The organism is Tateyamaria omphalii (genome assembly GCF_019802125.1).
Lineage (GTDB): Bacteria > Pseudomonadota > Alphaproteobacteria > Rhodobacterales > Rhodobacteraceae > Tateyamaria > Tateyamaria omphalii_B.
The window spans coordinates 115,344-173,014 of sequence record NZ_JAHVHT010000005.1; the positions used below are offsets into that span (position 1 = coordinate 115,344).

Annotated in this window: 50 protein-coding genes (2 of these 50 cut by a window edge); 26 read left to right on the forward strand and 24 right to left on the reverse strand. The window is 60.4% G+C overall.

What is annotated here, in order from left to right; genetic code table 11:
* Positions 1–323 carry the 5' portion of a PIG-L family deacetylase gene (locus KUV51_RS18440; RefSeq protein WP_315898847.1) on the reverse strand. Its footprint begins 1,975 nt before the window's first position, so the window shows 323 of its 2,298 coding nt (coding positions 1–323); it begins with the start codon at positions 321–323; its stop codon lies beyond the left edge, outside the window.
* Positions 320–1,510: an ROK family transcriptional regulator gene (locus KUV51_RS18445; RefSeq protein ID WP_222522917.1), complete on the reverse strand. Its 1,191-nt coding sequence runs from the start codon at positions 1,508–1,510 to the stop codon at positions 320–322. Before KUV51_RS18445 ends, KUV51_RS18440 begins: the two co-directional genes overlap by 4 nt.
* Positions 1,511–1,631: 121 nt before the next feature.
* On the opposite strand from KUV51_RS18445, the gene KUV51_RS18450 reads away from it, so the two are divergent.
* The 7 genes from KUV51_RS18450 (at position 1,632) to KUV51_RS18480 (ending at position 9,196) form a co-directional block, all read left to right on the forward strand.
* Positions 1,632–2,885 (forward strand): extracellular solute-binding protein, encoded by a 1,254-nt coding sequence (locus tag KUV51_RS18450; protein WP_222522918.1) that lies wholly within the window; start codon positions 1,632–1,634, stop codon positions 2,883–2,885.
* Positions 2,886–2,958: 73 nt separating this feature from the next.
* Positions 2,959–3,852, forward strand: coding sequence for a carbohydrate ABC transporter permease (locus KUV51_RS18455; protein WP_261385927.1), 894 nt, complete (start codon positions 2,959–2,961; stop codon positions 3,850–3,852).
* Between the two features lie 2 nt (positions 3,853–3,854).
* The gene (locus KUV51_RS18460) at positions 3,855–4,727 is read left to right on the forward strand and encodes a carbohydrate ABC transporter permease (RefSeq protein ID WP_222522920.1); all 873 of its coding nucleotides are present in this window, start codon (positions 3,855–3,857) and stop codon (positions 4,725–4,727) included.
* A 34-nt stretch (positions 4,728–4,761) separates the two neighbouring features.
* Positions 4,762–6,246 (forward strand): argininosuccinate lyase, encoded by a 1,485-nt coding sequence (argH, locus tag KUV51_RS18465; RefSeq protein WP_222522921.1) that lies wholly within the window; start codon positions 4,762–4,764, stop codon positions 6,244–6,246.
* Between the two features lie 3 nt (positions 6,247–6,249).
* Positions 6,250–7,308 (forward strand): ABC transporter ATP-binding protein, encoded by a 1,059-nt coding sequence (locus KUV51_RS18470; RefSeq protein WP_222522922.1) that lies wholly within the window; start codon positions 6,250–6,252, stop codon positions 7,306–7,308.
* A 29-nt stretch (positions 7,309–7,337) separates the two neighbouring features.
* Complete coding sequence (locus tag KUV51_RS18475; protein ID WP_315898850.1) at positions 7,338–8,195, forward strand: carbohydrate kinase family protein; 858 nt, start codon at positions 7,338–7,340, stop codon at positions 8,193–8,195.
* A 5-nt stretch (positions 8,196–8,200) separates the two neighbouring features.
* A complete protein-coding gene (locus tag KUV51_RS18480) occupies positions 8,201–9,196 on the forward strand; it encodes an SIS domain-containing protein (RefSeq protein ID WP_222522924.1) in 996 nt (331 codons plus the stop codon).
* 17 nt (positions 9,197–9,213) lie between these two features.
* On the opposite strand, the gene KUV51_RS18485 is transcribed toward KUV51_RS18480, so the two are convergent.
* The 6 genes from KUV51_RS18485 to KUV51_RS18510 form a co-directional block, all read right to left on the reverse strand.
* Positions 9,214–10,506, reverse strand: a complete 1,293-nt coding sequence (locus tag KUV51_RS18485; RefSeq protein ID WP_222522925.1) for an arylsulfotransferase family protein — start codon at positions 10,504–10,506, stop codon at positions 9,214–9,216.
* Positions 10,503–11,993: a sulfotransferase gene (locus KUV51_RS18490; RefSeq protein ID WP_222522926.1), complete on the reverse strand. Its 1,491-nt coding sequence runs from the start codon at positions 11,991–11,993 to the stop codon at positions 10,503–10,505. The genes KUV51_RS18485 and KUV51_RS18490 overlap by 4 nt, the downstream gene beginning before the upstream one ends.
* Positions 11,990–12,247 carry a hypothetical protein gene (locus KUV51_RS18495; protein WP_261385928.1) on the reverse strand — a complete coding sequence of 86 codons (258 nt, stop codon included), beginning with the start codon at positions 12,245–12,247 and terminating at the stop codon, positions 11,990–11,992. Before KUV51_RS18495 ends, KUV51_RS18490 begins: the two co-directional genes overlap by 4 nt.
* A gap of 283 nt (positions 12,248–12,530) precedes the next feature.
* On the reverse strand, positions 12,531–13,658 hold the full coding sequence (locus KUV51_RS18500) for a DUF4185 domain-containing protein (protein ID WP_222522927.1): 1,128 nt from the start codon (positions 13,656–13,658) through the stop codon (positions 12,531–12,533).
* A gap of 277 nt (positions 13,659–13,935) precedes the next feature.
* Positions 13,936–15,474 (reverse strand): protein O-mannosyl-transferase family, encoded by a 1,539-nt coding sequence (locus KUV51_RS18505; RefSeq protein ID WP_222522928.1) that lies wholly within the window; start codon positions 15,472–15,474, stop codon positions 13,936–13,938.
* 76 nt (positions 15,475–15,550) lie between these two features.
* A complete protein-coding gene (locus tag KUV51_RS18510) occupies positions 15,551–17,356 on the reverse strand; it encodes an AsmA family protein (RefSeq protein WP_222522929.1) in 1,806 nt (601 codons plus the stop codon).
* 418 nt (positions 17,357–17,774) lie between these two features.
* On the opposite strand from KUV51_RS18510, the gene KUV51_RS18515 reads away from it, so the two are divergent.
* From KUV51_RS18515 to KUV51_RS18535, 5 genes are read left to right on the forward strand one after another with little or no spacing between them, the layout of a single operon-like run.
* A complete protein-coding gene (locus KUV51_RS18515; protein WP_222522930.1) occupies positions 17,775–19,319 on the forward strand; it encodes a UbiA family prenyltransferase in 1,545 nt (514 codons plus the stop codon).
* Positions 19,320–19,329: 10 nt separating this feature from the next.
* The gene (locus KUV51_RS18520) at positions 19,330–19,749 is read left to right on the forward strand and encodes a GtrA family protein (protein ID WP_222522931.1); all 420 of its coding nucleotides are present in this window, start codon (positions 19,330–19,332) and stop codon (positions 19,747–19,749) included.
* On the forward strand, positions 19,746–21,071 hold the full coding sequence (locus tag KUV51_RS18525; protein WP_222522932.1) for an FAD-dependent oxidoreductase: 1,326 nt from the start codon (positions 19,746–19,748) through the stop codon (positions 21,069–21,071). The genes KUV51_RS18520 and KUV51_RS18525 overlap by 4 nt, the downstream gene beginning before the upstream one ends.
* The gene (locus KUV51_RS18530) at positions 21,068–21,829 is read left to right on the forward strand and encodes an SDR family oxidoreductase (RefSeq protein WP_222522933.1); all 762 of its coding nucleotides are present in this window, start codon (positions 21,068–21,070) and stop codon (positions 21,827–21,829) included. The genes KUV51_RS18525 and KUV51_RS18530 overlap by 4 nt, the downstream gene beginning before the upstream one ends.
* Before the next feature lie 10 nt (positions 21,830–21,839).
* Positions 21,840–23,423, forward strand: coding sequence for a hypothetical protein (locus tag KUV51_RS18535; protein WP_222522934.1), 1,584 nt, complete (start codon positions 21,840–21,842; stop codon positions 23,421–23,423).
* A 12-nt stretch (positions 23,424–23,435) separates the two neighbouring features.
* On the opposite strand, the gene KUV51_RS18540 is transcribed toward KUV51_RS18535, so the two are convergent.
* Complete coding sequence (locus KUV51_RS18540) at positions 23,436–25,067, reverse strand: glucan biosynthesis protein (protein ID WP_261385929.1); 1,632 nt, start codon at positions 25,065–25,067, stop codon at positions 23,436–23,438.
* 620 nt (positions 25,068–25,687) lie between these two features.
* Between KUV51_RS18540 and KUV51_RS18545 the strand changes: the two genes are divergently transcribed.
* Positions 25,688–25,900 (forward strand): hypothetical protein, encoded by a 213-nt coding sequence (locus tag KUV51_RS18545; RefSeq protein ID WP_222522935.1) that lies wholly within the window; start codon positions 25,688–25,690, stop codon positions 25,898–25,900.
* A 181-nt stretch (positions 25,901–26,081) separates the two neighbouring features.
* Here KUV51_RS18545 and KUV51_RS18550 read toward each other — a convergent pair whose 3' ends face one another.
* Positions 26,082–26,891 carry a helix-turn-helix domain-containing protein gene (locus tag KUV51_RS18550; RefSeq protein WP_222522936.1) on the reverse strand — a complete coding sequence of 270 codons (810 nt, stop codon included), beginning with the start codon at positions 26,889–26,891 and terminating at the stop codon, positions 26,082–26,084.
* A 281-nt stretch (positions 26,892–27,172) separates the two neighbouring features.
* On the opposite strand from KUV51_RS18550, the gene KUV51_RS18555 reads away from it, so the two are divergent.
* From KUV51_RS18555 to KUV51_RS18605, 11 genes are all read left to right on the forward strand, one after another.
* A complete protein-coding gene (locus KUV51_RS18555) occupies positions 27,173–28,303 on the forward strand; it encodes an aldo/keto reductase (RefSeq protein WP_222522937.1) in 1,131 nt (376 codons plus the stop codon).
* 129 nt (positions 28,304–28,432) lie between these two features.
* Complete coding sequence (locus tag KUV51_RS18560; RefSeq protein ID WP_222522938.1) at positions 28,433–28,966, forward strand: alpha/beta hydrolase; 534 nt, start codon at positions 28,433–28,435, stop codon at positions 28,964–28,966.
* A gap of 46 nt (positions 28,967–29,012) precedes the next feature.
* On the forward strand, positions 29,013–29,336 hold the full coding sequence (locus KUV51_RS18565) for a hypothetical protein (RefSeq protein ID WP_222522939.1): 324 nt from the start codon (positions 29,013–29,015) through the stop codon (positions 29,334–29,336).
* A gap of 307 nt (positions 29,337–29,643) precedes the next feature.
* Positions 29,644–30,588 carry a Bug family tripartite tricarboxylate transporter substrate binding protein gene (locus tag KUV51_RS18570; RefSeq protein WP_222522940.1) on the forward strand — a complete coding sequence of 315 codons (945 nt, stop codon included), beginning with the start codon at positions 29,644–29,646 and terminating at the stop codon, positions 30,586–30,588.
* 71 nt (positions 30,589–30,659) lie between these two features.
* Positions 30,660–31,100 (forward strand): tripartite tricarboxylate transporter TctB family protein, encoded by a 441-nt coding sequence (locus tag KUV51_RS18575; protein WP_222522941.1) that lies wholly within the window; start codon positions 30,660–30,662, stop codon positions 31,098–31,100.
* A 12-nt stretch (positions 31,101–31,112) separates the two neighbouring features.
* Positions 31,113–32,612 (forward strand): tripartite tricarboxylate transporter permease, encoded by a 1,500-nt coding sequence (locus tag KUV51_RS18580; protein ID WP_222522942.1) that lies wholly within the window; start codon positions 31,113–31,115, stop codon positions 32,610–32,612.
* A 3-nt stretch (positions 32,613–32,615) separates the two neighbouring features.
* Positions 32,616–33,791, forward strand: a complete 1,176-nt coding sequence (locus KUV51_RS18585) for an L-rhamnonate dehydratase (RefSeq protein WP_222522943.1) — start codon at positions 32,616–32,618, stop codon at positions 33,789–33,791.
* The gene (locus tag KUV51_RS18590) at positions 33,788–34,696 is read left to right on the forward strand and encodes a dihydrodipicolinate synthase family protein (protein ID WP_222522944.1); all 909 of its coding nucleotides are present in this window, start codon (positions 33,788–33,790) and stop codon (positions 34,694–34,696) included. Before KUV51_RS18585 ends, KUV51_RS18590 begins: the two co-directional genes overlap by 4 nt.
* Position 34,697: 1 nt before the next feature.
* Positions 34,698–35,411, forward strand: a complete 714-nt coding sequence (locus tag KUV51_RS18595) for a GntR family transcriptional regulator (RefSeq protein ID WP_222522945.1) — start codon at positions 34,698–34,700, stop codon at positions 35,409–35,411.
* Positions 35,411–36,415, forward strand: coding sequence for a 4-hydroxythreonine-4-phosphate dehydrogenase PdxA (locus tag KUV51_RS18600; RefSeq protein ID WP_222522946.1), 1,005 nt, complete (start codon positions 35,411–35,413; stop codon positions 36,413–36,415). Before KUV51_RS18595 ends, KUV51_RS18600 begins: the two co-directional genes overlap by 1 nt.
* 76 nt (positions 36,416–36,491) lie before the next feature.
* Positions 36,492–38,009 carry an aldehyde dehydrogenase (NADP(+)) gene (locus KUV51_RS18605; protein ID WP_222522947.1) on the forward strand — a complete coding sequence of 506 codons (1,518 nt, stop codon included), beginning with the start codon at positions 36,492–36,494 and terminating at the stop codon, positions 38,007–38,009.
* A 158-nt stretch (positions 38,010–38,167) separates the two neighbouring features.
* Here KUV51_RS18605 and KUV51_RS18610 read toward each other — a convergent pair whose 3' ends face one another.
* The 7 genes from KUV51_RS18610 to KUV51_RS18640 all read right to left on the reverse strand — a co-directional run bounded on the left by KUV51_RS18610 (position 38,168) and on the right by KUV51_RS18640 (position 47,709).
* The gene (locus KUV51_RS18610) at positions 38,168–38,803 is read right to left on the reverse strand and encodes a response regulator transcription factor (protein WP_222522948.1); all 636 of its coding nucleotides are present in this window, start codon (positions 38,801–38,803) and stop codon (positions 38,168–38,170) included.
* On the reverse strand, positions 38,796–41,111 hold the full coding sequence (locus tag KUV51_RS18615) for a cache domain-containing protein (protein WP_222522949.1): 2,316 nt from the start codon (positions 41,109–41,111) through the stop codon (positions 38,796–38,798). Before KUV51_RS18615 ends, KUV51_RS18610 begins: the two co-directional genes overlap by 8 nt.
* Before the next feature lie 441 nt (positions 41,112–41,552).
* A complete protein-coding gene (locus tag KUV51_RS18620; RefSeq protein ID WP_222522950.1) occupies positions 41,553–43,181 on the reverse strand; it encodes an ABC transporter ATP-binding protein in 1,629 nt (542 codons plus the stop codon).
* Positions 43,178–44,044 carry an ABC transporter permease gene (locus tag KUV51_RS18625; RefSeq protein WP_222522951.1) on the reverse strand — a complete coding sequence of 289 codons (867 nt, stop codon included), beginning with the start codon at positions 44,042–44,044 and terminating at the stop codon, positions 43,178–43,180. The genes KUV51_RS18620 and KUV51_RS18625 overlap by 4 nt, the downstream gene beginning before the upstream one ends.
* Entirely contained in the window at positions 44,041–45,015 is a 975-nt protein-coding gene (locus tag KUV51_RS18630; RefSeq protein WP_222522952.1) for an ABC transporter permease, read from the reverse strand. The genes KUV51_RS18625 and KUV51_RS18630 overlap by 4 nt, the downstream gene beginning before the upstream one ends.
* A gap of 64 nt (positions 45,016–45,079) precedes the next feature.
* Complete coding sequence (locus KUV51_RS18635) at positions 45,080–46,660, reverse strand: ABC transporter substrate-binding protein (RefSeq protein ID WP_222522953.1); 1,581 nt, start codon at positions 46,658–46,660, stop codon at positions 45,080–45,082.
* A gap of 116 nt (positions 46,661–46,776) precedes the next feature.
* Positions 46,777–47,709, reverse strand: a complete 933-nt coding sequence (locus KUV51_RS18640; RefSeq protein ID WP_222522954.1) for a LysR family transcriptional regulator — start codon at positions 47,707–47,709, stop codon at positions 46,777–46,779.
* Positions 47,710–47,817: 108 nt separating this feature from the next.
* On the opposite strand from KUV51_RS18640, the gene KUV51_RS18645 reads away from it, so the two are divergent.
* Both KUV51_RS18645 and KUV51_RS18650 read left to right on the forward strand, forming a co-directional pair.
* A complete protein-coding gene (locus KUV51_RS18645) occupies positions 47,818–49,455 on the forward strand; it encodes an amidohydrolase (RefSeq protein WP_315898848.1) in 1,638 nt (545 codons plus the stop codon).
* Entirely contained in the window at positions 49,448–50,329 is an 882-nt protein-coding gene (locus tag KUV51_RS18650) for a CobW family GTP-binding protein (RefSeq protein WP_222522955.1), read from the forward strand. The genes KUV51_RS18645 and KUV51_RS18650 overlap by 8 nt, the downstream gene beginning before the upstream one ends.
* A gap of 7 nt (positions 50,330–50,336) precedes the next feature.
* Here KUV51_RS18650 and KUV51_RS18655 read toward each other — a convergent pair whose 3' ends face one another.
* The 7 genes in view from KUV51_RS18655 to KUV51_RS18685 are tightly spaced (at most 2 nt apart) and all read right to left on the reverse strand, a layout consistent with a single transcriptional unit that may run on beyond the window.
* Positions 50,337–52,181, reverse strand: coding sequence for a V-type ATP synthase subunit A (locus tag KUV51_RS18655; protein ID WP_222522956.1), 1,845 nt, complete (start codon positions 52,179–52,181; stop codon positions 50,337–50,339).
* Complete coding sequence (locus tag KUV51_RS18660) at positions 52,178–52,870, reverse strand: hypothetical protein (RefSeq protein WP_222522957.1); 693 nt, start codon at positions 52,868–52,870, stop codon at positions 52,178–52,180. Before KUV51_RS18660 ends, KUV51_RS18655 begins: the two co-directional genes overlap by 4 nt.
* A gap of 2 nt (positions 52,871–52,872) precedes the next feature.
* The gene (locus tag KUV51_RS18665) at positions 52,873–53,550 is read right to left on the reverse strand and encodes a hypothetical protein (RefSeq protein ID WP_222522958.1); all 678 of its coding nucleotides are present in this window, start codon (positions 53,548–53,550) and stop codon (positions 52,873–52,875) included.
* A complete protein-coding gene (locus tag KUV51_RS18670; RefSeq protein WP_039689826.1) occupies positions 53,550–53,993 on the reverse strand; it encodes an ATP synthase subunit C in 444 nt (147 codons plus the stop codon). Before KUV51_RS18670 ends, KUV51_RS18665 begins: the two co-directional genes overlap by 1 nt.
* Positions 53,990–55,783 (reverse strand): V-type ATP synthase subunit I, encoded by a 1,794-nt coding sequence (locus KUV51_RS18675; RefSeq protein WP_222522959.1) that lies wholly within the window; start codon positions 55,781–55,783, stop codon positions 53,990–53,992. The genes KUV51_RS18670 and KUV51_RS18675 overlap by 4 nt, the downstream gene beginning before the upstream one ends.
* A complete protein-coding gene (locus tag KUV51_RS18680; protein ID WP_222522960.1) occupies positions 55,780–56,376 on the reverse strand; it encodes a V-type ATP synthase subunit D in 597 nt (198 codons plus the stop codon). Before KUV51_RS18680 ends, KUV51_RS18675 begins: the two co-directional genes overlap by 4 nt.
* Positions 56,354–57,671, reverse strand: partial view of a V-type ATP synthase subunit B gene (locus KUV51_RS18685; RefSeq protein ID WP_222522961.1) — the 3' portion only. Its footprint extends 44 nt past the window's final position; 1,318 of the gene's 1,362 nt are visible here — the last part of the coding sequence; the start codon falls outside the window, past its right edge; it ends in the stop codon at positions 56,354–56,356. Before KUV51_RS18685 ends, KUV51_RS18680 begins: the two co-directional genes overlap by 23 nt.

Here is a 57,671-nt window from a genome sequence, read left to right on the forward strand (position 1 = left end):
GTTCGGCTTAGCCAATAGAGCCGCAAGTTCAGCACATCTGCCGCACCCTCCATCTCGGCAGTGCGCAAAACACCCAGAGCAGCGCCAGCTTCCGTGCCAATGTCGTTCTGACCGCCATCGCCACGGGTCGCGCAGGCATAGCTGATATCGATCCCGTCCCGCAGACCCAATGCGGCCAACATATCCGAGATTTCATCATCCGGATGGGCACCGGAATTCATGAAGGACACGACTGTCTGAAGTCGGCTCAGCGCGTGGTGCAGTGCAACGATCCGAGGCTTCAGCCTATGGCGCAGAATGCGGGTGTTGTCAGGCAAGGTCACGCGGGTGGCCTTTCCCACATAGCGGTGGATTGTGGCGTAAACGCACGGTTGAGGATCAGCGCTGCCGCGCCGAAGGTCGCCGTCATACGCCCGCTGGTGCCGCATTGCAGACGGGGATGAATGGCGTCCGGTCGGTTGGACACAGACAGTTCCGGCAAAGGCGTGTTGTTTGCAAGATGGTCCAGGATTGATGCAGGCATGGCGCCACCCAAGATAACCGTCTGTGGATCAAACAGGTTTTCGATCACCCCCACGGCTTGCCCGAGAGCGTCGCAAGCTGTCTCGAGCCAGCGCATAAGGGCTGGGTCCTTTGCCTTGCAAAGACGATCAAGCGCCTCGATATCGAGCGGCCCGTTTGCCGCCAACGCGGATTGGATTGAGACACGGCTCACAACCTGTTCGAGCGGTTTCCGTTCCGCATCGGCCATCACCGGCAGATGTCCGATTTCACCCGCGTTCCCGAATGCGCCATCCACGAGTTGGCAACGATGCACCAAACCGAGGCCAAGGCCTGCCCCAAAGTAAAGAAAGGCGTAGTCCGTCAAACCTTGTGCCACGCTAAACCGTTCAGCCATAGCTGCGGCATTTGCGTCATTCGAAACGATCACAGGCCTGCCAATCTCCTGACTGAATAGCCCGGCCACATCCACCGTCTGCCAACCGGGCAAGTCGGATGCCTGACCGGAAAGGCCAGTTGTACCGAACGGGCCGGGCATCACGATCCCTGCACCCAACAGCCGTTCGTTGGTAAACCCGCATTCCTTCAACATCCAATCGCGCAACTTCAGAACCGCCACCGTAACTCGCGACGGCGAGAGATCGTCCAGAACCTGTCGCCGTGTCGCTCGTGGCTTGCCACTAAGGTCAACGAGGGATGTCAGCAAAACATCAGGGCGGATTTCCACCCCAAGCGCAACGCCACCTTCCGGGTTCACACCATATTGAACTGCGGGCAGGCCGCGGCCCGCACTTTGAGCACCACGCTCGATCAGGAGCCCCTCGACCTCCAACTCGGCGATGATGTTACTGACGGCCTGCGTTGAAAGACCAAGCGACCGCGCTACAGCTGCGCGCCCCATCTGGCCGGCGCTGTTGATCAGACCCAGAACAGCCTTTCGATTACGCACCCGTGAGCGGTCAGGATTCGTGCCGGGGCGAACGTCGAACAAGAGATCGGATCTGCTCATGGTTTGGCTTTAACTCAAGCAGCCCGATAACTCAACTAACTTGAATATTAAACTTGCTTGGCTTAATCCTAAGAGGAATCGGCGGCGAACAATCGGCGCCTTCCAATAGGAGAGGTTGTTCATGACACGTTATTTGAAGGGCATGGCTCTGGCCGGGATGAGCAGCGCCATGGCGCTCGTGGGCTCAGCTGCATCGGCGGTCGAGATTGAGTACTGGCAATACTTCTTTGACGCCCGCGTGACGGCAATGGAGCAATTGATCGAGAATTTCGAGGCCGCAAATCCGGATATCACGGTCAAGATGACCCATTTCCCATATGCCGACTACAGGACCAAGGTTGCCGCCGCGATCCCGGCTGGTGAAGGTCCGGATGTCGTGCAGTTGTTCTACGGTTGGCTCAATGACTATGTTGCCGCCGACCTGATCCAACCTCTTCCGGCAGAAACATTCCCGGCATCGCAAATCGACGAAGACTTCTTTCCCATGGTGCAAGCGATGAAAGATGGGGATCAGTACTGGGCGTTGCCAACCGCGGTACGATCCCTTGCGCTGTTCTACAATGAACGCTTGTTGGACGAGGCGGGCGTGGAGCCGCCTACAACCTTTGATGAAATGATGACTGCCGCCAAGGCGATGACGAAACGTGATGGTGCAGGCAACATCACACAAGTCGGCATGACCGCCGGTATGACGGCACAAGATCACCATTGGTGGCGCGAAGGATTGATCCGCCAATTTGGTGGAGAGCCGTATCTGGATGACTACCAGACGGTCAATTACAACAGTGATGCTGGCCTGCAGGCATTGGAATTCTATGCAAGCCTCTTCAGCGGCGACGATGCGGTATCTGCCATCGGGTTCATGGATGAACCGCAGGCTGCTTTCAAAGCCGGCCGCGCCGGTTTCCACATAGATGGCTCATTCCGCATCGGATCGCTCGACAAGACGCGCGGCCTGAAATGGGGTGTTACCGAACTTCCCGCAACGGCAGAGGGTGCACGATCGAACTATTCCTCTTACTGGGTGAACGCGATCACAACCAAGGCAGAAGGTGAGAAATACGATGCCGCGGTGAAGTTCATGGAGTATGTCACCTCTGACGAAGCAATGCAGATCTGGCTTGATGTCGTGGGCGAATTGCCTGCCAAACCATCAGTAGGTCTGACCGAAGCAAACGCCAACAACGAAACCTATGGACCGTTCATTCGTGGTCTGGCCTACGCAAACACCACGAAATTTGCGAACGAAAGTGGTCAGCGGCAGTTGATGGTCGAAATGGTTGAACGCATGACGCTGGAGGGAATGAGCGCCGCCGACAGCCTAGCCATCGCGGCGGAGGCTGAACAAAAGATCCTCGACGACTACTACAAGTGATCGTCGTCTCCCCGGCAGGCCGCCTGTTTCCTGATCCAAGGGGCGGCCTGCTACCTTTTCCATGGGGATTGTGATGCAGTTCTACTCCAACCTCTCGATCAAGCAGAAACAGATCGTCTGGGCCTGGGGCTTTTTGGCGCTACCGGTTCTGTTTTACGGGATCATCCGGTTCTATCCGACCGGGACGGCTTTTGTGATCTCCTTTCAAGAGTGGAACCTGCTCGGCGACCGCACGTGGATCGGCTGGGAAAACTACATCGAATTGTGGAACGACCCGGTGTTCTGGAAGGTGTTCGTGAACACGTTCGAATACCTGCTGATCGGCACACCGCTGTCGCTGGTTGTCAGTTTCATCATCGCCTACCACCTCGACAAGCTGCGCTTCATGCATGGCTTTCTTCGGATGCTCTACTTCCTGCCGTTCATGACATCGGCGGTGGCCATGGCGTGGGTCTGGCGATGGTTCTATCAGGACGTTCCAATCGGGCTGTTCAATAACCTGCTTGCCGCAATCGGCATCCCGCAGATCGCGTTTCTGAACTCCACGACCAATGCACTGCCCGCGGTGTTGGCACCGGCAGTCTGGGCCGGGCTTGGCTTTCAGGTCATCATCTTCATGGCCGGTCTGCGCGCCATCCCGCAAAGCTACTACGAAGCGGCCAAGATCGATGGGGTGGGATGGTGGACGGTCCTGACCCAGATCACGATCCCTCTGTTGCGCCCCACTATCGTGTTCATCGTGGTGTTTTCCTCCATCGGGTTCCTGCGCATCTTCGACCATGTATTCAACATGACCACGAACAACCCGGGCGGGCCGCTCAACTCGACCAAGCCGCTGGTTCTGATGATCTATGACATCGCATTCAACGGCTTCAACATGGGCTATGCAGCAGCGCAGACAGTTGTTCTGTTCCTGATCCTCCTGCTGGTGTCACTCGCGCAGCTTTGGCTTTTGCGGAGCGATTGAGCATGACTGCAACCGACATCCGCGCTTCCTCTGCCACGCTCGACCGCTCGGCCATCGTGAAGCCGCGCAATATGGGGCAGATTGTCCGCTGGCTGTTGCTGTTTTTGGGCGGGATCCTGATGGTCATGCCCATCGCCTACATGATCTCGACCTCACTGAAGTGGCCGCACGAGGTCTACAACGTCAATCTCATCCCCGAAGAACCAACCATCGAGAACTATACCTACGTTCTGGAAGACGGACGGTTTTACTGGTGGTTCGTCAATTCAATCATCATTGCCACGATCACGACCATCTCGAACCTGCTGTTTGACAGTCTTGTCGGCTACACGCTATGCAAGTTCCGGTTCCCCGGGCGCCAGATCGTGTTCATCGCGATCCTTTCCACCCTGATGATCCCGACCGAAATGCTGGTCATCCCGTGGTACCTGATGAGCCAGAGTATGGGGTGGCTCGACAGTTATTGGGGCATCATGTTCCCGGGCCTCATGACGGCGTTCGGTACATTCCTGATGAAGCAGTTCTTTGAAAGCGTTCCGGATGACTTCATTGAAGCGGCGCGCATCGACGGGCTGAACGAGCTGCAGATCTGGTGGACGGTCGCCATGCCGCTTGTCAAACCGGCGCTCGCAGCCCTTGCGATCTTTGTCTTCCTCGGCAACTGGACTGCGTTCCTGTGGCCCCTGATCGTCACGAACTCGGTCGAGATGTATACAATTCCCGTGGGGCTCTCCGGCTTCGGGGACGAGGCTGACGTGGCCTGGGAGTTGATCATGACCGGCGCTGCCATCTCGACCATCCCGACGCTTGTCGTTTTCCTGATCTTCCAACGCTTCATCATTCGTGGAGTGGTCATGGCAGGGTTGAAGGGGTGATGCCATGCCAGAGAACGGCAAAGGGCCCGATGCAATGACCGACCAGACCACATTCCCCGATCCCGTCTATCGCGAAACGGTGCTCGCGCCGCTGTTCGAAGGGGTCAAGACGCACTTCGCCGACGGCATGGCCCAGATCAACCGCGCCCATCTGGTGATGCTGGCCGAAACGGGCATTCTTTCCGCTGGTGACGCGCGCGCATTGGCGCGAGCGGTGAAGGAGATCGAGGATGAGACGGATATCTCATCCCTCACCTACACAGGCGAGCACGAGGACTATTTCTTTGTGGTCGAGGCAGCGCTGCGCGCCAAGCTAGGCGATCTTGGTGGCGCCCTGCACACGGCGCGGTCACGCAACGATATGGACCACACGCTGTTCAAACTTGCGCTGCGCACGAGGGCGCATGCCATGCTGCGGCTGCTGTCGGACCTGACCCAAGGCCTGCTGGATAAGGCAGACGCCGAGAAAGAGACGCTGATCGTTGCCTATACCCACGGCCAGCCAGCGCAGCCAACCACCTTCGGACACTATCTCTCTGCAGTGATCGAGGTCCTGCTGCGCGACATGGCGCGGCTTGATGCAGCGGCGGACGGTTTGGAACACTGCCCGATGGGTGCAGCGGCGATCACCACCAGCGGTTTCCCGATCGACCGTGACCGAATGGCAGAATTGCTGGGCTTTGAGGCGCCGCTTCTCAACGCCTATGGCTGCATCGCGTCCGTCGACTATGTAACGGGGCTCTATTCCGCGCTGAAGTTACCCTTCATCCACCTTGGGCGTGTCGTGCAGGACATGGGCGTCTGGGCATCGTTCGAGGTGGGGCAGCTCTATGTCCCGAACGCCCTTGTCCAGATCTCCTCCATCATGCCGCAAAAGCGTAACCCGGTACCCATCGAACACATGCGGCACCTTGCCAGCGTCACGGCAGGGCGGTGCGACATGGTTGTGAACACGATGCACAACACGCCGTTCACGGATATGAACGACAGCGAAGGCGAGGTGCAGCAAGCCGGCTTTGCAGCTTTTGACAGCGGTGGCCGGATGCTGCGCCTGCTTCGAGCCTTCCTGCCAGTATGCCGGATCAATGACAGCAACGTGGCCCGAAACACCGACGCGGCCTGTATCACCATCACCGAGGTGGCCGACACGCTGGTTCGAGAGGAGGGCCTGTCATTCCGCCAAGCGCACGAGATCGCCGCGGCGACAGCCCGCAACGTGATTGAGGCAGGTGAGCCCTTGGGAACCGGTTTCACCAGTTTCGCGGCTGCGTTTCAGGCTGAAACCGGTCGCGCGACATCATTGTCAGAAACACGGTTTCAAACGGTCACGTCAGCCCGACATTTCGTTGCGGTGCGCAACCGCCCAGGCGGACCGGCACCCGCCGCACTGGACGCAGCAATTGCAACCTACGAAGTGGAATTGGGCCGTCTGATCGAAAGTACCCGTACGCGCGCAGACCGACACGCTGCGGCCAGCACCACGCTGGCCCGCAGCTTTGCAGCCTTGTTGGAGACCTGATCCATGGCCAATCTGTCTCTACGCACACTCACCAAATCCTATGGCCAGACCGAGGTGTTGCACGGCATCGATCTGGACGTCGCGGATGGCGAATTCGTGGTCTTCGTCGGCCCGTCGGGCTGCGGGAAATCCACCACCTTGCGCATGATTGCCGGGCTGGAAGAGGTGACATCCGGCGAAGTCGTGATCGGTGACCGCGTGGTCAACCACCTTGAGCCCAAGGAACGCGACATCGCAATGGTGTTCCAGAACTATGCGATCTATCCCCACATGTCCGTGAAAAAGAACATCGCCTTTGGTTTGCGATCTTCCAAGATGTCCAAGTCTGACAAGGAAGCGCGGATTACCGAGGTCGCCGGTATCCTCGACATGACCCATCTGCTGGACCGCAAACCGGCTCAATTGTCAGGTGGCCAGCGGCAGCGGGTGGCCATCGGACGAGCCATGGTCCGCAACCCCGCCGTATTTCTGTTCGATGAACCGCTGTCAAACCTCGACGCCCAGTTACGCACTCAAATGCGGCTCGAGATCAAAAAGCTGCACCAGCGCGTCGGCAACACAATTATCTTTGTCACCCATGACCAGGTCGAAGCGATGACCATGGCCGACCGGATCGTGATCATGAAAGATGGTCATATCCAGCAAGTCGGGACCCCGTCTGAAGTGTATCACGCCCCGGCAAACACCTTTGTTGCACAATTCATCGGCGCCCCTTCGATGAACATGCTCGCCGGTACGTTGACCAAGGATGGCGTGGTGCTGGCATCAGGACAGACAATTGCGACGCAACACGCCAATGGTACCGCACGCTCAATCCTCTTGGGGGTGCGCCCCGACGATCTGACGTTGGAAGGCGCCGGACAGGCCATTGTCACTGGGCATGTCGCTGTACGCGAGCCGTTAGGGGCGGAAACGCTGATCTACGTCAAAACCGACGCAGGGGAAATCATTGCCAAGGCCGACGGACGCACCCCGCCCGAGGTGGGTGCAGAGGTGACACTGTCAGCGGATGGGACAAATCTGCATGTCTTTGATGCAGACAGCGGGGCGGTGTTGAGGTGAGCACGACAGCACCTCCGAGGGTCCTGTGTGTGGGCCGCGTCTACTGCGATCTGCTGTTCACTGGTCTTCCGCATCTGCCACGCTTGGGACAGGAAGTTTTCGCCCCGGATCTGAGCATGAGCGCCGGTGGCGGAGCATTCATCACCGCCGCAGCCGTCAAGGCTGTCGGTGGCTATGGTGGGCTGTGCGCCGTTCTACCTGCCACACCCTTCACGGACATCGTCCTTCGAGACATGGCCGAGGCCGGTATTGACTCAAGCCTTTGCGTGACCGCCGCTGCGGACCAGTCGCCACAGATAACGGTGGCGACCGTCTTGGGAGACGATCGTGCATTCCTGACGCATGCGAGCGGTCCAGTTCTACCGGACACCAATTGGGACGATACATGGCACCATCTGCATATCGGTGAGCTCCGGACACTTGTGGAACACCCCAGACTTGTCGCCCAAGCCAGGGACAGAAACATGACGGTATCGCTGGATTGTGGATGGGATGATACGCTGATGTTTCGTGGAACAGAGATGTCAGACCTTGTCGCGAGCGTCGACCTGTTTCTACCCAACGCCTCGGAGTTCGAAACCTTGACCAAAAGCGGTCTAAATAAATGTGCCGCACCTTTGACCGTGATCAAGCAGGGCGCAAGGGGCGCTCAGGCCGTCACCGCAGATACAAAAGATCACTGCCCGGCACTGCCTGTCGAGGTCGTTGACACGACAGGAGCAGGGGACGCATTCAACGGCGGATTCCTTGCGACATGGCTGTCCGGTGCCTCCATATCGCAAGCCTTGTCCATGGGCGTCCGCTGCGGAGCTGCCTCGGTCGGGCAGGTGGGCGGAACAGCCGGATTGCGCAAGATGTCGCAAAACCCGACACAAGCTGCAGAGTGATGCACATGTCCCCGACTTACATGCGGCAGGAGATTGATGAGATCCCCGAAGCAGCCCGCCGACTTGCCCAGCCTGAAGTGCAAGACGTATTTGTGCGCACCGCCAGCGCTCTGCGGGCGCATGATCCCCGTGCCATTGTAACGATAGCAAGAGGATCATCGGACCACGCGGCGACATGTCTGAAATACGCGTTTGAGTTGGTGGCAGGGGTGCCGGTTGCATCGCTTGGTCCATCGGTGGCCACCATCTACGGGGCACAGCTTCGCTTTGACCGAGTTACAGCGTTCGGGATCAGCCAATCCGGCCAAAGCACAGACCTGGTTCAGATGATGGAATGCGCCGGCGCCGGAGGAGCGCAAACGGTGACACTCACCAACCAGCCAGACAGTCCCTTGGCTATGACAAGCAGCCATGTCCTCGATGTTCACGCAGGACCCGAACACGCCGTGGCTGCAACCAAGAGCTATACAAACTCGATTCTGACAGGACTTTGGCTGGCTGCGCATTGGCAGCAAGACCACACTTTGCTTTCCGCCCTGCAAGCGATGCCCGACAGGCTGGAGACCGCCTCCACCATTGATTTCTCATCCCTGAGCGCGGCACTTGCGGGGCTTGATCGGATCGCAGTGATCAGCCGCGGACCGTCCTTGGGCATTGCATATGAAGTTGCGCTAAAAGCGATGGAAGTGTGCACGATCCCGGCCATTGCCTACTCCAATGCCGAAGTCTTGCACGGTCCTTCTGCTGTATTGAAACATGGGTATCCCGTCTTGCCGATCTCAGGCGGACCGGCGACCGGGCTTGCAGACACCCTCGCCGTGCTCCGGTCCCAGGGTGCCTTCGTGTTACCAACAGTCTCAGGTTTGACCGACACACATCCTGCACTTCCAGTCCTGGATGTACTGATCCCGATCTACGGTGCACTTGAAGAAGTGTCCCGACGACGCGGGCTGAACCCGGACAAGCCCGCAGGCCTGGCCAAGGTCACAGACACGATCTAGGCAAGCGAACGAGGGCACTACCGCGACGCGATCGTTTCGTTGCAAGACGGGACACCGTTCGAAAAGAAGTCCTCTGGCACATGTCTGGCTTCGGTCACGATCAGGTTGCTGTCTTCATCCCACACCATGTCATGTGTCCACACGACTTCTCCCTGGGCCGATACCTCAAGCAATCGACCATGTTCGGCCTCCGTCAAAAGCAGATTTCCATTCGGAAGCGTTTGGTGTTTGCCCCGCCGCCAAGTGTAGAACGGTTCATCTTCAGTTCCTCTGAAATCGACGGTGACGCGCCTGTCACGCGGATCAATCCGCAGAATGCGCGATTGCATCGCACCGGTCGCATTGTCAAAGACGGTGATCGTCCCATCCGGTTCAAAGTCCGGATCATGCTGTTTGAACCACGGACCATGCTGCCACCATTTCAGGATCCCGGTCTGCGGATCCACGACGGCGACCAGGTTTGGTTCGCGCAGGCTGAACATCAGGTCACCTGCCTCGAACATCGGGAACGCGGCGGCCATCTCCGGGCGCAGCATCTCTACGTCATTGGGGTGAAACGGGTCGTCCAGATAGGTAACCCGACCGTCCGCGTCATCTGGCATACGAACCCGAATGTCGAAGATCGCGCGTTGGTCGCCACCCTTGGCCGCAATGACATCGTTGCGCAGATTGAGGGAAAAGGTCTTCTCTCCGGTGTCTGCGTCCAGGCGCACCATGTCTTCTCCGTACCACGTCCAGATCCCGCCAGCACCGTCGCGCGCGATCGAATGGTGAAAGCCCCCGCGCACACTCCACATGGTTTGGCCGCATTGGTCCACCCGGGCGATGGCATTGCCCACGTCGAAGGTGACGACAACAGAACCATCTTCAAACACTTCCATTCCATGCAACATGACATTCTGCGGAGGAGTGTCGGGGTCGAAGTTTTCGTAATTGATGGGCCAACGATGTACCTCCTGGCCGCTGGTATCCATCAATCGCACGGCAAAAACAGATGTATCCTGATCGTCACTCAGCCCGGCAATCAACACATAGCCCGGCGCGCGTTCCGTCCCGGGGCGCTGTTCGTAACCACGGTCAGGCGACGCGGTGCCTGTGTCGTTCGGTGCAACCAGATGGCGTGTGGGTTCCAGTCCAATGTCGTTACGCCAATTGCGCGACACATCCAGATAGGTGCGATGCGCCTCACCAATCTGAGGGGCAGGGAACCAGCCCCACCACGACGAAACAATCCCGTAGACCATGGCGATCAACGCAAGCGAGGCAATGAAAAATCCACGCGCAAAGCTGTCCGATGACGGCAATTTCATTGAATGACCTTTCCAATTGACGCGCGCGCAGAACCAATGGCCTGGCTGCAAAGTTCTTCGTGTAAGATGTCGGCCCGTTGCATCAGGTTGCGGGAGGCATCTGGCAAATCCGGAGCCGGGTGAGGCGCGCGCAAGAGGCCAGCCATGGTTGCGATGCTGTCCTGCTCGTCCAGCTCGATCGACGCCGCCAACTCAGGCAAAAGCCGTTCCGGTTCGCTGCACAGCGCATCATGGTCGACAAAGATCGTACGCGGGCCGGCGGTCGCCAAAACGTGCTGATATGCATCGATCCAGTACCGTAGCCAGAAATCAATCTGCCCCGCTGTGTGCAGATCCGGGCGCCGTGTACCGAATTCGATCGGTCGCAGCGCCGCACCAAACTCGAAATGTCCGATACCTTCCATATATCGCCGCGCAAAAGGCTCGCGGGCATGCAAGTCCGCAAAACGCCGGTGCTGTCTCAGGAGTGACTGCACCTGAGCCCGTGGATTGCGGATCGGGACAATGATGGACGCGTCTGGAAAGAGGGCCTCCAGCAGTTCAAGCCGGGCAATATTTGCATTGTTTTTCGAGATGTAGCGCGTCGCACCGGCCTTGGTGGCCACGATCTTGGACATATGTGTGCGCAGAAACCTCTCGAACTCCGGTTTTCGATCTTCTGCAGACCACGGCGGAATATACGCACCTTCGAAGTGTTGGGGCCAGAAGGCCATCCAAAGCATTTCTTCGAACGCTTCGGGACTGTCCATATTGACTTCGATGCCGTCGCCATGAGCCCGCTCATTCTTGTTTCCGGCCTTGCGGAAGATGCGGGAGAAATTCGCCGACAAAAGCGGCGACAAGGTGAACGGCATGTGCTGGTAGGTGGCTGATGCGAAGTGCGGCAGCCTGGCCAGCCCCTCGAGCATGATGGTGGTACCTGCGCGGGGCAGGGAGGTGATGAAAACCGGCCTCTGCACAGTTTCAGCGTCCAAGCGGCGGCGGTAGAATCTGGTTTCAAACCTGCCCAACCGAACCTGGCGCTCGGGCGATGAAAAGGCAAAATCATGCACTGCCTTGTCGAGCGGACCATAGGGTACCTCGGCCCGGGTGGCATCCTGAACCGGACCTTTGCGCAATTTGTCCAAGCCAATCCACAACGCAATGGCCGCAGCCGTCGATCCAAGCAGGAAAGGCCAGCCAAGTGCGACGGCAATGGCTTGGTCGACGGCGTAATACCCAAGCACCGCACCGCCCCATACGATCAGAACCGATGCACCTATCGCCGCCGCACCAATTCCCGTGATCCAGAAAAATCCGCCAAGCAGCTTGATCGAGGCGCGCTGGACCTGAGCCTCTTTATCTTCGTCCGCGATGTCGCTGTTCATCATCACGGCGAGCGCGTGTTGGGTTGTCTCGACGATGCCACCTGCAACCTGTTGGGCGTGCAAGATGCGCAAGACAGCAATGAATGCGACAAGGCCCAGGCACAGGGCTGCGACGCTCAACTCTCGGTCTCGCGGGGGGTTTGCTGAATATCGGCCTTGGTCTTCTTGGCGCGCATCATCCGTTTGACCGGGTAATAAATGAACCCGAAAATCGCGAGCACCAAGGCCGCGATCAATGCGATCATCGTGCCAATCGCAGTCAAGCCAGCGCCCGGCCCGACATAGGCTTGAGCCGCGACCGGCATCACGACCAGCGCCGCAGCAAGCAGTGTGGGCGCATAACCAGCACCCCAAATCCATGTGTTGCGTTTCATAACGACATCCTCACGCCTAACGAACGACAGGACCCCAGACCATAATCGGGTCGTTGGGATCACCTTACGCTCTATCGGCATCAAAGGTGTGAGTTGGGAAAGCATCAGCAAGGCACGGCGCGGTAAGCGGCGAAAGCCTGCCAGAACAAGGAGTAAGGGTGGAGCATTTCTGCCCGTTTTTCCACCGGCAAACAGCAAACGGCGAAAGAGCGCCGAGCACCACTAGGGCTTCGGCGCTCTTGTGCGCGTGCAGTTGGACCGCGTCGCTAAGAAAGCTGAGGGTCTATTCTGTGGCCTGCACGCCTGTGCTGCCGGTATCGGACAGATCGGTTGCTTCAACCGCAGCCAAATCCACGTTCGGCACCTCAAGAACAGCCTTCATCAGGAACACATTGTAGACAGGCTTCCAGCGCGACATCGTGAAATAGACGGTATCTTCTATGTCCTGTCCCGGAACGATATATGGCGCATAAAGACCAGGATAGTCGTCCGCGTGGGCAACGATTTGCGCGTCGCTCCAGGGACCTGTCATGTCGGGCGCCGTGCGCAGGATGACGGCGCGTTGAACCGGGTCCAGATACATCATCAACCACGACCCGTGTGCTTCGCTCCACGCGACCGACAGTTCACCTGCCGGGGCCGGAACAACGGCAGATGCCGCACCAACATTGGCCGTCCATCCCACCCCATTCCAATACTCGTAAGCCGCGGGATCAAACACGTCCTGTGGAGTGACACGGCCCAGCCGTATTCCGCCGAAACGGCCCTGAGGAATGCCGAAGACGTAGATCATGCCGTCATGATTCACATAAGCGACCTGCTCGAAGCCGGTGCCTGCGGGCCACATCGCCGTATCCGATCGCGTCCAGTTCTGACCGTCGTCGTCGGAATAGGCGAGGCCCGAGCGGCGCACGTACCACTTGTCATCCTGACCCCACATGCGCACCGACATGTAGTGCAGCACCATCCGCTCGCCGAGCGATATGCCGTTGGTCGGGATCACCGTCCATTCAAAGCCCGGGATCTTGGCCGAGCGGATGACTTCCTTGGCCGCACCCGTGGCGGTTTCGATCATGGAGGCGATGGAAAAGTCGCTGGACGGGTCGGGATCAGCCATGCGGGCCAGCGTATTACTACGCCAATCCCCGCCATCCGAGCCATAGGTGTCACCAAACACCATGAACAGATCGCCCTTGTGCTTGAACATGTGGCCCAGATCGGTGCCATGCACGTTCCACCGGGCATCGGTGGCACTGGGCGACGCAGCACCAGTCAGTTGATTAACGATCTTGGTGTCCACGATGCGCAGACCCGGCTGGGCCGCTGCATCAGGCAGATCAAGGGGCAAGGCAGCCTCGGACAAGGCCATGGTATCAACAGCCTCCATACCTTCGGTATCGGCAATTGCCATGGGCAGATGGCCGGAGCAGGACAAGATGAAAGCGGACAGCGAAACGCCGAAGAGAGCAGGGGATATGCGCAAGGTAGAGTACCTTCTATAGCCGGAACACGGTTGTAGTCGGAACGTCTCGGGCGCTTTGGCGATTCGGCTAAGGGCCCGTGCGCAATAGGTGCGATGTAGCTGTCAACAGATCAAGCGGATTGTCGCTTATGTGACGCAATGTAAGAATTGGTGACGCAGCGTCAGCAAGCATTTTCAAGGCTTTGATCAATAGGCGGGCATATGCCTAGTCTTGCGGCAGGGCTGCGGATGCCTCCTGCCGCTCGCATACGAAACCGTAGGCGGGCCATGTCACCGGATCCGGCTGCTCAATGGGAACTGTGCTGCAGGACAGGCGCGGATTACGGTGCTCGATCCAGCGCAGCATCTGTTCGCCGTCCGTGGGGATGACCACACCGCCAACGGGACCCTCATCCGGGATCGCCTCCTCGGTCCGCCAGGTGACCCGGTAGATCGCCGGTTGCGGCACCTCGTCCAAAAGCTCGTGATAGAGCGTCGCCATGCGCAGGCCGTAGGACATGGACACGACAGGCCGGTCGACCGGCGCCTGCGCCATCACCGTATCGAGCGTCTCGACAAGCCCGGCATAATCCGGCTCGCGCGCATCCAGGTAAAGCGCCATCTGTGCGGCACGAAACACGCCCATCGCCAGCAGAAACGCTCCGACCCAAGGGCGCAGCCGCGGCCAGCGCACAGCCCACCAGCCGATAGCGGCAATCGCACCAATCAGAAGCGGGCCCAACACAGGCAAATGAAACGCCTGAATGTCATAGGCACCGTACCAGATCATGAAAGGTAGGAAAGCCAGCGCTGTGCCGAGAACAAGGGCGATGCCGTCCCAAGGCCCATTTCGGTGCCGCCAGCCAAACGCAAACAGCAATAGACCGATCGCTATGATCGGCACGGACAGCATGGGATGGGCCTGACTCAACGTGCCAAACAGGACCGATGCAGTCTGCAGGGATTGCAAACCAGACCCATAAAGATCCCCGAAATAGGTGCCCGCGATGTAGTCCCGCAACTCGGATGCGGTAGGGGGCAATGGCAGGTACTCGGAATAGGCCGTTGTCGGCGCATGGGTGACCCACGCAAGATAAAGGTACTGGCTCGCCCCGACCGCAAGCAGCGCGACCACGGCCAGCAGCACACGCACCCGCAACAGCTGACGGTAATGCGTGATCATCACCAGCAGACCCACCGGCGCCAGCATCACCATCATCAGGTGGTTGCCGAAGGACAGGGCATAGATCGCACAGGCGAGGATGAAATAACCCGTGCGCTTTGTCTCAACAAACAGGATCAGCGCGAACACGATGGACAGGATGAAGGCAAGCGCGAGGGGATAGACCTCCGCCTCGGTCGCCTGCACCGCCATCAAACCGGCACTGCCCAGCAGAAACGCCGCCGCGACACCAAACAGGATACTGCCCGTCAACCGCCCCACGATCAGAAAGCTCATGGCGACCGCCACCGCGCCGGGGATAGATGCCAGCGCAATGGTCATCACCCGCCACGGCTCAAACGGCAGATCAAGGGCGCGCACGACCGTACCCATCAGCAGGACAAAGGGATAGCCCGGCCCATGAACCAGAATTGAGGTATGGCCCAAGGTCTGGAACTTGGCAGAATCCCCGGCATTCAGCATTCCACCCAGCCCGGGATAGAGCAGGCTGGCGTAGTAGATCAGCCAGATCAAAAAAAGCGCTGCGGCCAGCCAGGGGCTTTGGGACAACGGCGCGCGGTGGGATGGGGTACTATCGGACATCTGTTCAATTCAACTCCCCGCCTCGTGCCAGCCTTCAGGACAGGCACGGGGCAGGGCACCTATTTCCGTAACTCTATCATGGGCCCACGCGATGTGGCGGAACGTGCGCTGCGATCTCAAACTGGGGCACACCCGCAGCCACCATGGGGGTAAAGACAGTGCCGCCAATGCCAAATGGCAGATCGACATGTCGCGCGATGTTCTCCGCCTCCGTCTCTTCCGCTGCGGACAGCTGCGCGTTGCCCACAACTGAAACAGCGCCGGTTTTCAAACCAACCTCGCCCAGCATATCGATCTCAAGCCGCTCACCGGCAATGTTCAGGCGCGAAATGCGGGCGGTGCCCGCCTCAATCCCCACCTGACCGTCGATAAGGTCGAAATAGGTCCGGCCAGCCGCAGGAATGAGCGGCCCTTTCTCCTTGGTCATGAACTGCCGACCGTTGGCGAGGGTCTGCAAGGTGGCGGTCACGTCCCCTCCGCTCAGGCTGCCGTCCTGCATGGATGCAGAGACTGAGCCGGACAGACTGTCGAACAACGCCCCCACCGTCATCCCGCGCCCAGCCAGTTGCACATCGGCATTCAGCGCCCCCTCCGGCAGTTGCGGGGTGCCGATCAAGCGGGCTTGCATGCGGCTGGCGATGGGTTGGGTCAGCATGGTGACCGATGCATCGGACAGGGATGCCACCATTGCGACCTCACCGTGTTTCCTGATGTCCGTTCTGGCCGAAAACCGGCCGAGCGTTTCGCTCTCGGTCGAGACATCAAGGGACAGCCCCGACTGACGCGCAATCAGAGACATCGAAACATCGTCGATGGTCGCGCCGCCCACAGCGATATCCTGACCTGCAAGATCAAAGTCGACCTCAAGCCCATTGATCCAGTCCGTCCTGATAGGGGCATCGGCCCAGTTGCCGGTGTCTACCTGTCGCATCAGGTCAGACACAGCGACATCCACAGAGTGCTGAAAGGCCAGCAGTTGCGGGAACACCGGCAAATCCGACCCTGCGCGCAGGTTCAGATCACCGGTCAAAGCGATCCCGCTGTGGGAAAAGGTGGCGTCCGAAATGCGGATGGCCTCCGGTGCAACGGCAAACTGCCCTTCAATCGTCAGCGGTCCGCGCCCGAACACCCGGACCCCATCCACCATCCGCCGCAGATCGGCGAGAACACCGATGTCGGTGTCTTCACTTAGCTGATCCTGGTCCAGAGCATGTTCTGCGGCCTCAAACCGGACCGACAGACGCCCTTGGCTTCCAATGTCCGAAAAAGTCCGCCGCGGATCATCCAGTTGCAACTCCACAACGGCCCGACGCGCCCCGACGATAAAGTCGCCTTGGACCAACAGGCCCTCCGATCCGCTATCCTGCGCGATCAACAGGTTCAGGTCGGACAGGTAAAGTGCATCCGCAACATCAACGACCCCATCCACGATCTCGATATTCGCGGGCGCGGTCATGTTCTCTGCGCCCTCGAACCACGGATCCAGAATGGTCGACACATCCACACCGTCAAAGGACAGGCGCGGGCGGTGCAGGTGCAGGCTCGCAATCTCGGCCTCACCCTTCAACAGCGGCGTGGGCCGCAGGGTGGCATCGAGGCGCGCCAGGGTCAAAGCGCCCTCGTCATCCTCGCCAAAGTCAAAGACCGGATCGGCCACGACCACCCGCAGATCAGGGCGCAGGGTCACCGAGCTGTCATCACGCAAGGCTGCGTGTTCACCGGCAATGCGCCCGATCTCGGAATTGATCCCGATGCGCGCAATCGTGTCCAAATCGCGTTTGGAAAACAGGAAAACCGCACTCGCACAGATAAGGGCAAGCGCACCCGGGATCGCAATCCTGCGCACCCAAGGCGTATGAGTGTCTCGGTGATGTGTTGTCATCTTCCTCCTCCCGGCACGCCCGAACGTTTGGGCTGCTGAGCGGCATCCTGGCAGCCATTCAGCGGGCAATTGGGACCCGTCACGCCGCATCTGGAACGATTCCTAAGGCGGCCCAATTTAGATACGGTTCGGTGTGCCGCCTAAACAATATGTTCCGCCAGAGTTGCCGCATTTGCAGCATGTTTTCCGGCCTTCTGCCGCCGATGATCCCGCCAATTGGGCGCATCCCTGCCGATGCCAAACAGGGTTCGGGAACGGATTTGCAACCCCTTTGTTTTTGCAGACACGTTGCCGCGGCAAACACACCAGCCGCCCGAAACCGGTGCGCCGGACGGGCAAATATGGCCGGCGAAGGGTCCGAAGCGACAGATGATCAAACGGCCCGAAACGGGAACAAAACGCAGAGAGAGATACGCGCATGACGGTTAAGAACCATGTCGACAGCCTTTCAAACTCTGACATGACAGAGGTCCAGGGCGGTGTCCGTGACGCCACTGTCCGCAATGACGCTGAAACGGCACATCCAAACCTGCCGGATCTCGAAACAGCCGTCGACACACCGCTGGTGGTCGACCTCGACGGCACGTTGCTGCGGTCCGACCTGTTGGTCGAAACCGCCTTCCGCCGCCTCGGGCGCGCGCCCGGATCCATCTTCGGCATGATGGGTGCCTTGAACGCGGGCCGCGCCTCGCTCAAGCATTTCCTCTGTGCCGGTGCCGACTGCGCCCCCGAAACCCTGCCCTATGACAAAACCATCCTGTCGATGATCCGCCTCGCCCAACTGGCCGGGCGCAAGGTCTACCTGGCGTCAGGCTCGCATGAAGACCTGGTCAAGGCCGTCGCTGACCATCTCGGCATCTTCACCGGCTATTTCGCAACGACATCTGCCGTGAACCTGTCGGGCCGGGCCAAGGCCGACCTGCTTGTCAAGGAATTCGGCAGCAAGGGCTTCGACTATGTCGGCAACGCCGCCGCCGACCTGCCGGTCTGGGAACAGGCCCGTCAGCCAATTGCCATCCGCACCCCGGCCAATGTCTCCGCGCGACTGCGCAAAATGGCCCCACACGCGCAGTTCATCGAACACAGCGGCGCCACCCTGCGGGATTGGGCGCGCCAGTTCCGCGTCCACCAATATGCCAAGAACGCGCTGATCTTCGTGCCGATGATCGCCGCCCACGCGCTCAGCTTCCAAAACCTGTTCGTCTCAATCGTGGCGGCATTGGCGTTCTGCATGGCAGCCTCGGCCTGCTACATCCTGAACGACCTGGTCGATCTGCAAGAGGACCGCGCCCACCGCACCAAACGGAACCGCCCCTTGGCGCGCGGGGACATCCCCCTGATCCAGGCGATGCTTGCCGTCCCGATCCTCCTGATCCTGGCAACGGTGCTCGCGCTGTCGCTGTCCACAAATTTCACCGTCGTGCTCTTGCTCTACTTTGCCATGACCACGGCCTATTCCTTCTACCTGAAGAAAATCCTGCTCGTGGACGTGCTGACGCTTGCGGGGCTCTACACCATGCGGCTCTTGGGCGGCGCGGTCGCCATCGGCGTCACCCTGTCGTCGTGGCTCCTGGTCTTTGCCCTGTCGATCTTCGTCTCGCTGGCCCTGATGAAACGCTTTGTCGAACTCACCGCCTGCGCCGATGCGGACCGTGCCTCGCCCGACAACCGGGATTACGAAAACGTGGACCTGAGCATGATCGCCGCGCTTTCGGCGGCGGCAGGCTTCAACGCCGTCACGGTCCTCGCACTCTATGTCTCCGGTCACACGGTGACGCAGCTTTACAGCCGCCCCGAAATCCTTTTGCTGGTCTGCCCGATCATGACCTACTGGATCGGTCGCGCCCTGATCCTCGCGCAGCGCAGGCAGATGCAGGACGATCCGGTGGTCTTTGCGATCAAAGACCCGATGAGCCGGATCAGCGGCCTTGCCATGCTGGCCGTCTTCGTGCTGGCGATCTGACAGGCACCCCATGTTTAAGTCCCTGTCCGAAGGCCACCCGATTGCGCGCTATGCGGTCACCGCCGTCCTATCGGTGCTGGCAAACCTGCTGGCGCAAGAAGCAACGGTGCAAAGCATGCCGTCCGCGCACCTGATGGTGTCCATCGTCGTCGGCACGCTCGTCGGCTTCTTCATGAAATACGTCATCGACAAAAGCTGGACCTTCCGAGAGGCCTACACCACCCCCCGCGGCGAAGCGCAGCGCATCACGCTCTCGGGCTTCTTCAGCGTCGCAACGACAATCATCTTCTGGTCGTTTGAGCTGGGCTTCTACGCCATCTGGCAAACGGACTTTGCCAAGTATCTGGGCGCCGTCATCGGCCTCAGCATTGGCTACGTCCTGAAATTCTGGCTCGACCGCCGCCACGTGTTTCGCGAGGCGACGGTGTGAAGGATCTGAGCGGTTGGGGCCGGTATCCCCGCCTGTCCGGTCCGCTTGGCAAGGCGCGGGACATGGGCCCGGCGGCCACGGCGACCGCCACCCTTCCAGGCGTGATCGCCCGCGGCCTCGGGCGATCCTACGGGGATGCCGCCATCGGGCGCGACAACACGATTGACGCCACCGGGTTGAACCGGATGCAGTCCTTCGATCCCAACACCGGCATCCTCGCGGTCGAGGCTGGCGTGCCGCTCGCTGACATCATCGACACCTTTCTGCCGCAAGGCTATTTCCCGTGCGCCGTCCCGGGCACGCGCTTTGTCACCGTGGGCGGCATGATCGCCTCAGACGTGCATGGCAAGAACCAGCATATCCACGGCACCTTCGGCGACCATGTGGCATGGCTGATGCTTGCGATGCCCGATGGCCGGGTCATGCGGTGCAGCCCGCATGAGAACGCCGAGCTTTTCAAGGCCACCATCGGCGGCATGGGCCTCACCGGAACCATCCTCTCCGCAGGCTTCCGTCTGAAACAGGTGGAAACCGGCTGGATCCGCCAAACCACCCATGTCGCAGCCAATCTGGGCGAAGCGGTACGCCTCCTCAGCCAAACCGCAAACGCCACCTACACCGTCGCCTGGATCGACGTTCTCGCGCGCGGCGCCTCGCTTGGCCGGTCCCTGATCCTCGAAGGCGAACACGCAACAGCCGACGACCTCCCATGGGGCGACGTGCGGTTCCCACCCTCGACCAATGGCCGCCTCGCCGTGCCGATGGACATGCCCAGCTGGCTGCTCAACGGCATGACCGTCCGCGCTTTCAACGAGCTCTACTACCGCAACGGCGCACGCAAGGCCGGGCAAACCACCACCGTTCCATGGGACAGCTACTTCTTCCCCCTCGACGGCATCGCGCACTGGAACCGCATCTACGGACGGCGCGGCTTTGTACAGCACCAATGCGTCATCCCCGAGGCCAAGGCCGAAGGCGTCGTCTCCGACATCCTCGAGCGGATCTCCAGCCACGGAGCCGGGTCCTTCCTCGCCGTCATCAAACGGCTCGCACCGGGATCAGGGCTCATGTCCTTCCCCATGGAAGGGCTGACCCTCGCCCTCGACATCCCCTTCAACGAAAAGCTGAAACCGCTGCTGGCCGAGATCGACGCGCTGGTCGTCGCGGCAGGTGGCCGCCTCTACCTCGCCAAGGACGCCACCCAATCGCCCGCGACCTTCGCAGCGGGCTACCCCAATCTCGACCGCTTCAAAGCGCTCAGGGACGAGATTGGTGCAACGGGCCGCATGGCCTCAAAACTATCGGAAAGACTTGGACTATGACGGAAACGGATCGGCACACGACGCCGAAACGCCTGCTTGTGGTGGGCGGTACCTCTGACATCGGGCGGGCGGTGGCGGCCACCTATGCCGCGCGCGGCTGGCACATCACGCTGGCCGCGCGCGACACCGACGGGGCAGAGCGCAACGCCGACGACATCCGCACCCGCAGCGGCGCGCATCAGATCGACGTGAAACATCTCGACATCCTCGACACGAACAGTTTTGAGCCCTTTCTGGACGGGCTCGACGCCTTGCCCGACACGGTGGTCTGCGTCGTCGGAATGCTGGGCGATCAAACCCGCGCGCAGGAGGACGCAGACCACGCCACCACCGTCATGCGCACGAACTTCGAAGGGCCGGCGCTACTCCTTGAAATGGTCGCCGCCCGCTTCGCCGCGCGCGGGCACGGGCTGATCGTCGGCGTCAGCTCGGTCGCAGGCGACCGGGGCCGCGCATCGAACTACGTCTACGGCGCAGGCAAGGCCGGGTTCAGCGCCTATCTATCCGGTCTGCGCAACCGGCTGGCGAAAACGGATGTCCACGTGGCCACGGTCAAGCCAGGCTTCGTGCGCACCAGCATGACCGCCGACATGGACCTCATTGGCCCGCTCACGGCAGAACCCGAAGCGGTCGCCGACCGCATCGCCGCATTGGAAACCCGGCCCGCCGACATCGTCTACGTCCTGCGCGCATGGCGGCTGGTCATGTTCATCATCCGCGCCATTCCCGAATCCATCTTCAAAAAGCTCAGCCTGTGAGGTGCCCGGCATGTCACGATTAAGCAGCTCTCCCATCACCCTCGCCACATGGGCCACAACGCTCATCTGCGCGGCCCTCCTTGTGCTGCCGGGCGTCACCGCCTCGTCCATGTACTTCAACGACATCCTGATCTTCCTCGACGGCGCCTACCGCGTGGTCGAAGGGCAGGTGCCGAACCGCGACTTCCACACAGCACTCGGCCCGCTCAACTTCTATCTTCCGGGCCTCGGATACTGGCTGACGGATCGACTCGGCATGGCGATGCCCGTCGGCATGGCGGTGCTTATGCTGGTGACAGCACCGATCATCGTCCACGTCTTCGGCACCCGGCTGCGCCCCCTGATCGGCGTGCCGCTCGCCATCTTCCTTGTGCTGCTGCTCGCCACACCGATGAACACGGGCGAAATCCCGGCCAAGATCTCCTTCGCCATGTTCTACAACCGCATCGGCTGGGCGCTGCTAGGCGTGCTGCTGGTGCTGCACTTGCAACCGAACCAACCGACACGCGGGCAGGATTGGCGCGATGCAGCGGCGGCGGCCATCCTGACCATGCTGCTGTTCTATACCAAGATGACCTACGGGGTCGTGGCCCTCAGCTTCCTCGCCCTCCTGCTCCTGCAACGCGCGCAGCGCAAATGGGCAGCCATTGCCATCGGGCTTTGCATTGCCATCGGCCTGCTGGTCGAGGTGATCTGGGGCGGCACACGCATGCACATCGCGGACCTGATCGAAGCGACCAAGGTCAGCGGCGTCATCGAATCCTACATCTACGTGCGATCCTTCATGCGGGTGTCGGGCGAATACATCGTCTTCGCCCTCATCGCGGGCCTCGCGCTCTGGCACCGCCCGCGCATCACCGACATCCTGTTCTACCTGCTCTGCGGCACGGCGGGCTTTGCCCTGATCAACCAGAATTTCCAGCACATTGGCATCATCACGATGCTGGTCGGCAGCGCGGTGGCGGCAGAAATCATGCTCCGGCACAAACGGGCGAATGCGTCCATTCCAATGAAAAGCCTTGTCCAGGGCGCCCCCCTCGCGATCGGCGTGCTGCTTCTGCCCATCGCGCTGTCCTCCGCGGCAGCGGTCGGCATCCACGCGGTCATGGCCAGCACCCGCGCCGGATTTGCCCTGCAAACGCCAAACGGCACCGATATCCGGATCGTCAACATCTTCAACCGCGGGCAATACGACTTCTACCGCCGCTACGGCCAAAGCCTCGGTAGCGGGGCGGCTCTCATCGCGTCACTGGAAAAGCCCGACGCACGGGTGCTGGTGATGGACTTCGTCAGCCCCTTCGCGTCACTCGCCGGTCTGCCGCCCCAAGACGGGGGCAACGCCTGGATGCACGACAACCGCAATTTCGACATGCAGGTCCACCTGCCTGCCGAGGAAATGCTGGGCGGCGTCGATGTGGTCATGATCCCCAAACAGCCCGTGGCCGAGGGAACCACCCAAAAAATGCGAGAGATCTACGGCCCCTATCTCGAACGGCACTTCGAACAGACGCGCAGCACCAACTTGTGGATCCTCTACGAACGTCGCCTCGTGCCCGAGGCCGTCACCCGACCCACCGGCCCGCAAAGCAGCTGAGGGGCAGGGCGCTCAGCCCTGCTTGCCCCGCTCGACCGCCGCATCCATCAACCACGTCTCGGTCAACGCACGGTCCCGATGCTGCAGAAAGGCGCGCAGGCTCACAGGCTCCGGGCCGGTCTGTTCGAAATCAAAGGTCAGACGCCACCGCTCGGTGCCCACGATGGGATAGGCGTCAATGGGCTCCACGATCCGGCCGTTCAGCGCGTCAATCACCGGTACAACGCCACTGTCACGATCCAGCCCCGTCAGCGAAGGACCCTCGAAATCGACAACCATCTTGTCCACCCCTTCGGGCAGCGGATCGCCGGGCACACCGCCCTCGCCCTGCCGTGTCGCCACGACCCAGGCCACGCCATCGGGCTGCGGATCACGCGCGCGCCATTGAATGTCGTAATCGAACTGGAACTCCGCACCTTTCTCGGTCGGACCCTCCGGCACCCAATAGGCCACCACGTTGTCAAAGGTCTCGTCGGTGGTCGGGATCAGGAACAGCTGCACCTGGCCCGGCCCCCAGTCACCCACCGGCTTCACCCAGGCCGACGGACGACGGTTATAGAACACACCATCGTCCTGATAGTTCTCGAACTTGCGGTCGCGCTGGATCAGGCCAAAACCCTTGGGGTTCTGGTCCATGAAGCTCGACGTGGTGACATAGTCCGGATTGCTCAGCGGGCGCCAGATCCGTTCGCCATTGCCGGTGGCCAGGGCCAATCCATCGCTGTCGTGGATCTCTGGCCGCCAGTCGTCTCCGCCAGCTCGATCACGCTCGGAATACCAGTACATGCTGGTCAACGGCGCAACGCCCAGACGCTGCACGTCTTCGCGCAGGAACAGATGGGCCGAGATGCGGGTCAGATGCCCGCCATAAGCGGCGTTGCGCACCACGCCAAAGCGGTAGGCTCCGGTGATCGACGGACCGTCCAGCTCCGCCCAGATCGACAGCTCCTCGTCCTCCTTCTCAGGCGGTCCAAGCCAGAAGGCGGTGAAGCGGGGAAACTCCTCGGGCACGTCGAGCCCGGTATTGACGGCAATCCCCCGCGTCGACAGACCATACTGCGCCTCCGGCCCATCGGTCCGGAAATAGGACGCGCCAAGAAACGAAATCCAGTCCGGCTCAAGCCCCGGGCGCATGACACGGAACCCGGCAAACCCGTAGCCCTCTGGCAGATCAAAGGCCGGGTTGTCCTCCGGCATGGAAAAGAAGTCGCGGACAAAAGGCACCTCATGCGCCGTGCCGGCCTCGTCGCGGATGTAAATCTTCACCGGTTCGGGGAAGAAGCGGCCGGGGTGGAACAACTGCACCGGCGCCTTGTTGCGGCCCACATACAGCGTCGCATCGGGGCGGAACTGGATCTGCCAATGGGCACTGTAGTTGACCCTCTCGATGATGTCCGGCGCCGGAATGACAGTCGGCTCATAGGGCTGGTTGGCGGCGTTGCGCGCCTTCTCGACCAACCGATCGAATGTCATCGGCCCATCCGCACCGGCCGCATCGGATCTGGCACTGTTCCAAAGGCCAAGCGTCAGAAATGCCGCCGATCCTGCAAGCACCGCGCGTCTGGACGGCTGGGCAACAGCGGATCGCGCAACGCCAGTGCGCTTTGCCGATGTTCTTGGGGAAGCATTGTCAACAAATTTCATATCGGTACCTTACCGCGCTCACACATTGTGTTTCAGGTGATAGATTGTTGCAGAATGTATAGCCGGGCGTGATCGACCATCAATTTGAGGAGCCGGATCAGGCACGACTTTGCCGAACGAACAGCGCGTTGCCGCCGACGAGTGCATGGTTTGTGTAGATACGCCTCGGAACCGCACATCCTTTGAGCGGGATGTAGCGAACCAGATAATGGCACGTGTGAAGGTCCCTTAACCTGATGACCCGATTTGCTGTGAAATCAGTCGGGTTAACTGTCGACTTCCGAGAAGGGTAGGGGGCGCCACAACAGATGGCCACACTGCTCTGGACGAACGGGGACCATGCGGAACAAAACCAAACGTGGCTGACGCAGCACTCGTTCGCAACTGCAGCCAGAGTTCCCCCCGCTCGGGACGCGGAAATTCGAAACTAGGTGAAGGTGGTTTACCGTTGAGAAGCCTCGATGCACCAAGCCGGTTTACCGAGTTTCAGGTCGCCAAACAGAAGCCTGGCTTACGCGCGCGATGCTCGACAACGGAACATCGAACCCATGGCGGATGTGGTTGTGAACTTTTAGCGCTCCGTGCTTCGGCTTTTGGTCGCGCAGTTTCAACGCGCCTAAATGCCGATCGCTATCAAGAATGCGCCCACCGAATGCTGGCTGTGCATCGCGAAGACAACCGCAAACGGCAAAAAAGGTCAGAGCATTCAACTTGGTCAGAATTTTCACCGTGGCATTCGGCGAACAACCCGCAATACTCACCTTGAAATGATTATTGCCAATGTCCTGCAGAACGGCTCTCAGATCTTCGTAGAGCGCGCCGCCCCGAACTGAGCAAACCAATCAGGGGCTCCGGTACGGAGGATGAGCATCTTAATGAAGAAAAGGTGCGCGCCTGTCAGCGTTCCCGCTGGTCCGAGAATGCAAAGCTAAACACCAGCGCATACTATAGCGTTCTTGAAACGCATCCGATTGACAGAACCAAGACTTTGGCCCGCTTACTGCTGCAAAATATCTACTGAGCGTAGCGTGCCGGCGAGCGGCCGAACTGGGCGTTGAAGGCGGAACGAAAGCTATGTCCCGGCGCGTAGCCGGACTGACGGGCAGCATGCGCAACGGAGCCGCCTGATTGCAGAATGGCCGCCGCGCGATCCATTCGAAGTGCGGTGATGAATGCGTGCGGTGGCATGCCTGCCGTCCTTTCGAACATGCGGGCGAAGTGATAGCGGCTCGTTGCGGCCACATCAGCCAAGGTACCCAGTCGCAGATCGTCCGCGAGGTGGGCGTGGATGTAAGCGACGACGCGTTCAACTCTGCGCATGTCCAACCCTCGTTCTGTTTTCGGGCGCAGGGGTGCGCCGACAGCTTCCAAACTGCGCGCGAGGGCATTGCGCAGACGATCCTCAAGCTCTTCGCAAGACAGCGGCGTTCCTCCGAAAGCGTGTGCGCGGATGCGCATCGCGAGGGCGCACAGTGCGGGATCCTTGCGGTTCCAAAGCCGCTCATGATCCTTGGTTGCTTCAGCACGCATGTCGGCGACCACCTCTTGTCGCAACCAGCTGGCTGGCCGAATTTCGACGAATTCCGATGGTCCATCGGTTTCCATGAAGCGGACAGGATCGCAGCCCACGGCACCTCCGGAGTGGGGCAGGATCGGCATGTCCTCGATCCGGCCGCCCGGATGTTCCAGCACCGTTCGCTGGTGGGGAAGGAATGCAAATTCCAAAGCGTAAGGTTCTGCCACAAGCCCGTCGATGTCCCGCCGTCCAAAGCCGCCCATTCGGCCATAGGTCGTGGCCGCCACACTCATTTTTTCGCGATGCATCAATGGCTTTGACATCTTAATGTCCGGTTCTTGCGGAAGTTGTTTCTCTATATGGCACGCGCGCTTCGCAGAACCATTTTTATGGTACCCGATGTTCTTGCGAGAAAGCACAGAATGCCCCACCTAAAGCGGATTTGTCTTAACCGTTCTTCTGAATTGTCACCGGCGCCACGTTGGTTTGCCCAGTCACGAAAGATGATCACCTACTGATCAAGCGGTGGCCGCCTTTTTTGCAGAACCTCATGCGTCGTATCTCTCACCTCAATACACGGAGTGCTTTGATGACCAATCCAACCGATCCCACCCGTCGCACAATACTCACCGCTGGCGCAGCCACTGCCTTGCTGAGTGGTATCACCACGACCCGGGCGACGGCACAGACCGCGAATGCAGCTTCGTCAGACGGCCGCCGCATGCTCGGAGATCTGGAAGTCTCTGCGCTTGGTCTAGGCGTGCAAAACATGGCTCGGACGTTTCACACAACGATCCCCAACAGGGCGGAAATGCATAGCGTGATCAGGACAGCCTTCGACAATGGAGTCACCTTCTTCGATACGGCCGAAGTCTATGGTCCGCACGAGTGCGAACGGATCCTTGGTGAAGCCGTCGGCACATTCCGCGACCAGATCCAGATCGTGACCAAGTTCGGCTTCAACGTGGATCTTGAAACTGGTGCGCTCGGCCCCGGTCTCATCAGCAGGCCATCACATATCAAGCAAGCCGTCGAGGGATCGCTACGGCGGCTGAACACCGACCGGGTCGAACTGCTCTACCAGCATCGGGTTGATCCAGAGGTGCCGATCGAGGACGTGGCAGGCGCGGTTCGCGATCTCATGGACGAAGGAAAAGTCCTGCATTGGGGCCTTTCCGAAATGGGCACGAACACATTGCGTCGCGCCCATGCCGAACTGCCGGTCAGCGCGGTGCAGAATGAGTACTCAATGCTGTGGCGGGGACCGGAGGACGGTGTGCTCGCGCTTTGCGAAGAGCTGGGTATCGGCTTCGTCCCGTTCAGTCCGTTGGGTTACGGATTCCTGACCGGCGCAATTGATATGGCGACAAGTTTCGCACCGGGCGACTTTCGCGCGGGAACCTCACGTATGGATCCCGAGAACAGGGAGGTGAACCTCGCAATTTTCGACCTGGCACGACGCTGGGCCGCGCGCAAGGATGCGGCACCCGCTCAGATCGCGCTGGCATGGCTTCTCGCACAGGGACCCTCGATTGTTCCGATCCCCGGCACGACCCAGATGCCGCATCTGCTGGAGAACCTCGGGGCGACTGCCGTCAGCTTCACCACGGACGAACTGGCGCAACTGAACCAAGAGGTTGCGGCCATCGAAGTTCAGGGAACCCGCGCGCCACCCGTAGTCGCTGCATGGTCGGACGTCGAGGCTCCGCCAAGGACCTGACGCTGTTTTCGCAGGAGGCGATGGATCCGGCATCGTTTCCTTCACGTGCCATGAACATCGCAACGCGTTCATACGCCATTCGGTCGGTCAACGCACAACAAACGACAAAGCATAGATCAGGAGAAAGCCATGGAAAAAGTGACCTTTGATGTCAAAGGAACCCCACTCGTGGGCGATCTCTACAAATTCGAAGGCAAGAAGCGCCAGCCCGCGGTCGCAATCATCGGGCCGATGACATATCAAAAGGAACAGGCGCCGACCGAGTATGCCAAACGCATGGCCGATGCAGGCTACACCGCGCTGGCCTACGACAGCCGATACCGCGGCGAAAGCGGTGGAGAGCCGCGCGCTTGGGAAAACCCCGCACACAAGGTGGCAGACCTGAAGGCTGCAGTCGCCTATCTCAGATCCCGAGATGATGTAGATCCCGAGCGTGTATTCATCCTGGCGATTTGTCAGGGAAGTTCCGAGGCGTTCCGGGCTGCCGCCGAACTGGGAAACACTGTGCGCGGGCTTGCGACGATCGCAGGCCACTACCGGGACAGAGATCGCAGGCCACTACCGGGACAGAGAGGGCGATATCGCGTGGCTTACGGAAGAAGGCTTGAATGCGCGCAAGGCCGCAGGCCAGGCTGCGAAGGCAAAATTCGAAGCGACGGGTGATGTCGACTACATCAAGGGCGTGGACGAAACGGATATGAACGTTGGCATGCCTGGCGATTTTGTATGGGTCTGGTATCAACCCTGGGCGGACCGGGGCATCTGGGAAAACACGTATGCCGTTATGAGCGACGCCGATCTGCTGGATTACGAATCCATCAGCGCAGCTGATCAACTCGAGGTGCCGTGGCTGATGATACACGGCGACAATTGCTTCATCCCGGACGCCGCACGCCGCCACATGTCAGCCGTGCCAGTTGAGACAAAAACCAAAACAGTCTGGGATGAGACGCCGCACTTGGCGTACTACGACCAACCCGATGCAATTGCTCGGGCGACAGCGGAAGTTCTGGATTGGTTCGGGAAGGCGTGAACGTCTGAGGGACGAACTTGCGTCGATTGACTGCGTTCACTCCCCGTCAGGAACCAAGGCTTGTCGCGGTTTCAGCTATTCGCCAAGCACACCTACCCGGACGCCCTGTGACCAACCGATGTCTTTTTTGATCCTTGTTCGTTCTGCCAATCGGCGCGTCCGCCGCGGCGCCTGGAGCCCCCGCATGACCTGCGCTCTAGTCAAGCGTCAAATTTACATTTTAAATTTTGGTATTCCAAAATACAGAAATCCGAACTAGGGTCGCGTGAGCGTACGTTTTGACGCTTCATCCGAGGGAGGAAATCTGATGAAAAATCTGCTCGCCATTGCTGCGGCCTGTACTCTCATGGCCGGTGAACTCGCCGCAGAGGAGTTCCCATCCAAGACAATCGAAGTGATCACCCACGCTGGTAACGGCGGTGGCACCGACGTCACGACGCGTATGATGATGATCCGTGCGCGTCGCGAATTGGGTACGGATATGGTTGTGGTCAACAAACGCGGCGGGGGAGGAGCCACCGCGATGGATCACTACCTGACACAGGAAGCGGACGGTCACAGCATCCTGACCTTCACTATCGGCCACTCGGCCACAGTTGCGCTCGGGAAGACAGAAATGTCCTTGGATGATGTGCGCCCGATTGCACGTGGCACCGATGACCCGCAAATTCTTATGACCCGTTGCGGTGTTTATGACGACGCCCAGGCATTTGTCGCGGCGCAGAAAGATGAGCCACTGACATATGGCACGACACACCTCGGCGGAATTGATGACGTTTCCGCCTTCATGTTCGCCCGGCGGGGTGACCTTGCCACACCGAAGATCGTTCCGTTCGAAGGCGGTGGTGAGTTGGCGACCCAGCTTGTGGCAGGTGCGGTTGATGTGGCCGTGCTGAACCTTGCAGAGGCCGGATCTCAGATCGAAGCGGGCGATGTCTGCCCCATGGTCGTGCTGGCGCCCGAGCGGATGAGCGGTCTGCCAGATGTCTCCACCGCGCAGGAGCTCGGCATCGACGCAAACTTCTCAACCGTGCGCGGTTTCGTTGTACACGCCGATACACCCGACGATGTCGCGAGCAAGATCGAAGGCGCGCTTCTCAATGCAATGAACCACACGGTCTATCAGGGCTTTCTGACCTCCGTTGGCCTTGATGCCAGCTCGGTGGCTGGTGCCGACGTGTGGGGAAGCCAGCTTACGTCGATGCAATCCGACATGGATGCGGCGCTGCGCGAGCTGGGCTTCATCGAGTAAGTCTCCCCAACTGGACCGGCTGAAACATACCGGCCGGTCCCTTTTGAGAACCCTTTTGCCTGGATGACCTGATGACGCGTTTTGCCGTTCCGTCTGGTATCATAGCGTTTTGCGGCCTTGCCTTCTGGCTGAGCACCCAATTCGACAAGGTACCGCCCATTCTGTTGCGCGGGATGCAACCTGCAGACTTTCCGCAGATGGTCCTGATCCTGATCATCGTGCTGTCGATCTGCGTTGCTCTATTTGATCGGCCCACCAGTCATGACCCGATCCCCACAAAGGTCTGGATCAGCCTTGCCTTGTTTGTGGTATTCGCCCTGGCCGCCCAGATTGACCTGTTTCTGGGGCTGGGGGTCTTTGCCTGCACCCTTGCCTATGCGTGGGGAGAGCGGCGTCCATGGGCCCTCGGCACCGTGTCTCTTATCAGCCCTGCGCTGATCTTTTTCCTCTTTGACCAGGTGTTCAACATCCGCTTTCCCCGCGGCCTGTTGACCAACCTTTGGTACGGATAAGGCGGGCTGTTGATGGAACCTCTCCTTGCCGGTCTCACGGCGCTCATGGACCCGAACCTGCTGGTGCTGCTTTTCGCTGCCACGCTGGGCGGCGTGATCATCGGGGCGCTGCCCGGACTGAACGCAACCACCGGCGCCGCGCTCTTGTTGCCCTTTACGATCACGATGGAGCCGATCCCGGCAATCGCCATCCTGACAACCATCTACTGTGCCGCAACCTTTGCAGGGGCGATCACGGCAATCCTGATCAATACGCCCGGAACGTCCGCCAGCGCGACCACCTGTCTGGATGGCTTCCCCCTCGCACAGAGAGGCGAAGCAGGCCGCGCCCTTGGCATGGCGACGATCTCATCAACCTTCGGAGGCATCATTTCGGTGGTGTGCCTGATGCTGGCTGCCCCGCTGATGGCGCGCATGGCCTACAATTTTGCCCCACCGGAATACTTCGCGCTCACAGTCTTTGGCATTTCGATGCTGGCCACAATCGGCGACGGCACCCCGCTCAAGAATATTATCGCGGGCGCATTCGGCGTGTTGCTGGCGACAGTTGGAAAGGACCTGCTGACAACGGTTGAGCGGTTCACCTTCGGATTCAACGAACTCTCGGAAGGGATCGGTTTCGTGCCGGTCATGATCGGCATCTTCGGCATCTCGGAGCTGCTTGTGCAGGCCGAACGGCTGAGTGTGGAGCGTCGGCAAGTCTTTATGAAAGCCATCAAACTGCCCAGTCGCGAAGACTACGCGCGCGTCTGGAAAACGGTTCTACGCAGTTCCGGCATCGGTACCTTCATCGGCATTCTGCCCGCCGAAGGCGCAACTGTGGCCTCTATGATCGGATACAACGAAGCGCGGCGCTGGTCGAAGAAACCGGAGGAGTTCGGCAAAGGCTCCATCGAAGGGATCGCGGGATCCGAGGCTGCCAACAACTCGGCAACAGGCGGGGCGATGGTGCCGACCCTTGCGCTCGGCATCCCCGGAAGCCCGACGGCGGCGGTCATTCTCGCGGGCCTGATGGTACACGGGTTGCAGCCTGGCCCGACCATGTTCACCGAACAGGCGACCTTTGCCTACGCGATCTTCTGGTCGATGCTTCTGGTCAACGTGATGTTCATCTTCGTCGGGCTGTTCGGGGCCAAGATCTTTGCCCGCGTCACGTTCGTGCCGGTCCAGATCCTCTGGCCCATCGTGTTCACCTTCTCAATCGTCGGTGCCTATGCGCTCGATCAATCCATGCTGGACGTCTACATCGCCATCGGCTCCGGCGTGATCGGTTACTTCATGCGCCGTTTCGGTTACTCGGTTGTGCCGCTGGCGATCGGCTTGATCCTCGGCGGTATGCTCGAAAAGCGCTTGGGTCAGTCGCTGATCATGCTGGACGACCAATGGTGGCTGATGTTCACGCGGCCCCTGACCCTGCTGTTCTTCGTGCTCACGATCCTTGCCCTTTTCGGGCCCTTGTTCTGGCGGCGCCTGTTCAAACAGCGCGATCCAATGGTTTCCACCGGAGAGTAATACATGACCAAGATCAAATCCATCCGAACGCGTGTTTGGAACTGGACAGGCCCAACTGTTCCGCCGCAGGGCAACTTCTGCACCAACGCCTCTGACGCGCTTTGGGACAGGGGCGACGCCATGGCATCCTTCCGCTTCCATCAGTGGCTCACCTGCGAGGTCGAGGCCGAAGACGGCACCATCGGGATCGGCAACGCGGCCCTTGCCCCAACGGTCGTCAAGAAGGCGATTGACGAGTGGTATGCGCCCCTGATCGTCGGCGAAGACCCTTTCGACTACGCCTATATCTGGGAAAAAATGTATCGCCGGTCTCATGCCTGGGGCCGCAAGGGGATCGGTATGACAGCGATCTCGGCGATCGACATCGCGATCTGGGACCTGATGGGCAAGCTGGTGGGCAAGCCGGTCTTCAAGCTGCTGGGCGGTCGAACCAAGGACAAGATCCCAGTCTACTACTCCAAGCTCTACGCGGACAGCATCGAAGCAATGCAGCGCGAGGCTGAGGAGGCGCAGAAGAACGGCTATCAAGCCTACAAATCACGCTTCGGCTTCGGCCCCAAGGACGGCATGGCGGGCATGCGCGAGAATCTCAAGCGTGTCGAGGCACTGCGCGAGGTGCTGGGCTACGACGTCGATCTGATGCTCGAGTGCTACATGGGCTGGAACCTCGACTACGCCAAGCGGATGCTGCCCAAACTGGCGAAATATGAGCCTCGCTGGCTGGAAGAGCCGGTGATCGCGGATGACATGGCCGGATATGCCGAGCTGAACGCGATGGGGATCGTGCCCATCTCGGGTGGAGAGCATGAGTTCAGCGTCATCGGCTGCGCAGAACTGATCAACCGCAAGGCGGTCAGCGTGCTGCAATACGACACCAACCGCGTGGGCGGGATCACTGCCGCGCAAAAGATCAACGCCATCGCCGAGGCCGCACAGATCCCCGTGATCCCGCATGCCGGCCAAATGCACAATTATCACCTGACCATGGCCAACGTGAACTGCCCGATCAGCGAATACTTCCCCGTGTTCGATGTCGAAGTCGGCAACGAGCTGTTCTACTACATCTTCGAAGGCGACGTAGAGGCCGTCGATGGGTACTTGCAGCTTGATGACGAAACGCCAGGGCTTGGCATCTCGATCACCGACAAACACCTCCAACATTTTGAGATCATCGAATGAGTTACACCGGTATCTGGCCCGTCGCACCCACGCCCTTCAACGACGATGGCACCCTTGATCTGGATGGCATGAAGCGTGTGCTCGACTGCCTGATCGATCAGGGGGCTGACGGCATCTGCGTGCTGGCGAACTTCTCGGAACAGTTCCTGATCTCGGATGCAGAGCGCGAGGTTCTTGCGCGCCTGAGCGTCGAACATGTCGCAGGCCGGGTGCCGGTCATCGTCACGATCAGCCACTATGCAACGCAGATCGCAGTCGAACGCGCCCGCTTTGCAAAGGACCTTGGCGCGGACATCGTGATGATGATGCCGCCCTACCACGGGGCGCTGCTCAAAGGCACACCCGAGCAAAGCTTTGGACAATTCGCAGACGTAGGTGACGTCGGCATACCGATCATGGTGCAGGACGCGCCCCTCTCCGGGGTTGACCTGTCCGTGTCCCTGTTGGTTCGCATGGCGCGAGAGATTGAGGCTGTGAAACTGTTCAAGATCGAGTGCCCTCGCGCAGCAAACAAAATCCGCGATCTAGTCGCGCAAGGGGGCGATGCAATTGAGGGACCCTTCGACGGCGAAGAAGCCATCACGCTTCTGGCCGATCTCGACGCGGGCGCGCGCGGCTCTATGACCAGCGGTATGATTGTCGACCAGATCAAGCCGGTGCTCACCCACCACTATGCCGGGCGCATGGATGACGCCACAGCCGCCTACGGGCGCGTCGCCATGGCCATCAATCACGAGAACCGGCAGTGTGGCTGGCAGTCGTGCAAAGCGGCCATGGTCGAGGGCAGGGTGATCAAATCAGACTTCTGCCGCCACCCGATCCCGCCCTTGCATCCGGCGATCCGGTCCCGGCTGTTGGATTTGCTAAGACCACTGGACCCGTTGGTCCTGCGATGGGGAACATAGAATGACTGACACGGCATGGACAAACGAACTGCGCAACTTCGTCGACCTGAAACCCCGACAGTCGCTTGCAGCAGATGCCGCCAACAACCTGCGCGAGTTCATCCTGCTCGGCAAGCTCGCCCCCGGCATGCCCGTGCGCGAGCGCGATCTGGCAGAGGCTTTTGGGATCAGCCGAACGCCTCTGAAGGAGGCGCTGCGCATCCTGGAAACCGAAGGGCTGATTGTCTACGGACCGACCCGGCGTCCACGTGTCGCCGACCCGTCTCTGGACGAAATCAACGATTGGCTGCGCGTGCAGGGCGCGCTTGAGGCGCTGGCCGGTGAACTGGCCTGTGCCAGTGCGACCGACGCCCAGATCAGTCAAATCGAGCAGATCAATACCGCGATCAAGGATGCCCGCGACACCCAAGGTCAGCTTGAGGCGTTTCGTATGGATATGCGGTTCCACGAAGCGATCGTGGCCGCCTCCGGCAACGCCGCGTTGGCAGAAACGCACGCAACCTACAATGCGCGGCTCTGGCGTGTTCGGTTCCTGTCCTCTCAACGCAAAGTCGGCCGGGACGTGACACGCAAGGAGCATCTGCAAATCCTTGAAGCGTTGAAAGCACGGGATGCAGCCGCCGCACGGGATGCACTGACCGGCCACTTACGCACAGCAGAAACCAATATCGCCGCTGCCGTCAGCGAAATGGAAAAGAATGAGGAGGCAAAGTAATGCGACCCAGACTTGCCATTGTACCGGGCGATCCTTCGGGAATTGGCCCGGAACTCATAGCGAAACTACTCAACGAAGAAGGCGTGCGCGACGCGGCCGACATCCTGTTGGTCGGTGACAGCCACTTGTGGCAACGCGGCGCGGCACAGGCTGGCGAAGCTGTGACACTGACCACGATCCCCGAACAAGAGGCGGGCACATTCAAAGGTCTCGCGCACCTGGAGATGAATACCATCGACCCGGCGCACGTGCAGATCGCGGAGGTGACGGTTGCAGGGGGCACGACGTCCCTCCGGTGCCTTGACAAGGCGCTCGACCTGGCCGTCGCAGGGCATGTGGATGGCGTCCTTTTTGCGCCGTTCAACAAGGCCGCGATGACGGCCGCGGGCCTCAATGCCGAAGACGAACACAAGTACATGGCGCGTTACCTTGGATTTGAGGGCTACCACTCCGAGATCAACGTGCTGGATGAGTTGATGACAACCCGTGTCACCAGCCATATCGGGCTCAAGGATGTGGCTGCCAATATCGACGGCCCCGGCATACAGCGGGCCATTGAGCTAGCCCACGCAACGCTGGCACGTGCGGGCAAGTCCCGCCCGCACGTCGCGGTCGCGGCCCTCAACCCGCATGCAGGTGACAACGGCAAGTTCGGGCGCGAAGAGATCGACGTGATCGAGCCGGTCGTGAAAGCCTGTCAGGCAAAGCAGATGAATGTCACGGGGCCGTGGCCCTCCGACACGGTGTTTCTCAAGGCCAAGCGCGGAGAGGTGGATGCCGTCGTTACCATGTATCATGACCAGGGGCAGATCGCGATCAAGCTCATGGGGTTTGAACGCGGTGTGACAATCGCCGGTGGCCTGCCGATCCCGGTCGCTACGCCTGCACACGGCACCGCCTTTGACATCGCGGGACAAGGCATCGCCAACGTCGGTGCCACGCGGCAGGCCTTTGACCTGCTGGTGCGCATGGCTCTGACCGCGAAGGCGGAAACCGCCGCCTGATCTATTGGCACCTGCGTGAGCATATGGGCGCCGAAAGCGCACCCGATTTGACCCTTCTTGATCTACGGAATGCACAATGACTTTCACTCCACACGGAAAACACCTTGTTGCAGGCGAATGGGTTGCAACCGACACCACCTTCAGTTCCGAACCGGCCCACGGCCCGTCCCATACATTCTGCGTCGGCACACCGGACCTCGTCGCACGCGCCTGCGCCGCAGCCGAGGCGGCGTTCGAAACCTATGGCTACAGCAGCCGCGAAAGTCGGGCTGACTTTCTCAACGCAATTGCCGACGAAATCGAGGCGCGGGGCGAAGCGATCGCCCAGATTGGAACACAGGAAACCGGTCTGCCCGAGGCGCGGCTCGAAGGTGAACGGGGCCGCACATGTGGCCAGTTGCGCCTGTTTGCGGATCACATCCTCAAGGGCGACTACATGGATCGCCGCCACGACGTGGCCCTGCCTGACCGAACGCCGCTACCACGCCCCGATCTCAAGATGATCCAGCGGCCGATTGGCCCGGTCGCCGTCTTTGGCGCGTCGAATTTCCCGCTCGCGTTTTCGACGGCTGGCGGCGATACCGCTGCCGCCCTCGCAGCCGGATGCCCGGTGGTGGTGAAGGGCCATGCGGCCCACCCCGGAACGGGGGAGATCGTGGCCGAGGCCATAGATGCCGCTATCCAGAAGACCGGGATGCCGGCGGGGACCTTCAGCTTCATTCAGGACAACGGGTACGAGGTTGGCAGCGCTCTCGTGCAGCACCCCTTGATCCGCGCGGTCGGTTTCACCGGCTCGTTGCGCGGGGGACGGGCCTTGTTCGACCTGTGTGCGACGCGCCCCGAGCCGATCCCCTTCTTTGGTGAATTGGGATCGATCAACCCGGTGTTCTGCCTGCCCGGCACCATCAAAAAAAGAGCCGAAACACTTGGTCAAGCGTGGGCTGCCTCCCTTCTTATGGGCGCGGGTCAGTTCTGCACCAACCCGGGCGTCGCACTCGTCGTCAAGGGGCCGCAAGCCGACAAGTTTGTTCAGGCGACCGTCTCCGCACTCCAGGAAGCGACACCGCAAACCATGCTGACGGATGGCATCGCCGAAGCCTATGCACGCGGTGTGACCGACTTTGCCAAGACAAGCGGAGTTCAGCAGCTTGTTTCCGAAAAATGCGTTGGGCGTCAGGCTGTGGCCACGCTTTTCAAGGTCTCCGGCACGGAGTGGCGTGCGAACGAGGCACTCTCCGATGAAGTCTTTGGCCCACTGGGGCTGATCATCGAAGTAGAGGACGTCGACGAAATGGTCGCATTGGCGAAATCGTTTGACGGGCAATTGACATGCACGTTGCAGATGGAACACGCGGACATGGCACATGCCGCCCGCTTGATGCCTGTGCTGGAACGCAAAGCCGGTCGGATTCTCGTCAACGGCTTTCCCACGGGTGTGGAGGTGGCTGACAGTATGGTCCACGGAGGACCATATCCTGCATCAACGAACTTTGGAGCGACATCCGTCGGCACGTTGTCGATCCGGCGTTTTCTTCGCCCTGTCTGCTACCAAAACATGCCGGATGACCTGCTGCCGGAGCGTTTCCAAATTTGACCATGGAGCATTTGCGCGACCCCACATTTCGGACATTCCCCGCAGGGGTGAAGTCAGTACATCGTGATACTCAATGGTCGCAACCAACCGATCCTGGTCTGTGCGCGTATCCTGTTTAGACTGACCGGCTTCCGTACTATGAGGCGCTTGGATCCCTCTTACACATCATGATCACTGACAAGACCCGCCTTGAGGCTGGTCTCGACCAGTTCTGCGACCGTTGCAACATCCATTTTTGCCAGGATGCGCGCACGATGATGATCGACAGTGCGCGGACTGATGCCAAGCTGTCTGGCAATTTCCTTGGATGAGTTTTGGCCCGGACGTGTCGCGAGCAACAAAGAAATCTCCTTCTCACGATCCGTCAACGACTGAAATCGCGTCACGATCCCGGATATCTGCATGTCGACAGCGCGCCGCCGCCTGTCGGTCTCCAGAGCAGCCTCGATCCTCTCGATCAACACGGATTGCTTGAAAGGCTTTTCCAAAAAATCGACTGCGCCCATTTTCATCGCCTCTACGGATTCGGGAACCCCGCCATGGCCGGTGATGAAAATCACCGGAAGCGGGCTTCCCATATCGTTCAGGCGTTTTTGAAGCTGTAGGCCATCCATCTTCGGCATACCGTAGTCCAGCAGCAAACATCCGGAGAGATCTTGCTCGTAGTTTTCCAGAAAGTCCTGCGCAGATGCGAAAGGCCTGACCACATAGCCGCGCAACCCAAGCGCACGGGCCAATGATCCGCGAATGTCCGCGTCGTCATCGACGAGAAAAACGAACTGGCCGTCATCCATCGTCCATGCCTTTCAAGGGAAGAGTGAAACTGAAGCGCGTTCCCTTCACCGAGTGTTCGTGCCAGATTTCTCCACCATTTGCTTCGATCAAGGTCTTGCTGATTGAAAGCCCAAGTCCCATCCCATCGCTTTTCGTGGTCTCAAACGGGGAGAACAGGCGCAAACTGTCCGCAATGCCGGGGCCGTCATCCTCGACATTCACGCGGGCAAACTTGTCCGTTGACTGTACCGAAACGGTAATCTTGCGCGCATTGGAGTCGCTTTCAGCAATGGCCTCGATCGCGTTGCGCAACAGATTGACGACGACCTGAGCGATTTGAACCCGAACCGCACGGACCTGAAGGTCTTCGCCCCTGACCAAGACGATGTCGATTGCGTGTTGCCGCGCATCCGACCGCACCAGCCGCCGGGCCTGCACGAGCAGTTCGCGGATATCAAAATCATCCGGAATGTTCTCGTCCTTACGGACCAAAGCGCGCAAGGCGCGGATAATGTCGGCGGCTTGGTGGGCCTGTTGGTCGATCTCGTTCAGCAGTCCCTTCACATCCGGCACCTTGTCAGGTGCGTGCCCCAAAATATAATCGGCCGCATCTACGTTTTGCGTGATCGCCGTCAGCGGTTGATTGAGCTCGTGTGCCAGCCCGGTCGCCAACTCTCCCATCATCTCCTGACGGGAGTAATGCGCAATCTCGCGGTGCAGGGTTTCGATCTGCTCTTCGGATGCACGGGCCTGCGTGATGTCGTCGATCGTTGCGACGATATAGGTGCCGCCATCTGCATCAGCCTGAAAGAAGATGCCGTTGAGGCTGATCCATATTGGACTGCCATCTTTCCCAATGACCTTGGCCTCGAAACCGAATGATGCGTGACCCGAAATGCGGTCCTCGAATTCGTCCAAAGTATCCTGATCATCCGCCGAAATCCGCGACTGAAATGTGGTGCCGACCAACTCTTCTTCCGAAAAACCGAGAAGTTTGGAGAAGCTCTCGTTGACGCGCAGCAGACGACCGGTCGTGCTTTCGATGTGCACCATTCCACGCGACGCTTTCTCAAAGGCCAGCCTGTATTCAGCCTCGGTTTTCCTGCGTTGCGAGATTTCGTTGACCAACGTGGTATTCGCGTTCTCCAACTCTTTGTATGTGGTTGGCATCGGGTCCTTCGGATTGACCTCGCCCTGCGAGATCAGGGCGGACCGGACGGCAAACGCACGCACCGGAGCATGGATTTTGTTTGCGAGCGCCAAGCCCAGCAGTGCGGTCATTGCAGCGACCGCGACCGCGATCAGCGTGTTTTGCGTCCGGTTTTCCTTGATCGTCCCGATGAAGTCATTTTCCGGCGCATAAAGCACAATCGTCCAGGGGATGTCGTCCAGTCCGAATGGCATGATCAACGAAACGAACTGTTGGCCCTGGTGTTCGAAATCACTCTGGATCAGTCCGTCAAGAGCAACGCCATCCCCGGACAACCGGTTCCCGAATGCGGCGCGGGCAATTGGGTCATCCAACGTATCAATCGAAGGAAAGCTCAACCCACCATCGTTGGTCTGGGTGATCAGCAAATCGGGGTCGGGATGTGCGATCACATCCCCGTTGCGGTTCAGGATGAAAGCAGCCCCGTTCTTGCCGACCCTCAACTGCGACAAGAAGCTCGATAGCTCACGGATCTCGATATCAACGCCGACAACACCTTGAACACGATCGTCAAATCCGACCACGGGCGTCGCGGCAGTGATACCGGGCGACTGTGATGTGAAAAAGATGTAGGGATCCGTCCAAATACTGTTGCGATACGCTTTCGCCTCTCGATACCAGGGCCGGCTGCGCGGGTCATACCGATCCTCCGGATCGAAAAACCACTCCAACGAGTCAAAGCTTTCGCTGCGCTTGATGAACTTGGTCCGCGTTCGGGCACTCACGGCAACATCAACGATCTTTGTGAGATACACGTTTTCGTCCTGTCTTTTGACATAGACAAAGTTGCCCGCTTCATCGCCGTAGTAGGCGCCAGCGAACTGAGGCGCTGATCTGAGCTGTTGAAACAGCAGACCTTCAAGATTTTCGCGCTCTTCGCGTCTGATGATCTGGTTTGACGCGAGCGCTGTCGACAGTTCTGCAGCACTGCGTGCGGGGGACATGAACCATTTGGTGTGCTGGATCACATTTGTGCCCACGTCCACCATCTGGGTACGGGCGTGTTCAAGAAGTGTTCTTTCGGACGTGAAGTAGGACGAAAACACGACCACCGCGATCGCCAGCAACTGCAGCCCGGCCAAGGCAAGAGCGAGAATTGCACCAAGAGATTTCATCATTCTTCGGAACACCGCAACACACTCAAACCTCGGTCAAAAGTCTAAGCGTAGCGGCGACAAAAGTGAACTGTGTGATGAAAAGTGAAAATCGCGCTCTGTCCCGAAGGACAGAGCGCACTAGCCGCAGCCACTCACTACTGGGCAAGCTGTTGTGATAGAAAAGGCAGTTTTCTAAATTTGGGACATTCTGAAAAGGGAACTTGTTACAAGTCTAAAGATTACGCTGTCGCTGAATGACTGGCTATTCGCGAAACTACCTAGGTAGTATTACCTACGCTCATCAGGCGCGGACACGGGCCAAGACCAGTCCAACCTGACGTTGGATAGCCGCGGCAGCAACCCGTTTCATTCGGAACAACGAATGCAGGCTGACTTCCGCACGGATAGATAAAAGATTTATAATCATTGTTATGTAATTTAATTCAAGAAGTCTGACACCTGTCAGACAGACTCCCTTGCGCTTTCCACCGAGGGCACGGCAGCCAACAGGTTTCGCGTATACGCCTTTTGGGGTGCCGCAAAAACCGCGTTGCGTGTCCCGTATTCGACAATGTCACCCATATACATGACCGCGACATGGTCACACATCTGCTGCACAACACCCAGATCGTGGCTGATGAAAAGATAGGTCAGATTCAAATCCCGTTGCAGGTCGCGCAGCAGATCCAGAATCTGGGCCTGAATAATCACATCGAGAGCCGACACCGCTTCGTCACAAATGATCAGGCTCGGGTTTGTTGATAGCGCGCGGGCGATACTGATGCGCTGCCGCTGTCCACCCGAGAATTGATGCGGAAAGAGGTTCATCTGCTCAGGGTGCAGCCCCACCTGTTCGAACAACTCCGCCACCCGTGCGTCGCGTTGTGCCGCAGGCAGGTTTCCCAAGTTGTCCATGGGTTCACGCACAATGGCGCCGGCGCGCAAGCGCGGGTTCAATGACGAGTACGGGTCCTGAAAAATCACCTGCACATTCGCGCGTGCCTGCCGCAGCGCCTCACCTTCGAGCGTCAGCATGTCCGTGCTGTCCAGGGTCACATGCCCAGCCTGCGCCGCCACCAACCGCGCCACCGCAAGGGCTGCCGTGGTTTTGCCTGACCCACTCTCTCCCACGATGGCCAGTGTCTTACCCCGCTCCACATCAAAGCTGATGCCATTCACGGCGGTGAACATCTCGCGCTTGCCCCAGCGTTTCTTCACGGCGAACTGCACCGTCAGGTCACGGACACTTAAAAGCGGCTGATCGACCTGCGCCGTGACTTCGCTTTCATCGCGTGTTTCCGGCGTCAAATGCGGCACGCTCGCGATCAGCGACTTCGTGTAATCATTCTGCGGGCGATTGATCAGATCTGTCACGGTGCCATCCTCGACCTTTTCACCTTTGAGCATCACAACCACCCGGTCGGCCATCTCAGCGACCACACCCATGTCATGGGTGATCAGGATTGTTGCTGTCTGGGTTTCCGTCGCCAGCTCGCGCATCAGGTCAAAGATTTCGGCCTGCACCGTTACGTCGAGGGCCGTGGTCGGCTCATCCGCGATCAGGATCTTGGGCCGACAGGCCAGCGCCATTGCGATCATCACACGCTGACGCTGCCCCCCCGACATTTCGTGCGGATAGGTTGCCGCCCTGCCCTTGGCGTTGGGAATGCGCACGGCATCCAGCAAATCAACGGCATTGGCCCAGGCCTCCGCCGCGCCCTGTTTCTGATGATGGCGCAACACCTCGGCAATCTGTTCGCCCACAGTGTAGACCGGGTTGAGCGAGGTCATCGGCTCCTGAAAAATCATGCCGATCTGGTTGCCCCGGATGCGGCGCAGGGCGGCATCCTCCATCTGGATCATGTCCTGCCCTTCGAACATGATCCGCCCCGCGGCGACACGGCCAATGCGGGGGAGCAGCCCCATAACCGCAAGCGCCGTCATGGATTTGCCGCTGCCGGATTCACCCACGATGCTCAGCGTCTCACCGGGGTTCAGCCAAAGCGACAGGTCATCGACAACCGGCACCATCCCGCCCCGTGTCGCCAGTTCGATGCGCAGGTTTTCGACGGACAGAAGCGGTGCGCTCATCGTTCCCTCAGCTTCGGGTTCAAGGCGTCGTTGAGGCCGTCGCCCACAAGGCTGATGGCCAGAACGGTGACAAAGATGGCGATGCCCGGCACGGTAACGGTGTAGCTGGCGTCGAGGATGTACTGCCGGTTCGACCCGATGATCTGCCCCCAACTGGCAACATTCGGGTCCGTCAGACCCAGAAAGCTCAAACCCGCCTCGAACAGAATGGCAGAGCCAACCATCAGGGCCGCCTGCACAATGATCGGCGGCAACGCGTTGGGCAGGATCACCCGAAACATCAGCCCGCCATTGCGAACGCCCCCGGCACGCGCAGCGGTGACATATTCCAGCTCACGGATACGCAGAAATTCGGCCCGCGTGATCCGGGCCACGGCGGGCCAGCTGACAAGGCCAATGGCTATGGTGATCATCAGCAGGGACGCACCAAAAAGCGCCACGATGACCATTGAGAACAAAAGCGTCGGCAGGACCTGAAAGAACTCGGTCAGGCGCATCAGCACCTCTTCGACCCAACCGCGATAGAACCCGGCCAGCGCGCCAATGGTGATGCCTATGGTCACGGTGACAAACGCCGCCGCCAGACCAACGGTCAGCGACACTCGCGCACCATGGATCAGCAATGACAGCAGGTCGCGGCCCAGATAGTCGGTGCCCAGCAGATACCCCTCGGTCCCCGGCGGCGTGAACGGGGCCCAAACCATGTCGAACGGATTGCCGGGATAAAGCACCGGGCCCAGAACAGCGACACCGATGATGGCCAGCAGGATGACCAACCCCGCCACCGCCGCATGGTTGCGCCGAAACATCTCGAACGCTTCGGCGAAGGGCGACCGGGCCTTGAGGTGCGTTTGCTCGCTCATGCCTTGCCCCTCACCCGTGGATCAATCAGGCGCAGCATAAGGTCCGTCAGCAGATTGCCAACAATCACGACGAGCGCGGAGAAAAACAGAATGCCAAGGATCGTCGGCGTGTCCCGCGCCAGGATCGAGGTGAGTGCCAACTGCCCCAGCCCCGGCCATGAAAACACCGTTTCAACCAGCACAGCGCCCGAGATCACAGCAGAGAACTGCAAGCCTGCCAGCGTCACAACGGGTGGCAGCGCATTCTTCAGCGCGTGCTTCATCGTCACATCCCGAGGCGACAACCCCTTGGCCTTGGCCGTGCGGACATAGTCCGACCCCAGCACCTCCAGCATCGAGGCGCGGCACAGCCGCGAATAGAGCGCGATGAAGATCGACCCAAGCGTCAGCATCGGCAGCACCAGATGGTGCGCGACCGACAGCGCTTGGGGAAAGAACCCCTCGACCGTCACATCCCGCATCCCCGCCACGGGGAAGAGCGGGATTTTCAGAGAAAAGGCGATCAGCAGCAGGATGCCTGTCCAGAACACGGGCGCGGCATAACCGAACAACGCAAAGAGAGTGACGATGTGGCTCAGAATGCCATTCGGTCGTTGCGCCGCGAACACCCCCAGCAGAATGCCCACCACAAGGGCAAAGATCTGCGCCGAGAAGACCAGAAGCAGCGTCGCAGGCAAACGCTCAAAGATCATCTCGGTCACGGGACGATTGTAGAAATACGACTGCCCCAGATCGAACTGGAACACCCGCCAGACATAATTGCCCAACTGTACGATGACGGGCTGATCCAACCCGTATTCGGCCCGGATTTGAGCCACCAGTTCCGCGCTGGCTCCGCCCATATCAGCGGCAATGGTGTCCACCACATCGCCCGGTGCCAGATTGATCATGGTGAAATTCAGCACCAGGACAGCCAGCAACAGCAGCAACCCGTAAAGGGTCCGTTGCGCCAGTACGACCAGAAATCCCATGCACCACCACCTCAATAAAAACCTGCCCCGGGGATCGGGGCAGGAAGGTCTTTCTCAGGACAGCTTACTCTTTCAAGAAAACAAGGTCATAGGGAGAGGAGGATGACCAAATGCCCAGAGGCGGGTTGCCGACCTTTTTGTTGTAGATCGTGTGATACGGCAGCGTATTGGTCCAGTAGACCGGCAGGTCATCCGCCAGGATCTCCTGGAACTCCTTGTAAAGGGCCGCGCGCTTGTCGGGATCGATCTCCTGCCCCGCTGCTGCCATCAGCTCATCAATCCGTTCGTTGGCGTATTGCTGCGTGTTGGACCAGATGACGCCTTCCTTGATGTTCTGACTGTCATAGGTGCGGTGCACCCCGATCACCGGATCACCCCAGTTGAACACCGTGTCCCAGGTCATATCGAAATCGTGGTTCGAGATTTTGTTCGCCCAGGTCGGGAAATCGACAAAGGAGTTCACGGTGACATCAATGCCAACCTTGGCCAGCGACGCCTTGGTGAACTCCGCCTGTGGCTTTGTCGTCGGATTGCCGTGGTCGATGGTCAGCGAAAAGCGAATGCCATCCGCACCCTTCTCATACCCGGCCTCGTCCAACAGCGCGTTGGCCTTGTCGATGTCCAGATCATACCCGTTCACATCAGGGTAGTAGAGCGGCGAACCGGGGTGGATACCCGTCTTCGACTCCTGGCTCAGCCCCAGCATGATGGCGTTCAGGATGAAATTCTTGTCGATGGCGTAGGCAATCGCCTGACGCACCCGCTTGTCGGCCAGCGGCCCATCAGACCCGGTGTTGAACGCCAGCCAGTTGATCGGACCAATGGCGGCATAGCCTTCGTCGGTGGCGACCAGATCGTCATTCTCGGACATCCGCTTGATGTTGCGCACGGTGTTTTCGAACGTCGTCATATGCAGCTCGCCGTTCTCCATCCCGATGGCGCGGGCCGACGCATCCTTGATGATGCGATAGACGATGCGGTCCAGATAGGGACGCCCTTCGATAAAGAAGTCGTCATTGCGTTCCAGGATCACCTGCTGGTCCGCCGTGAACTCCACGAACTTGAACGGGCCCGATCCGACCACATCCTGCCCATTGCGCGGGTGCGATTTCGGGTCCTGACCGTCGCCATAGATGTGCTTCGGGATGATCGGCATCAGCTGCGACGACATCGCCAAGAGCAGCGCCGGGTGCGGCTGCGACAGCTTCAGGACGGCAGTGTGATCATCCGGCGTCTCGACGGCCTCGACGACGCCGAACATCGTCTTGAACGGGTGGTTCGCCTTGATCGTCTCGACCGAGAATGCGACGTCTTCGGACGTGATCGGCTCGCCGTCATGGAAGGTCGCGCCTTGGACAAGGTTCAACGTCATCGACAGCCCGTCATCGGACCACGCCCAGCTTTCGGCAAGGTAGGGCTGAGGGGTCCAGTCCTCGTCATAGCGCAGCGGCGCCGCGAACAGTTGCGCCCCCGGCGCACCTGTTACGATGCCCGACTGCACGGCAGGGTTCAGATGGCGCGGGGTCTGCGGAAGGGTCGTGATCAAGGTGCCACCGCGCACAGGTTCCTCGGCAACGACCGTTGAACTCAGCAGGGCAGCAATCCCCGCCGCCACGGCCAAACGTCTCAAGACAGCAATCTTCATCGGTCTTCTCCCAGGGTCTATTTTTTGTTGAGGGCAAGGTTAGGCGGCAGCCATCAGTCGAAAAAATAGTTTTAATACGTGTGAAAAAGCTAAAAAATGATGCTTATCATGGTGGTTCACCCGACACGTACAGCCAGGTTTTCAAAGACCCCATCCGCGCGAAGCATATGGCAACACTCGATAAAGCGCTGCACCGGATAGGGCAGCGCCACCCTTGATTGCGTAACCAACCCAAAGCGCCGCGCCGGGATCGGGTCCGTGATCGGCAGAACAGTAATGCCCCGGCTGTCCAACGCTGCGCTTACAGGACGGGCATTCAAAATGGAAAAGCCAAATCCCGAGGCAACCAGCGTACGTATCATTTCGACCGATGACGTCGCATGAGCGACGCGCACCCTGAGACCCGCCCCCGAAAACAGGTCCGAATAGTACGTTCCGGACCGCTGCAGTTGCAGGTTGATCATCGGTTGGTCCTGTAGATCCGCAAGGCTCAGAGATGTCCGCCGTGCCAGCGCATCCTGCGTGTTGACCATGGCGTAATGCGGCAGCTCGACCATCAGGTCGAAATCATGGTGGTTCGCAATCACCTCTTCGTAGGTAAAGGCAACATCCGCCACACCGGTGTCGAGGTATTCGGCAACACTGTCCATATCACCCTCGACCAACTCAAACTGAACCTTGGGAAACTCGGATTGGAATTGCTTGATGGCTGGCGGCAGAAAAGTGGCCGCTGCAGTGGCAAAACAAGCCAAACAGATCGTTCCAGTGACGGCTCCACCAAGCGCAAAGAGTTCGGCCTCAAACTCGCTATGCTCGGCCAGGAAACGGCTGATCAGTTTCAGCGTATCCGCTCCTCCGGGCGTTTTTTGGATGCCCTTTGCCGGTACGCGCGTGAAAATGCCAAAGCCCAGCTCTGCTTCAAGCGCATCAATCGCCGCCGTGATCGAACTTTGCGAGATGCTCAGCGCCTCGGCGGCAGCGGCAATTGACCCAAGCCGCCCCGTGGCCTCGACGTAGCGCATTTGTTTGAGCGTCAGGCTGCTCGGCATCTATCCCCCAAAAAATGGTCTTTAGGCGCCGATTAAATCCAGTTTTTGGCAAAAAGAAAACCGCCTAGCGTTGCAAGACAGACCTTTGCATCCCTAGGGCCCCGGCACGTGATCAAAATCTTCTCAGCCCGCAAGATCCTGACAATGAACCCGCAAAAGCCGCACGCGACCCATGTGGCCATACGCGACGGTATCATCCTTGGCGCCGGATCACTCGAAGAACTTGAAGGTTGGGGGAAGTATGATCTCGACACGCAATTTGCCGACAAAGTGCTGATGCCCGGCCTCGTCGAGGGGCACTGCCACCTGCAGGAAGGCGCGCTCTGGTCCCACACCTATGTGGGCTTCTTCGACCGCATGTCACCCGAGGGGGACATGCAGGCGGGGTGCAAAAACCTCGACGCCGTCCTGTCCAAGCTGGCCGCAGCAGAGGCCAGGCTTGAGGACCCCGACGCCCCCCTGCCCGCATGGTCCCTCGATCCGATCTATTTCGACAACCAGCGCGTGGACCGCGCACAGCTGGATGCCATCTCGACCACCCGCCCCATCGGGATCATGCACGCCTCCGGCCACATCATGAACGTGAACTCCAAGGCGCTGGAACTGGCGGGCCTCCTGCGGCATGGCATCAATCACGAAGGGGTGCCACTGGGCGATGACGGCTTGCCCACGGGCGAATTGAAGGGCCCGGACGTGATGAGCCCCGTTTCCATCCACGTGGGTTTTGACCGTGACATGCTGTCCTGTGACGAACAGGGCATGTGGCGCTTTGGCAAGCTTTGCGTGCGGGCGGGCGTGACAACGGCCACCGACCTCGCCGCCCGCCTGCCGGACGAGGCGGTGGCCACATTGCGCAAGGTCACGGGCAACACCGCCTTCCCGGCCCGCATCGTGCCCTTGCGCTTTCACCACGGTGTCAGCCCCGAGGACCTGATCAAACATGTCGAAGCACTGGCGCCGCAAAGCACCGACAAGCTGCGCCTGGGTCGGATCAAGATCGTGGTCGACGGCTCGATCCAGGGCTTCTCCGCCCGCCTGCGCGCGCCCGGTTACTACAACGGCGCACCCAATGGCCTGTGGTACATCGCACCCGAACATCTCGCCTACATCCTCGAAACGTCGCTGGCCAAGGGCATCCAGGTCCATTGCCACACCAACGGGGACGAGGCGACGCAACTTGTCATCGACACCATGCGCAAGGCGCTGCGCAAGGCACCGTCCAGCGATCACCGCTTTACCTTGCAGCACTGCCAACTGGCCGACACGGCACAGTTCCGGCAGATCAAGGAACTGGGGCTGTGCGTGAACCTCTTTGCCAACCACCACCATTACTGGGGGGATCAGCACTATGACCTGACCGTCGGCCCCGAGCGCGCCGAACGCATGAACGCCGCGGGCACCGCTGCACGGCAGGGCGTGCCCTTTGCCATTCACTCCGACGCACCCATCACACCGCTGGGCCCGCTGTTCACCGGCTGGTGCGCGATGAACCGCAAGACGGCCTCGGGCCGAACCTTGGGCGAAGCAGAAAAGATCACGCTCGACCAGGCGCTCCACGCCATCACCCTCGGCGCGGCCTACACCCTGAACCTGGACGGAGAGGTGGGCTCCATCGAGACCGGAAAACGCGCCGATTTCGCCGTGCTGGAAGACGACCCCGAAGAGATGGGTGTAGAAGGGCTCAAGGACACGCGCGTCTGGGGCACCGTCCTCGGCGGCACGCCCTTCGCGGCAGCAGATGTCTGACGCACCCCTGCCCCTGACGATCATCGGCGGATATCTGGGTGCAGGCAAAACCACCCTGATCAACCAGATCCTGCGCCACTCAAACGGGCAACGGCTGGCCGTGCTGGTCAACGATTTCGGCGCCCTGCCCATCGACGCCGATCTGATCGAAGCACAGGACGACGACCTGATTGCGCTCGCAGGGGGATGCGTGTGCTGTTCCTACGGCGATGACCTGATGCTGGCGCTGACCCGGATGCGCACGCTCGACCCCAAGCCGGACCACGTGCTGCTCGAAACCTCGGGCGTCGCGCTGCCGGGCAAGATCGCGGGTGCTGTCAGCCTGTTCGGCACCGGCATCCACGTGTTGGGCGTCGTGGTTCTCGCAGATGCGGACGGTCTGCCGGCACAGCTGCAGGACAGCTACCTCGCCGACACGATCATTCGGCAACTTGGATCAGCCGACCTAGTCAGTCTGACCAAGACCGACCTCGCCACACCGGAGCGGATCAACAGCAGCCGGTTCAATATCGGCCGCCACGCCCACGACGCAGCACTGGTCGAAAACAGCAACGACATCCTCCACCACGTGCTGTCGGCGGAAACATCGCGCCACAGCACGACGGCATTTGACGCAGGGCCACACCACATCGAACTGACCTCCCGCACCGTCACGCCGCCGGGTCCCGTCGATGCCCATGCGCTGGCCCAATCGCTTGCCGACACCGACGCCGTCGTGCGGGCCAAGGGCCACCTGTTGAATGCACCGGACGGCACACTTGTGACCCTGCAACTGGTGGGCAAACGGTTCACGCTGACACCAGCCGACCCCGCGTTGAAACCGGGCATCGTGATCATCGAAAAAAGAACCGGCAACGCTTCGACAGCGGCATGACGCACGCTCACATCCCGGCGATCTTCGCCTCGATCTGACCCAGCAAGGCCTTGTATTCCGGCGTAGCATCCGCAGCGTAGTGAAAGTTCTTGAACAGCCCCGTCACTTCGGTGAACCACGCCCGGATCGCATCCTTGTCATCCAACGGCATCGGCGCATCGACAACCCGCTGCATCAACGCGAACACACGCTGCTGCCGCTCCAACGGCACGCAACTGTCCACGCCATCGAACGCATCCTGCTGCAGATAGATCATGTCGACAAACAGCGCCTTCTGATAGGTCACATAGTCCTCGAGCGTCACGCCTTCCTCGCCCGTCACCTTCATCATCTGGCTGATCTGCTCGCCGCGTTCCAGTAGGTCTTGCATCGCCTTCACCTTGCCGGTCCACCCCGGCTCGATATGCAAATCGTACCACTCCGCCATCTGCTCCAGATACCGCGACCAGGACAGCAGCGGGTCCACCGCCGGATAGAACCGTTTGTAAGCACGCTCCGACGACAGCCCCAGAAAGCACTTCACCGTCGACAAAGTCGCCTGCGTCACCGGCTCGTCAAAGTTGCCACCCGCTGGCGACACCGTCCCGATCATGGTCAGACTGCCCGTGGCCCCATCGACGCCGGTGATGACGCCAGCCCGCTCGTACAACCCCTTGATCGAGCTTTCGAGGTAGGCAGGATACCCCTCCTCGCCCGGTATCTCCTCCAGCCGCCCGCTCGTCTCGCGCATCGCCTGCGCCCAGCGGGACGTGCTGTCAGCAATCAACAGCACATCCAGTCCCATCTGGCGGTAATACTCGCCCAGCGTGATGCCCGTAAAAATCGACGCCTCCCGCGCCGCCACGGGCATGGAGGACGTGTTGCAGATGATGATCGTCCGATCCATCAGGCTCCCGCCCGAAGTCGGGTCAGTCATCTCAGGGTACTCGGTAATGGTCTCCACCACCTCGCCCGCGCGCTCCCCACAGGCCACGATGATCACCACATCCACCTGCGCATTGCGTGCAATCAAGTTCTGCAACACGGTCTTGCCCGCCCCAAAAGGCCCGGGAATGCACGCCGTCCCGCCCCGCGCGATGGGAAAGAACGTGTCGATCAACCGTTGCGAGGTCAGCACCGGCGTATCGGGATACTTCCGCCGCACAGCACCAGACTTCAGCAAATCCCCCGCCATCGGTCGCCGCACCGGCCAGCGCTGCGACAGGGGGATCACATGCTCCTCTCCCCCGTCCGAGGTCAGGCGCGCGACAGGGTCATTGACGGTCACGGCGCCCTTCTGCACCCAGTTCACGGTATAGGTGCCGGTCCAGTTGAAAGGCAGCATGATCTTGTGGGTAAACCGCCCCTCGGGCACCGTGCCGATGGTCTGACCGGCCGTCACCCGGTCCCCCAGCTTCACCGACGGGGTAAAGGACCACTTCGCCGCCCGGTCCAACGGATCCACATCCGCGCCACGCGGCAGAAAAATGCCATAGGCGTTCGCCACCTGCTTCAACGGCGCCTGCAACCCGTCATAGACCTGCCCCAGCAGCCCAGGCCCCAGCGCCACCGACAGAAGCTGACCGCTCTGGATGACCGGATCGCCCACGGCGACACCTTGGGTGCTCTCATAGACCTGCGCGTCAGCAGTGTTGCCGCGCACGCGCAGGATCTCGGCCTTCAATCGCTCCTGCCGCCCACCCGCAGCCAGACGGCTGGGCAGAATGAACACCATTTCGTTCTTGACCAAGGCGCCGGGCGAGCCGTCCGGCTGGTCCACGGCTTCGATCTTGACCAGCCCCTCCTGCACGGCAACGACGCGGGCCGTCGCAGCCTCTGCTTCGGTTTCCTGCTTCAACGCGGCAACGCTCATGCCCCGACCCCTTCAGCCTGCAAATGGGGAAAATTCTGCAGCGCCTCCTCCGACAACTCGGTAAAGCGCTGCGCGGCAGCCACGCTATCAGCCTTGGCCCAGCGGTCAAAGATGTTCCACTTCAGCACGTAGATCACCACCGCCTCGAAATCGAAATGGTGCCGCCCGGCATGGCGCTGCAACTGGCGAAAGGTGACATCGAGCAAGTGGCGTTGCAGGGCCAGCGGATCACCCGTCTCCAAAAGCTGCCCCGCCCGCCGCAGCCACGGCATGGACCGGTCGAGGCCAAACGCAGGCTCGCGCCAGTTCGCCGCGATATGCGAGGTCCAGACGCCATAGCCCCAGGCGCCCTCCGGCGCCCCTGCCCCACCCTGCCGCATCCGCAAGGCGGCCATGGCCGTACGCAATTCCATCCGCTCATCCACGATCCGGCGCAGGGTCCGCTGCGGCAGGTCCGCCATCAGCACCTTGGCCCGCGACACAAGCGTGTGCAGGTCCGACCCCCGGTCATAAGCCGACCAACTCAGCAGGCCCTCGATCCGCGCCAGCGTCCGCGCGTCATCCTCGCTCAACGCCGACAACCGCCGCTGCAACCGCAAGCGGGACAAGGGCGGGCGTTTGGCCACGAACAGCCGCTCGGAGCTCGGCAGGCTCACCACCAGCGCGACATAGGCATCTGGGTCAGACATGGCTACTTGATCACCCCCTCCAACACGGCGCGAAAGCGCGGTTGCAAATGCTGCATCAACAGCGCGGCAATGGCCTGATCCGACAAATCCAGCGCCACACCATCCTCGCCCGCCTTGGCTCTGATACCGCCATGCAGGTCGCTGGCTGCGAAAAGCGTCACGCCCTCCTTCAACTGATCCTGCGCCAGCCCCAGCACGTACTGCGTCAGCGCCCCCGACTGGATGTCATCGGCATTGGCGGTGATCGCCTCAGGGCCAACAACCTCGGCGGGCAGGATGACACTGGCCCCCTGCCCCACCGATGCCGCCTGTCCGGCCCGACCCACCAGTTCCAGCACCATCTGGCGCAGCATCTCCGGATCGGACATCTCGGCGCTCACCATGCGCTGCACATCCTGTTCGAACTGGGCCATCAAGGTCGATTTCATGGTCAGCACCGCATCGCGCATCGCGGTGTTCAACGCCTCCTCCCCCGCCCGCGCATAGCGGTCAGCGGCCCGCTTGGCTTCGATCCGCGTCTTTTCGGCGGCATCCTCCGCGCGGGCCACGATGTCGGCCGCACGCGCTTCGGCGCCCGCCACCAGCCGCTCGGCCTCTGCCGTGCCAGCGGCCACACCGTCATGGCGCAACCGTGCAATCAGCGCGTCGACCCCCTTGGCCGTCTCCTGCTCTGCCGCCATCACGCAATCCCCGCGCTGATGACCAGGGCAAAGACAAAGGCAAAAACGCCAAACCCCTCGATGATCGCCGCAGGGGCCAGGGCCAAACCAAAGATCTGCGGCTTCTCCTTCGACGCATTGATGGCCGCGGCACAGGCCCGCCCCTGCCAGATCCCGCAATACAAAAGCGCAACACCCGCCAGCAGCCCCACACCAAACAGGCCCCCGGCATTCTCCAGCGTCACCTCACGGTTCAGGGTGAACATGATGACGATGCCATAGATCACAAAGGTCGACGGAAAGGCCGAGATACCGACAAACCGGCCATACCCACCCTCGGTCTCCAGCATCGCGCCAATGCTCGCCTGCCCCGCAATCGAACAGCCGATGGAACTGGCCACGGCCCCCAGGGCCATAGGGGCAAAAATGCCCAGCCAGCCCAATGCAATCACCAATTCCGTCATTCCTGAACCTCCTTGCGGGCAAAGGCCCGGAAGGTGACGCCTTCCTCGGGCAAACCCCATTTGTAAAACTCGATGAAATTAAGCCGCAGGCCATGAACAACGCCGCTCATCATGGCGAGGGCAAAGTTCAGCACATGGCCGATGATGAAAATCAAAAGGCCTCCCAAAAGGGCAAGGCCCGATCCCGACGCCATCACATCCGACGCCAGACCGTTGAACGTGATGGCAAGGGACGCAGAGGCCAGCCCAAGCGCAAAGAGCCGCATATAGGACAGCACATCGCCAAACAGGCCCATCAGCCCGGCAGCGCCCTTCAGCGCGTCAAACCCGCGCCACAGCCAGTCCTTGGGCTGGCGCACGGGCCGGTCACTGGCAAACCACATGACCAGAACCAGCCCCAGAACCATCAGCGCCCCGCCCACAGTGCGCGGCGTCCCCTCAAGGCCCCCTATCCACAGCATCGACCCACCGACCAGCAGCGCAATCCACCCCAGATTGCCAAATCGGCTGCGCGTCGCTTTGGCAGCAAAGGCCATCACATTGGCAAAGCAGATGTGCAGCACCCCGATCAGGATCGACAGCATCATCATCGTGTCAAAATCGTTCAGATCGAGCACCGCAAAGCCCGCCAGCACCCCGCGCTCCGGCGGGCCAAACCCGAAATAGCTGCCCACGATCACGCCAAAGGCCATCGTGGCTGCTGCCAGATACAGTCCCATCCGCCGCCACGCCCGCAGCGCCGCCGTGGCCCCCAGCCGCTGCCAGAACAACAGCACACCCACCGCCACCATCGCGCCGTATCCCGCATCCGCCACGATCATGGCAAAGAACAGGGCAAAGGACAGCATCAGCATCCGCGTCGGATCCCACGCACGGTAGTTTGGCACCTGATAGAAATTCGCCAGATCCACGCCCGCCCCCGCATCATCCGGCTGCACCAGCAAGGTGGGCGGCGTGTCCTCCGGCCCCGGCGCCTCGATCAAAACGGCCAGACCCAGATCGGCACAGGTCCGCTCCACCTCCGGCACCCGGGCCTCAGGCACCCAGCCCTGCACGGCAAAAAGGTCCGGATCGGCCAAGGTCTGACTGTCGGCAAAGGCGCGTTCCGCCAACGTCTCCGCTTCCGACAGCTTGCCCCTCAGCAGCGTCAGATACCGCGTCAGCGCCATCCGCTCGCCCAACAGGGTCTCGATCTCGATCTCGGCCGTCTCCAGATCGGCTTCCAGCACCCGCCCCGGCTTTGACCCCAAATGCACCCGCGGCACGGGCAACAGGTCGCTGGGCGGCTCCTCCGGGCTCAGCACCACGACAAACAGATGGCGCGTGTCCTGCCCCACGATCTGCCAGGGCAACTCCACCGATTGCAGCGCCGCGCGATGCTTCACCGGCAATTGCCAGAACCACAGCCGCTGCCCGGCCAGGCTTTCCAAAGGCGGAAACTCGAAATCCCCCCACGGCTGCATATGCGCCAACCGATTGGCCAACGCATCCCGCCGGTCCCGCGCGCTGCGCAGCCGGTCCTTCAGCGCCAGCACATCGGCGACAAAGGCCTGAACATCGAACTCGGGATCGCTGCGCACCTGCCGCCGCGGCCCAGGCACCACAGCCAGAAAGCGCAACGCCTTATAGGCATCCTCCGCCTCCCGGCTCACCCGCTTCTCCACGCGGCTCTCAACCGGGCACATCGGCAGCAAGTGCATCGCGCCCAGATCCTGCAACCGCGTCAGCGCCACATCCTGCGCCGCCACAGGCCCCACAAGGCTCAGCTTCTTCAGGGGCGCAATGCTCATGCCACCCCCCGCTTGCGTTTGGCCAGCTTCGACCGCGTCACCGCACTGGTCTGCTGATCGCCCAGATAAATCCGGATCTTCTTGATATTGGCCCGCGCATTGGGGATCAGCACCTTATCAAACAGGTTCAGCCGCTGGGTCACGGTTTGCACCGCCTTGTCCAGCACCTCAACCCGCTGCCGCGCCACTTGCACCCGCAACCGCGCGGTCAGCATGTCATGCAGCAGATGCGTCACATGATCGACCCAGTGCGGTAGCACCATCTTGGAATAGGGCCGCACCGTCACCTCGATCCGGTCGAGGACAGGCAGGCGCGTGCCCACCACGTTCTCTTCGGCAAGATGGTAGTCGGTCAGTTCCACCAACCCGCCCAAATCAATGTCGCGATTGCTCAGCATCGGCACATCGCGGCCCACCTGGGCCGCCAGCCGGTCCACTTCCTCCTGCAAGGCGGCCACCTCGGCCACCGCCTTCGCGCGCTCTGCCATCAACTGTTGCCGCTTCAGGTCCAGCGACGGCAAAAACCGCTCATAGCTGCGCAACTGCGCCGCCTCACGGGCAAGCGAGGATTTATTCAGCTGCAACCGCGCCATGCGACCCCTTGGGGAAATACTTGTCGATCAACGGTTGCTTCATCAGCAACTGCGCAGGCTCAAAGCACTCGGCCAGCGTCTGCCAGCACAGGTCCAGCGCCTCCTCCAGCGCGATCGACACGTTGATGTCCATAAACCGCGCCCGGAACAGGTCACCAAACTTCAGAACCTGCCGGTCATACTCCGACAGCTCAAACGCCATCGCCTGCTTCTGCGCCGCATCCCGCGCTTCGGAATAAAACCGGATCATCGTGTTCATGATCTGGCCGTGATCCTCGCGCGTGGTCTTGCCCACGACATTCTGCTTCAGCCGCGACAGGCTGCCAAACGGATCAATCACGCCCGAATGCAGGTAAAACTGCCCCTCGGTGATGTAACCGGTATTGTCAGGCACCGGATGGGTCACGTCATTGCCGGGCATGGTGGTCACCGCCAGAATGGTGACGGACCCGCCCTTCGCGTAGTCACACGCCTTCTCATACCGCCGTGCCAGCTCGCTATAGAGATCGCCCATATACCCCCGCTGCGACGGCACCCGCTCCTGACTGATGCCCACCTCTTTCATGGCATCGGCATAGGCGGTCATGTCGGTCAGCAGGACCAGCACCCGCTTGCCCTCCTCCACCGCGAACTTCTCGGCCACGGCCAGGGCCAGATCAGGCACCAGCAACCGCTCCACCAGCGGATCCGACGCCTGATTGACGAACATGACGGTCCGCGAAAACACCCCCGCATCCTCAAACGACTGCCGGAAGGTATGGAAGTCGTCAAAGATCAGGCCCATGCCGCCAAAGACGACCACATCCGCATCCGCCTGAATGCCGATGCGGGCCAGAAACGGGTTATAGGGCTCGCCCGAGACGGAAAAGATCGGGATCTTCTGGCTCTCAACGAGGCTGTTGAACACATCGATCATCGGCACATCGGTGCGGATCATGCGCTTCGGCACCACACGCTCCGCCGGGTTCACCGACGGACCTCCAATGTCATAGCGCGGCTCCCCGCTCAGGTCCGGACCACCATCCACCGGCGCTCCTGCCCCGTCAAAGACACGGCCCAGAATGTTCCCGGAATAGGGCGCCTGCATAGGATGGCCCAGAAAGGTCGCCGTGGCCCCTGTCGAAATGCCCTTCGTGCCCGAAAACACCTGCAGGCTCACAACATCGCGCTCAATCCGAATGACCTGCGCCAATGACGACGCCCCATCGACACTCTTGACCACGGCCAGATCGCCATAACGCACCACGCTGTCCGTTCCCGCCTGTTCAGGCACGTGGACCTTCAGCGTGTCGCCC

Excerpts from the sequence above, each read along its gene's own strand:
- KUV51_RS18445 (WP_222522917.1), bottom strand. The coding sequence starts at position 1,510 with ATGAGCAGATCCGATCTCTTGTTCGACGTTCGCCCCGGCACGAATCCT.
- KUV51_RS18450 (WP_222522918.1), top strand. The coding sequence starts at position 1,632 with ATGACACGTTATTTGAAGGGCATGGCTCTGGCCGGGATGAGCAGCGCC.
- KUV51_RS18455 (WP_261385927.1), top strand. The coding sequence starts at position 2,959 with ATGCAGTTCTACTCCAACCTCTCGATCAAGCAGAAACAGATCGTCTGG.
- KUV51_RS18460 (WP_222522920.1), top strand. The coding sequence starts at position 3,855 with ATGACTGCAACCGACATCCGCGCTTCCTCTGCCACGCTCGACCGCTCG.
- argH (WP_222522921.1), top strand. The coding sequence starts at position 4,762 with ATGACCGACCAGACCACATTCCCCGATCCCGTCTATCGCGAAACGGTG.
- KUV51_RS18470 (WP_222522922.1), top strand. The coding sequence starts at position 6,250 with ATGGCCAATCTGTCTCTACGCACACTCACCAAATCCTATGGCCAGACC.
- KUV51_RS18480 (WP_222522924.1), top strand. The coding sequence starts at position 8,201 with ATGTCCCCGACTTACATGCGGCAGGAGATTGATGAGATCCCCGAAGCA.
- KUV51_RS18485 (WP_222522925.1), bottom strand. The coding sequence starts at position 10,506 with ATGAAATTGCCGTCATCGGACAGCTTTGCGCGTGGATTTTTCATTGCC.
- KUV51_RS18495 (WP_261385928.1), bottom strand. The coding sequence starts at position 12,247 with ATGAAACGCAACACATGGATTTGGGGTGCTGGTTATGCGCCCACACTG.
- KUV51_RS18500 (WP_222522927.1), bottom strand. The coding sequence starts at position 13,658 with ATGGCAATTGCCGATACCGAAGGTATGGAGGCTGTTGATACCATGGCC.
- KUV51_RS18505 (WP_222522928.1), bottom strand. The coding sequence starts at position 15,474 with ATGTCCGATAGTACCCCATCCCACCGCGCGCCGTTGTCCCAAAGCCCC.
- KUV51_RS18510 (WP_222522929.1), bottom strand. The coding sequence starts at position 17,356 with ATGACAACACATCACCGAGACACTCATACGCCTTGGGTGCGCAGGATT.
- KUV51_RS18515 (WP_222522930.1), top strand. The coding sequence starts at position 17,775 with ATGACGGTTAAGAACCATGTCGACAGCCTTTCAAACTCTGACATGACA.
- KUV51_RS18520 (WP_222522931.1), top strand. The coding sequence starts at position 19,330 with ATGTTTAAGTCCCTGTCCGAAGGCCACCCGATTGCGCGCTATGCGGTC.
- KUV51_RS18530 (WP_222522933.1), top strand. The coding sequence starts at position 21,068 with ATGACGGAAACGGATCGGCACACGACGCCGAAACGCCTGCTTGTGGTG.
- KUV51_RS18535 (WP_222522934.1), top strand. The coding sequence starts at position 21,840 with ATGTCACGATTAAGCAGCTCTCCCATCACCCTCGCCACATGGGCCACA.
- KUV51_RS18540 (WP_261385929.1), bottom strand. The coding sequence starts at position 25,067 with ATGAAATTTGTTGACAATGCTTCCCCAAGAACATCGGCAAAGCGCACT.
- KUV51_RS18545 (WP_222522935.1), top strand. The coding sequence starts at position 25,688 with ATGCCGATCGCTATCAAGAATGCGCCCACCGAATGCTGGCTGTGCATC.
- KUV51_RS18550 (WP_222522936.1), bottom strand. The coding sequence starts at position 26,891 with ATGCATCGCGAAAAAATGAGTGTGGCGGCCACGACCTATGGCCGAATG.
- KUV51_RS18555 (WP_222522937.1), top strand. The coding sequence starts at position 27,173 with ATGACCAATCCAACCGATCCCACCCGTCGCACAATACTCACCGCTGGC.
- KUV51_RS18560 (WP_222522938.1), top strand. The coding sequence starts at position 28,433 with ATGGAAAAAGTGACCTTTGATGTCAAAGGAACCCCACTCGTGGGCGAT.
- KUV51_RS18565 (WP_222522939.1), top strand. The coding sequence starts at position 29,013 with ATGCCTGGCGATTTTGTATGGGTCTGGTATCAACCCTGGGCGGACCGG.
- KUV51_RS18570 (WP_222522940.1), top strand. The coding sequence starts at position 29,644 with ATGAAAAATCTGCTCGCCATTGCTGCGGCCTGTACTCTCATGGCCGGT.
- KUV51_RS18575 (WP_222522941.1), top strand. The coding sequence starts at position 30,660 with ATGACGCGTTTTGCCGTTCCGTCTGGTATCATAGCGTTTTGCGGCCTT.
- KUV51_RS18580 (WP_222522942.1), top strand. The coding sequence starts at position 31,113 with ATGGAACCTCTCCTTGCCGGTCTCACGGCGCTCATGGACCCGAACCTG.
- KUV51_RS18585 (WP_222522943.1), top strand. The coding sequence starts at position 32,616 with ATGACCAAGATCAAATCCATCCGAACGCGTGTTTGGAACTGGACAGGC.
- KUV51_RS18590 (WP_222522944.1), top strand. The coding sequence starts at position 33,788 with ATGAGTTACACCGGTATCTGGCCCGTCGCACCCACGCCCTTCAACGAC.
- KUV51_RS18595 (WP_222522945.1), top strand. The coding sequence starts at position 34,698 with ATGACTGACACGGCATGGACAAACGAACTGCGCAACTTCGTCGACCTG.
- KUV51_RS18600 (WP_222522946.1), top strand. The coding sequence starts at position 35,411 with ATGCGACCCAGACTTGCCATTGTACCGGGCGATCCTTCGGGAATTGGC.
- KUV51_RS18605 (WP_222522947.1), top strand. The coding sequence starts at position 36,492 with ATGACTTTCACTCCACACGGAAAACACCTTGTTGCAGGCGAATGGGTT.
- KUV51_RS18610 (WP_222522948.1), bottom strand. The coding sequence starts at position 38,803 with ATGGATGACGGCCAGTTCGTTTTTCTCGTCGATGACGACGCGGACATT.
- KUV51_RS18615 (WP_222522949.1), bottom strand. The coding sequence starts at position 41,111 with ATGATGAAATCTCTTGGTGCAATTCTCGCTCTTGCCTTGGCCGGGCTG.
- KUV51_RS18620 (WP_222522950.1), bottom strand. The coding sequence starts at position 43,181 with ATGAGCGCACCGCTTCTGTCCGTCGAAAACCTGCGCATCGAACTGGCG.
- KUV51_RS18625 (WP_222522951.1), bottom strand. The coding sequence starts at position 44,044 with ATGAGCGAGCAAACGCACCTCAAGGCCCGGTCGCCCTTCGCCGAAGCG.
- KUV51_RS18630 (WP_222522952.1), bottom strand. The coding sequence starts at position 45,015 with ATGGGATTTCTGGTCGTACTGGCGCAACGGACCCTTTACGGGTTGCTG.
- KUV51_RS18635 (WP_222522953.1), bottom strand. The coding sequence starts at position 46,660 with ATGAAGATTGCTGTCTTGAGACGTTTGGCCGTGGCGGCGGGGATTGCT.
- KUV51_RS18640 (WP_222522954.1), bottom strand. The coding sequence starts at position 47,709 with ATGCCGAGCAGCCTGACGCTCAAACAAATGCGCTACGTCGAGGCCACG.
- KUV51_RS18650 (WP_222522955.1), top strand. The coding sequence starts at position 49,448 with ATGTCTGACGCACCCCTGCCCCTGACGATCATCGGCGGATATCTGGGT.
- KUV51_RS18655 (WP_222522956.1), bottom strand. The coding sequence starts at position 52,181 with ATGAGCGTTGCCGCGTTGAAGCAGGAAACCGAAGCAGAGGCTGCGACG.
- KUV51_RS18660 (WP_222522957.1), bottom strand. The coding sequence starts at position 52,870 with ATGTCTGACCCAGATGCCTATGTCGCGCTGGTGGTGAGCCTGCCGAGC.
- KUV51_RS18665 (WP_222522958.1), bottom strand. The coding sequence starts at position 53,550 with ATGGCGGCAGAGCAGGAGACGGCCAAGGGGGTCGACGCGCTGATTGCA.
- KUV51_RS18670 (WP_039689826.1), bottom strand. The coding sequence starts at position 53,993 with ATGACGGAATTGGTGATTGCATTGGGCTGGCTGGGCATTTTTGCCCCT.
- KUV51_RS18675 (WP_222522959.1), bottom strand. The coding sequence starts at position 55,783 with ATGAGCATTGCGCCCCTGAAGAAGCTGAGCCTTGTGGGGCCTGTGGCG.
- KUV51_RS18680 (WP_222522960.1), bottom strand. The coding sequence starts at position 56,376 with ATGGCGCGGTTGCAGCTGAATAAATCCTCGCTTGCCCGTGAGGCGGCG.